Here is a 41,351-nt window from a genome sequence, read left to right on the forward strand (position 1 = left end):
TTTTGGTTACGGAAGATCCAAACATATTAGTTGCCCAGGTTTCCAAGTTTTGATTTGTTTCGAATTTGATTTTTTTAAATGCAATGGTAAACAGTAGTTTTATGCCTGTTAGTATTGAGATGGGTAATCTGGAAAGTTTTCTGTTTACCCAAAAGTATCTTCTTTTGGCAGCTTTGTTGGGAAAGAGTGGCGTAAGTCCAATATCCGCAAACATGGATTTCATTTCATCAGTCAGTAAAACCCCATTGGCGGCTTGTTCCACAAGTCCTTCTGGAACTTGGTTGGTTCCAATCACTCCACCTAGTTTTTCGGAATGTTCATATAAAGTTACAGAATCACCTCGTTTTGTATGATGGTAGGCAAGGAATAATCCGGTAATCCCCCCACCAACAATATGAACCCGTTCCGTCATATGGCTTTTGAGAAGACTGGCTTTGTCGGTTGGCTTAATTGTAATTTTTCATCAAAGGCCATTGCAACAATTCTTAAAAATGGTTTTCCTAGTTCAGTAACACTAAGTGTGTTCCCTTGCCAACGAATCAAACGATCAGATTCCATTTCTTGTAAAAAGTTTGTGACATGTGATTTTATATCGTTTGGTACATTTACTTTCCAGGCAGTCATTAGATCTAAAATTAATTGTTTGCGAATCTGGTCGGAATGGTTGAGTTTGTGTCCACGTAAGATTGGGATGGTTCCTTCCGATATAGATTTTCTATATTTCATTTCTAGTTTTTGGTTTTGGAAAAAAACATCAGGTGTTTCCGAAATAGAAGAAGATCCAAGGCCTAACATAACATCTGTTTTTGATTCACTATACCCCATAAAATTTCTATGAAGTTTGTTCGAATGAAATGCCTTCCAGAGTTTGTCATGAGGAAGTGCAAAATGATCCATACCAATTTCTCTATAACCTTCTTTTTCTAACAAAGATCTGCCAATTTCATACAAATCCCTTTTTACGGTTGGTTCAGGGAGGTCTTTTTCTGTAAATAATCTTTGTGAGGCCTTGATCCATGGAACATGAGCATAAGAATAAAATGCAATCCGATCCGGTTTCAGTTCCAATGTCCTTTCGATCGAGTATTTCATGGAATCCAATGTTTGTTTTGGTAGACCATAAATCAGATCAAAATTGATGGAATCAAATCCAAGAGCTCTTGCTTCTAAAGTGATGTTTTCTGTTAATTCAAAAGGTTGGATTCTGTTGACTAACCTTTGCACTTCAGGATCAAAATCTTGAACTCCCAAACTAATCCTTCTAAATCCTAGTTTTTGTAAAAGTTTTAGTTGAGAAACTCTTGTCCTTCGTGGGTCCACTTCGATGGAATATTGCGGATCTTTCGCTGGATTTAGTTTGTTAAGAATGAATTCAATGGTTGATTGTAAATTATAGTCTGAGAGGTAAGTAGGGCTTCCTCCTCCCAAGTGAAGTTCACTTAAATTTTTTCCCTTTAAGTTTGAAACTTTTTCAGTGTATAACTCTAATTCATTTTTAAGAGCAATAACATAAGGTTCTTCAACTGTATGATTTTTGGTTATCGAAGTATTACATCCACAAAAGGTACAAAGTGTTTCGCAAAATGGAATGTGAAGGTATAAAGTCAGTTTTGATTCTTTCGGAGTTAGGTGAGTTTCGAGTGATTGGATACATTCGTCTAAAGTAGGGGAATCTGTCCAATAAGGGACGGTTGGATAACTTGTATATCTGGGAGCCGGCGTGTCGTATTTTTCCAGTAGGCCTTTCATTCGCTAAATACCTTTCTTGTTTCTTCGATAAGTAGGTGAATTGAACTTTCAGGCGTGAATTGTAAAACTCCATGCCCAAGGCCTGCCACCCATCCCTTTCTTTCTTCTGGATCGAGGTCTTTGATTGGTAAAAGATATTCCCTTATTTTCTGTTTCAATATTTGATTGTCAGAAAATAAAAGTTCTTGGTCAAAATTCCCTTGTATAAAACCTTTTCCACCGAAGTTTTTTAATGTTTCTGGGATAGAAAACCGGTGGTCTACACCAAAGCCTGCTAAGTTTTGAATGGTTTGGATTTGCCTTATTTGTTCTTCTGTTGCATTTTTTGCATAATATCCAATTTGTTTAGGATAGAGTTTTGTAAATTCTGTCATCGGTTGTGTGACGTAGCGATGAAAATTATAAGGGTCTAACATACCGGCTGCAGTATCAAAAATCATTACAAGTTCTGCTCCACCTTGCAATTGTAATTCGATATTGTTTTTTAAAAGAGGGACAAGAATTGAATAAAACTCATCCACAAAGTTTTGATTGGTTTTGATAAAAGACATGTTCCCGTCGTGTTTACCAATGCTTGCATAAGTCATTAGTGTGAAGGGACCACCGACAAATCCGATTAAGGAAACATCTTTTGGTAATACTTCTCTTGTTCGAATGACTGCTTCTTTTTGAAACTTTAATCCTTCAATGGCTTCATTAGCAGGTTTTAAGCGTAATAAATCTTTTTCAGATTTGAGCGAAAAAGAAAGTTTAGGGCCTGGATCATACGTTAAACCCATACCCAATGCTTCTAAAGGAAACAGCAGATCAGAAAAAAGAATACTTACATCAAATCCAAATTCCTGGACTGGCCCTAGTGCGACCTCTGCTGCTAGTTCCGGTTGTTTACAGAGTTCCATAAAACTATAAGTTTCTTTCAGTTTCCGATAGTGTGCATGGTATCGTCCTGCTTGGCGCATGAACCATATTGGCGGAATGTTTTGTGGAACTAAATTGAGGGCATTTGTGAATCGTTCGTTTCTGAATTGAGTGGTAATCATATTTTTTTCTGTAATGCCTGTTTTGTTTTACTTAATGTAGTTTCTATAATTTCATTTGTATGGGCAGTTGATAAAAATCCAACCTCATACCCGCTAGGTGCTAGATAGACACCCTGGTCTAATAGTTTATGGAAAAAAATTGAAAACTTTGTTTTATGATCGGTTGGGATGTCTGCGATGGTTCGAACGGACTCCTTGGTTTTGCCTTTTAACCAATAGAGACTTCCGAAAGTAACTGCTTCCCAGCCTTCGTCTCCCGAATCTGCCAAAAGTTTCACAATCCCCGAGGTTAATTGTTTGGTTTTTGATTCCAAATCTGGATAGGGATTTTCATTCCATGCTTTGGTTAAGGTTTTTAGGCCTGCTCGCATTCCGATTGGATTGGCAGATAACGTTCCTGCTTGGTAAACCGGACCACTGGGTGCCACTAAATCCATCAGATCTTTTTTGCCTGCATAAGCTCCCACAGGAAAACCACCACCAATGATTTTTCCATAACAAACTAAATCGGGAGTGATGCCGGTAAGTCCTGCCATCCCTTGGAAGGAAACTCTAAATCCTGAAATCACTTCATCAAACAAAAGTAATACACCATACTTTGTTGTGAGTTCTCTACATTTTTTTAAGAATTCAGTTCTTTGAGGAAGGAGGCCATAATTTGCGGGAATTGGCTCAATGGCAAGGCAAGCAATCTCATTTCCTTGTTTTAGAAAGAGTTCCTCTAAAGCAATCTCATCATCTAACGGTAGTACGAGTGTATTTTGAATGATTTCTGGACCAATCCCTTTACTATCACTAGAACTGAGACCAGCAAGACCGGACCCTGCTTTCACTAGGAGTTGGTCTAAGTGGCCATGATAACAACCATCAAATTTTAGAATTTTACTTCTACCGGTTGCGGCTCGTGCCACACGAAGGGCACTCATGACCGCTTCCGTACCGGAGTTGACAAACCGGATTTTTTCTACCCAAGGAATTCTGTTTGTTATAAACTCGGCAAGTTCTAAGGAATATGGCTCACAGGCACCAAAGGACCAAGCCTTTCTCACTGTATCTTCTACGACTTCTTGGATCTCTGGATGTCTATGACCAAAAAGGAGCGGGCCGAAACTTAAACAGTAATCAATATATTCTTTTCCTTCAACTGACTTTAAATAGGCGCCGCTTGCTTCGCTAAAAAAAACAGGAGTACCTCCGACTGATGCAAAGGAACGAACAGGGCTATGAACTCCCCCTGGAACTACTTTTTTGGAACGAAGAAATAATTCTTCTGAATTCATGAATACAACCTTTTTGCAATCCTTGCACCGTAAGAAATTAAATAAGAAGAACCTGCTCTTCTAAATACATCCCAAGTTTCTTTGAGGCCCTCTTCAAAATTTAAAAATCCTTCTTTTGCTAAATAAACAAGACTAGCATACTCACCACTTACTTGGTAGGCACCAGTAGGAAGTCCTGTTTTTTCTTTGATGGGAGCAATGAGATCAATAGCGGTCATTCCTGGTTTGACCATGAGTAAGTCCGCACCTTCTTCTTTATCTCTAATGGAAGTGTGGATGGCTGTGTCACGATCGCGAACATCGAGTTGGTATCCGCTACGATCACCAAATTGTGGTGATGAATCAGCGGCACCGCGAAAAGGTCCATAGAAATTACTTTTGAATTTTGTGGAATAACTCATGATAGGAACCATAGTGTGTTCGTTTGCATCTAAGATTTTTCTATGAGAGCCGACTCGGCCATCCATCATATCACTCGGGGCAATCCCATCTGCACCGGCATCTGCATAAATGAGGGCCAGATCAGAAAGGCGTTTAAGTGTTAAGTCGAGATCGATATTTCCTGATTTGTGAAAGTGGCAACAATGCCCTGTAGTTGTCACCGAACAGATGCAAGTATCTAACCAGAGAAACATATCGGGAAATGTTTTTTTTATGGCGCTGATATTCGTATGGTAAAAGTTTTTTGGAAAACTTGTATCTGATTTGTCTTTAGGAACCATAAACAATAAAAATTGAGATACACCAGCTTTTAAGTCAGATTCAATTTGATGGAAAATAGATTTATTCGTGTCACGAAAAACATCGGGTAATCCTTTGATCGGTTCCTTTTCTTCAATGCCTTCTGCAAGAAAAAGTGGTTGGATCATTTTGTTTACATTAAGTGATCCAGTTTCACCTAAATTTCTTAAATATTGATTGGAGCGTAAACGCAGTGTTTGTTTTTTCATGGTTTTATATACCTTTCTATCCAAGAATCAAAAGATAATGATACAAAAACTCTGGTTCCTGAAGGTTCCTCACCTATTGTCTGTTTAATCTTCTTAAATGTCGATCCAGGGCCAACAAAGTGAATCACATCTAGTAGTTCTGGAAAACGTTTTGTGACGATATCAAACTCGGAGCCACTACGCCAATAAGCTGCTTTGATTTTCGAAGTATCAAAAGGAACTGGAATTTCCGGTGCTGAGACAAAGTAGGTCGGAATCACTGGATAGATACTATTGTGTTTATCAGAATCGACATGTGTGAGTTTTACAAAATTTGGTTTTCTACCTAAAAGGAGGTCTATCATCGGTGGTTCACTTTCACCTAATCCATCACAGGTGCCGTTTACCCAAAAACCTCTGAGAGCAAGGTCTTTCCAAGTTGATAGTCCTGCTGACCATAGTATTTGGTTTGTGGGGTTTACAGATAAATCTAATGGGAAGGCATAACCTCGTGATACAAATACATCAACATCTTTTGGAATGGAGTAGGTGAGACGTTCTCTCTGTCTAGCTGCCATTTTAGCGTTTGGAGGCCATACCTCATCGCGATGAAAGGATAAATTAGGTGTTCCGGATAGTTCTTTTGAGTATAGTGTTTTACCGTCTTCTGTTTCACCTCTAACAAAAGTTATTTTTCCGTAGTCTCTTGTTAAAACTGAAACTCCAATTTTTTGATGACACCCGCCGCCATATTGAGATAGAATTTTTCTTTCTTCTTCTGCAGTTATCTCAGCATTGATATCAGAGATTTCTTTTAGCAAGGACTCCAGATGTTTATCTTCCTTTCTGATTTCTGCGCAAAGAGCACCTTGTGCCGGTGCACTCGGAAATATAGAAGATGGCATTACCATAAATAGAGATAAATTTACAGCTTCTCTTATCAATTGTTTGACTTCTTTTAATTCAGAAACTTGATTATCGTCATCGTCAAAATTTAGAATTCTATCTAAAGCTGCCTTTGCGATTAAAATACCGCCATTGTCATGTTCCAGATACTTTCGTATTCTTGTCTGTATATTCCCTCTGACTGATTCGATTTTGACATGAAACGAATTGATAGGAGTGGGAAAGTATGTTTTTACGAAGTCGCGGATATGGTGTTCTCTTCTTGGAGAAGAAGTGAGGATTGTAATTTCTGTTGGAGCAGAGATCCATTTGTTTCGTTTGAATAATAAAATATCGCGAACATCTTCTCTCGCTAGAATGGGAACGAGAGTTGTCTCTTTTCGATCTCTTAAATCCATATCTTTCCAAGAATGAATGGCGATATCAATTTTGTATTTCAGTAAGTCTTCTTGGAGGTCTTTAGTAAAGATCCCTTGACCTGCAAATTGCCAAAGCGGAGTTTTTAGATCTTTGTCGCCGGCAGATTCTCGAAATACAGTTTGGAATTCTTTTGTTTGGTTTTTTTCTTGAAGAGCTTTGATTACAGAAAGGATTTGAATGCGCGAGAGAAGTGAGGATCTTCCTCCGATTTTGATCATATCAGACAAGTAAATCTTCCCATCCGTTCATTATGTGTAATTGTTCTTCCTCCCGCTCCCGAGTGAGTTCCGTTAGAAAGAATTGTAAATCCATTTTCACTGATTGGATTTGTTCATCTGTTTCTTGTAGATCACTTAGGATTTTCGAAAGAGGAATATAGTTTTGATTATTAGTTTCGTTAGTTGCGGTTTCGCGAAAATCTAAAATTAAGGAAGAACTTTTGATCATTGATTCCCAGTTAAACGGTAAAAAACTTGAAGCGATAACAATTGCTTCATCGCCTGGTTTATAATCTTCCCAATGATAAACTTTGATTGAAAATTCATTTTGTAATTCGGTCAGTTTCGTTTGGTTTCTTCCGATGAGGCGGACTTCTTTCTCTTTGGAAACAAGATAAGGTAGGATGGAACTTGCTAGTTTACCTGTTCCAAGTATAGTGATTGATTTATGTTTTTGTAAATAGGAATCAGCGACACTTCCGTATGTTTGTCTACCGATTCCTGTTAAGTATTTTGAACGAATTTGTTTTGTATGTTCTAAAATTTGGTCTCGCAATCTTAAGAGAGAGAGTGCAAAAGTAGAGTTAGTTACCATCTCCTCTCTGAATCGATCTCGAAACTGTGCTTGGATTTCAGATTCCCCAAAAAGTTTGGATCTAAGACCAGAAACAACCTCTAGAAGAAAACGATAGGCTTCATATCCATGGAATACTTCATAACCCTTGTAAAATCGTTCTGATTCTGTTATGGGAAATAATCGATGGTCTCCAAATGCAATTGATCTTTGGCATGTTTGCCAGACCTCTAGGCGAGAATCGTCTAAAGGGTTACTGATGGGATCATTTGAATGTAATAGAATCAGGTTTGACCACATAATTTTATTCTATCAAATACAAGGTTCCAACTGTCACAAGATTGTCAGTCTCTAAAAAAATAAAATATGATATTGAAACTAAGTCTCAATTAATAAGGAATGGTTAGTAATGAACGAAAAGAATTGGAAAGAAAAACTCACTCCCTTACAATACCAAGTCACTAGAGAAAAAGGCACCGAACGACCGTTTACCGGTGAATACTATGAACATAAAGAGAAAGGTACTTACCTTTGTGTTTGTTGTGGCGAGGCACTTTTTTCTTCTGAGGCAAAATATGATTCTGGTAGTGGCTGGCCTAGTTACTATGAACCAGTCCGGGCAGAAGTGGTTGCCACCGAATCCGATAAAACTCATGGGATGGTGCGCACGGAAATTCTTTGCCAAAATTGCGGAGCCCACCTGGGCCATGTGTTCCCGGATGGCCCGAAACCAACGGGTTTACGATATTGCGTGAATTCTGCTTCTTTAAAGTTTGAAAAGAAATCTTAAGAAAAGGATCGGAAAGATGGGCTACTCTGGACAGTGGAACTGGATGGTTAGATTTTGATGAATTTAATTCGATACACTTGTTTTTCGAGAAGTCTTCCTTTTTAAAGGGAGATTTGCTTCGGCATGGTTCTCTGTTCGTCATTAACGAAAGTTGCTATCCATTGACGGTGACTTTCTTTGGAAACTGAATTACCTTTGCACGTGGCTTACTTTTGCATGTGAGGTTCGAAAGAAAGTCACTCACTTTGGAGTCTCACATTCTGATGAAATCCATGGACATTTTAACCCACTTGAAAAGGTAAGTGAGTTACTCTTTTAGCCAGGAGACTTCTACGCATCCATCGGGCTTTCTGTTGTCGGAAACGACGGCTCGGTCTAATGCCACAGCCCCCAGGTTGACTCCAATACGAATTGCAATTCGTTTTGCTAGATGGGAGTATTGGTTTGCTTCGCAACGGTTTCCTAATCGCGATTCCAGTTTAGAAATTTGTAATAGGAGACCTGCGTTTCCTTCGGATTCTTTCATACCGATGGCATGTTTCAGCTGGATTGCTTTTTTTAAATCTTCTCTTGCTGAAAGGAGTTCGTTTGTCTCCATTTTTTGAATGGCTCTTTCTTCTAGATTTGCAATGACAGAGGGAATCCGGGACAACCTCGTGTTCTTAAGGATATCATCCGCCGAATCATCTAAAATAGGATTCGCATGCAAACCAAAGGATATGATGAATATTATAGCAATTTGGTATTTGATCATACAATGACTGCCTTGCGGACTCCTTTCTTTATAAGGAATGCATAATTTGTGCCAATTGGATGAAATACTCATAGACGATTTCGATAGTGACTTTCCAATGAAACTGACTCTGGCCGAGCGATCGCCTTTTTCCTTCCTTCAGGAAGGAAAGGGGAGGAAAGTCCGGACACTAGGGGACAATCGGACCGAGTAACACTTGGGCTTTTGGATTCCAGAAATGGGGTTCAGGGGACGGAAAGTGCAACAGAAAGGAAACCGCCTACTTTTGGTAGGTAAGGGTGAAATGGTGGGGTAAGAGCCCACCGCTCTATTTGTGAGAATAGAGGCTTGGTAAACCCTCCGATGTGCAATCTCAAGTAAACAACCGTTATGAGCATGTCCCGCCAGGTTGTGGGTAGAGAGCATCAGATAAATGATCGCATAGAACAGAATCCGGCTTACGGGCCAGAGTCACCTTTTTTTAATATGGTCTGGATCACCTTTTCCTCGTCAGGTGGATAAAATACACAAACCAAAGTTCTAATTTTCAAAATTGTTTCTGCTAAACTTGTTCTTGTTTCTGCCTGATCCCAGTTTTCAAAACCAATGATAATCCCGCAGGTTTCTTCCATTCCTGCAAATTCGTTACAAGAATAGTTCCGCATACCATTCTCATCAAAAAATTGTTTTAACCCATTCTGTATTACGGATTTTTCCGATCTGTATATCACAACAATTTCATCATTTTCTACTTCTAATACTTTTTTAGCATAACCATAACACCATCGGATTTGATCTGTTAGGTCTTCGTCTGTTTTTATAAACTGAATATCTGAGAGGTTACTCTGGATTGGGGACTCAGAAACATCGCCAAGGAGTGCGTTTGCAAAAGTAACTATTTCCGGAGAATTTCTAATGTTTCTTGTGATATCCCAGACGTGAATAGGAAGAGAATTCCAATAGGATAATAGATGGGATTCTATATATTTAAAACGTCGGGTAAAAAAAAGAATCCAATGTTTACTTTCCCAGAAGAATTTAGATAAATACAAAAAAACTTCGTTGGATCGAGGATGAGTTAAACTATCGTCAATCCCATCTGCTATTAGTATATCAATATTGTTATGTTTGATTTCGTTGATTTCTGTGATGAGTTCGATATTTGTCCTTTCTGGAATATTTTCTAATTCTTCTTTCCAAATTTCGTAAAGTGCTTTCGCACCTTGCCACAATAATACTTTTTTACCAGCACGAGCATTTTGTAAGGCCAACTCTCCTGCAAGGATTGATTTCCCAGATCCGGTGCTTCCAAAAACAAGATTGTGCGGATGGCGGTTCATTCCTTCTACCAATTCGAATTGTTCTTTGGTAAAAAATAATAAATTCTCTTCTTCTTTTTCCTTCTGAGACCGAAAGGTTTGGAAAAAATTAAGATTCTTTTTTATGATTTCATGTGCTCTTGTCACCACCGTCTCAGGCAGTGGTTCTCTGTTGTATTGAAAAAAGATCGATTCTAGAATGGAATTTAAATCAATTTCATCACTTACTTCTTTTCCACCAAACACATACAAATGCCTATCATTCGGTAAATGAAATTCCTTTCTTTCATTTTTTAAAAAGAAAACAGCACTATCATAGTAATCGAATGGAAATAAATCCTCTAATTGGTTGTGATTTTTAAAAAACTCTCGAATCAAATCTCTTTGTGTGACCACTTGTTCGATGGGGCTTGAATAGGATTTACCTTCAACGGATTTCCAGTCTCTCTCTCGCACATTATAAAATTCCCATTGCCCTTTTCTTTGTCTCCACCTCCCATTTTTTAATTCAATGGTGATCACACCAAACGGTGAGATCACAAGGAAATCAATTTCTCGCATGGGAACGTCAGGTGTGATGAGGGTAATGGAGTAATAGATATTACAAGGAATGTGAATTTCCTTGGAAAAACGGGTATAAAAATGCGATTCGAGCGAAATATCTTTAGCTTTTGTGCGAAACTGTTTTGGATAAATCATTTTTTAGTTCTGCAAACTTACTACCAATGTTTCCATTGGTGATATGAAACTGATACCACCAACCGTAATTTTCTGCCTATTGTTTTGCGCCTGCGCGGGTGGGAATATTAAAATAAAGATAAAACCAGATCTCTCGGGAGATTTGGTTTTATATCAAAAAAGGATCACAAAAAAAAAGGGAGGCCTATTTTTTGGATCGGGACTTGTTCCGACGGGGGAACTTGAGATCAGTATCAAAGAACGAGCGTATCAATTTTCTAATTATACTCATATCCTACCACCAGGATTTCGTTTGATCGAATTCACTGAAGAGGGAGTGCGTGAAATTCAGTTGGTTGTTGATACAGGTAAAACCTCTCCTCTTTTGAAGGCCTTGGAAATCGATAAAGAAGAAATAAATTCCATTCTAACAGAAGCAAAACTTCGGGATGATTTACTTCGATTCAACACTCTGGTTGAGTTCATTCAGTTTGAGGTCCAGTTTCCCTTTCCGATCAAAAAGGTAAAGTTTGCAGATCCTAGGACTCCAGGAGAGTGGACTGCCAGATTAGATAGTAATGAAAAGATGATCGTAAACATTCCCTTACATTCGATTTGGGCTAATGAACACCAACTAACAACGGTTCAAATATACCCTGATTCAAATTAGGATTTGTGAAAGTATTTTGAGTTTAAATTGTTAACGATTTCTTTTAGGACCTTTCTTCTTTCATGAATGTCGGGAAGTATCTCTTTTAAATTCCTTCGCATTTCAAAAAGAGTTTCCAGTAATTCATGATCTTCTTTAGGCAGGATCTCTTCAAAAAGTTTACGCAGTGTGGATGACATACCAGCAAACTTTCCATCCGTTGAAATCGCAAATTGTACAGGGCCTAAGTTAACAAGAGAGGCGGAATAAAAATCACAATTCTTGGGATCATCAACCGAGTTCACCCAAGTTCCTTTTTCTTTTGCGATTTTTCGGAAATTTCGATTGGTGTCTGGATCACTTGTTGCCAAAAAAATAACGTCCCGGTGATTCAAATCTTCTTCTTTCACTGCACGTCTTTCTACAAGGATATCAGGATATTTTGCTAAAAAGGTATTCACTTCATCGTTTAGATCAATAGATATCACTTGTATTTTAGCACCTGTAAATTCGAGGCCCACAAGTTTTTCCAAACAAGCATTCCCACCGCCAACGATGAGAATATTTCTATTCTCTAAGTTTAAAAAGATTGGATATTTTTTTAAACTCATTTTGTAAGAAGACTGATTAGCGTAGATTTTTGGATTTTTTCACTACGATCAAGTAAGGGGCGGATCACTTCACCCACATAAAGAATTCCAGGACCAGAAGATTGTTTTTGAATTCCATCTAACATAGTTTCTGCGAGCGTAGACGTTGTATAAATAGGATTCCCTCTTCCGACATTTTCTGCAAGGACTAGGGGAGTTGTCTCTTTGATACCTTTTTGAATTAAAATCTCAGCAAGTTCCTTTGTTTTTTTACTTCCCATTAAAATGACAATGGTTCCTAAAAAGTTTTCCATTCCGATCCAACTGCGTTCGTCTTCTAAAATGGTATGGCCATCGAGAATGATGATTTGTCTGGATATCCCACGAACGGTAAGTGACACACCTAATTCAGCCACTCCCGTTGTCACGGAACTCACTCCGGGGACAACTTCAAAGGGAATTCCCTTTTTTTCTAGGCTTTCGATTTCTTCTGCAAGCCGTCCAAAAATAGAAGCATCTCCCCCCTTCAATCGAACCACTCGTTTTCCTTGGAGTGCAAGTTCGACAAGTAGGGAATTGATCTCTGTTTGGGTGCGGGCGTGTTCCTCTGCCCTTTTCCCTACATAGAGGATCTGCGCTGTCTCTGGAAATAAGTCTAAAAATCCGGGATCAAGAAGTGCATCATAAAGAATGGCATCAGCAGATTCGATTCTAGTTCGGCCACGGAGGGTCAAAAGGTCAATGGGGCCTGGGCCGCCACTGACAAAACTCACAAATCCATGTTCTGTCTTATTGGAGGACATATCTGTTATACCTTGCGACATTGTAGGAAATAGTCAAGTTATTGGCTAATAATTTCTACAAAATCTCCATTTTTTTGGTTTACTTGGGCTATATCTCTGGGGAAAGATTCAATTTATCAGACTTTTTGGATGTTTTACTGGAATCCAAATCAAATATAGGTTTTTATGCTATCCGATGAGAAACGCAATCGATTTTTACAGTTACTGAAGGAATCCACAAAAGACGAATGGGTGTGGATGTCTGGATATTTGTCTGCTCTCACCCAGGCAAGTATTGGAGGGAGCAGTGTAGATGTTTCCCTGACCCCACCCGTGAGCATTGATTCGGGTACAGACGGAAATTTAAAAACACAACCCATCCAGTGTAGTGTGGTGTATGGAACAGAAACCGGAAATTCCAAAAAACTGGGAACGGAACTTGTTAAGAAATTAAAGGAACTCGGAGTTTCTGCGAAATTAAAAAGTACAGATACATACAAAGCGAAAGACTTAAAAGAAGAAGAATATTTGTTTGTAGTGGTATCAACACATGGAGATGGAGAGCCACCACAAGCAGCCAAACCATTCATCCAAATTTTGACAGAGTCAAAAGATTCATTATCCAAGGTTAAATTCGCAGTGCTGGGGTTAGGTGATACGAGTTATCCTTTATTTTGCCAAACCGGTGAAGATGTCGACTCGATGCTTGCAAAATTGGGTGCAGAACGAATCCAACCTCTTGGTAAATGTGACGTAGACTTTGAAGCAGTTGCTAAACCTTGGATGAGTGAACTCATCTCTAAACTCAATACACATTCAAAAACAGCCACTACACAAAGTGTCAAACCGACGCAAAGTCCCACAGCAAAACCGGCTTCCAGTGGTAAGGTGGTGTATGAAGGATCTGTTGTTACAAATATTGTTTTAAATGATGTTGGTGCTAGTAAATCAACGAGACATATCGAAATCAAAGCTGCAGGTAATATTGATTATTTACCTGGAGATAGTGCTGGTTTCCTTGCTTACAATCGTGATGATGAAGTGAATCGAATTCTATCTTTATTAAAAACAGATCGAGAATCTCGTGTTACCTATAAAGGGGAAACATGGATGGCTTATGATTTGTTTCGTAAAAAAGTATCGGTTCGTTTTTTGCCCGATCGTGTGATTCAAAAATATGCTGCACTTGTTGGAAAAGAAATTCCTTCTGGTAAACTGGATTTGGATGTTTTACTCACTCTCCATCCATCGGAATCAAAATTAGAACTCCAAACACTTGTGGATGTTTTAGAACCAATTGTTCCTAGATATTATTCTATCGCTTCTAGTCCTTCTGCACATGGAGAGGATGAAGTTCATCTCACTGTAGCAGAAGTGGAAATCGAAACATTTACTGGTTTAAAAACTGGTTTTTGTTCTGGATTTTTGGCAGATTTAAAAGAGGGAGACGCAGTTCCTTTCTTTATCCAAAGAAATAATTCTTTTCGATTACCAAGTCCTGATACAGATATCATTATGATTGGGCCGGGCACTGGTATTGCTCCATTCCGCAGTTTTTTGTTTGAAAGAGAACAAACTTCTGGCAATGGAAGGAATTGGTTATTTTTTGGTGAACGCAACTTTGTCTCCGATTTTTATTACCAAACAGAACTTTTGGAGCTAATGGATACCGGCGTATTGCATAAGTTAAACGCTGCTTTCTCCAGAGATACAAAACAAAAAGTATATGTGCAAGATCGTATGGGTGAAAATGCTGTAGAACTTTTGAAGTGGATTGAAAATGGAGCCGTGATTTATCTTTGCGGATCCAAAGACCCAATGAGTAAAGACGTAGACCGCAAACTCATTGAAATTCTTTCAGAAAGAACATTTGATACAGGAAAAGATGCTTCCGATTATTTAAAAGAATTGGAAGAAGCCGGTCGCTACATTAAGGACGTTTACTGAGGTAATCATGGCAGAACAAAAAAAAGAAACATTAGCAGAAAAAGTAAAACGCCTCAGTCGAGGACTTAGAGGATCACTCAGTGATAGTTTGAAAGATGAACATACAGGTTCTCTTCGTTCTGATGATCAATTGTTACTTAAGTTTCACGGGATGTACCAACAAGATGATCGGGATCGTCGAGAAGAACGTGCGGCCAAAAAATTAGAACGTCTGTATTCATTTATGATTCGGTTACGAATTCCTGGTGGAATGATTGGGCCTGTTCACTGGGAAGCGTTACATAATGTTGCTGGTGAAAATTCTACTGGAACCATCAAAATCACCACTCGCCAAACGGTACAACTTCATGGAATTCTAAAATCAAAAATCAAACCTACGATCAAAGCATTTGATTCTGTGTTTTTGGATTCTATTGCCGCTTGTGGAGACGTGAATCGTAACGTAACTTGTACATCAAATCCTGCTACGAGTCCCTTACACAAAGAAGTGTTTGGATACGCAGGGGAGATTAGTCGTTCTCTTTTACCAAAAACAAGAGCCTATTATGAGATTTGGCTCGATGAAAATCTTTTAGCAGAGAAAGAAGAACCAGAAGATCCTTTGTATAAAGATGTATACCTTCCACGTAAGTTTAAAATTGCGATTGCAATTCCGCCTTACAACGACGTGGATCTTTTTACGAACGACATTGGCCTCATTGCCATCATTGAAAATGGACAACTCCTTGGTTTTAATGTAGCCGTAGGTGGGGGACTTGGAACCACTCATGGAAATCCGGACACTTACCCACGTGTTGGAACGGTATTTGGTTTTATTCCTAAAAAAGATATCTTGAAAGTTGTTTATGAAATTGTAACCGTTCAAAGAGATTTTGGAAACCGTGAAGATAGAAAACTTTCTCGTTTGAAATACACTTTGGATCGTCTTGGTGTTGAATTCTACAAACGAGAAGTTGAGAAACGTGTTGGTATCAGTTTTGAACCGGCAAAAGATTATCAATTCACACAAAGGTCAGATGATTTTGGTTGGAAACAAGATGTGGCAGGTAACTGGCATTATACTGTGTTTGTGGAGAATGGTCGAGTTTGTGATGAACATGGTTATAATCTAAAAACAGCACTACTCGAAGTTTCTAAAACTAGAAGAGCCACTTTCCGTTTCACTTGTAACCAAAACCTTATCTTGTCTGATATTTTTCCAAAAGATAAAGACCTTATCGAGTCCATTCTCGTGAAGTTTGGGGTGCATCGTAAAACAAGTGAGATCTCTCCAATTCGGAAGAACTCCATTGCATGTGTGGCATTGAATACTTGTTCGTTAGCTTTGGCAGAAGGACAAAGATACCTGCCAAGTCTTATCGACAAAATAGAACCTATCCTTGGAAAACATGGGCTCGCCGAAGAACCGGTTTCGATTCGAATGACTGGTTGTCCGAATGGTTGTGCAAGACCTTATATTTCAGAGATTGGCCTTGTTGGTACATCGTATGGAAAGTATAACCTACATTTGGGTGCTGATGCAGAAGGATATAGGCTGAATAGAAAGTATAAAGATGACTTGGATGAGTCGGCGATTTTACTTGAGTTAGATGGACTCTTTGGAAGGTTCTCGAAAGAGAGAAATTCCAAAGAATCGTTTGGGGATTATATCAATCGAATTGGAATCTTAAATTAAGATTCCAATTCTTTCGGAGCAGTTTTGTTCCAATAAGTAGCAATAGCGGCACCGGCAACCAGGTGCCAAATTCCCCACCAAGCACAAATCATTGCCATTCCACCCAGACCATCAAAGAAACCAAAAACAATGGCAAGGCCTAAACTGGAATTTTGAATTCCCGTTTCTATCGCTACTGTCTTTCTATCTCCGAGAGGCAATCGGAATAGTTTTGCAAAGTAATAACCAAGAGAAAGCCCTGCTAAGTTCATTATGAATACAAGTCCAAAGAGAAGGTGGATGTATTCTTTAAAGAACTTCCAATTGGTCGCAAGTGCCCCCACGATAAAGAAAGCGAGTAGTAAAATAGAAATTCTTTGCACTGCTCGTTTCACCGTATGAGTGAGTTTTGGAAATAGTTTTTGAAAAAGAATTCCTAGTATCAGTGGAACAACTAGTAGCACTGTGATGGAAACCAAAATCTCATATGGACTCACAGAGATCGACTTAAGATATTCCCGAGTGATCGGAAGTATATTCCCCCAAAAGAAAAACCCAATAGGAGTTAGAACAAAGGCAAACGCAGAAGAAAACGTTGTCAAACTCACAGAGAGCGCTAAATTTCCTTTTGCCAAATGTGTGAAAAAGTTGGACATATTTCCACCAGGACATGCTGCCACAAGTACCATTCCGAGTGCAAGGCCTGGGTGTGGGTTAATCACCCAAATGATAAGCAGGGTGGCAAGTGGTAACAAAATGTATTGACTGAAAAGACCAACAAACGCTGGTTTTGGGTATCTTAAAAGTAGTTTGAAGTCTTGGAGTTTTAATTCCAAAGCGATTCCAAACATAATAAATCCAACCAGTGCATTGATCAGATAAACCGAATCTTTGTTAAAATTGAGGCGAACTGCATTGATATCCATTTTAATCTGACCAACCTACTAAAATACGACGCGGACCGGTAAAGGGTAGTCTACCATGGGAAACAGATAAGTTATCTATGATGAGAACATCTCCTGTTTGCCAAGGAATGGCTACCAGATGTTTCCAGAAAACATTTGTTATGGATTGCATTTCTCCTGCAGAAATTTCTTCTCCATTTCCATACGTTACATGTACATCATGTGACTCTTGTCCAGAAATCCTTTTAATGATTGTAAGGAGTGTGAGTAGAAGTGCCACACCAAGAGAACGAAATGTTTTTTGTCGTTTGAATATTTTCCAAACTTCACTCACAGCAGCTTGGTAATGAAAGGTTTGTGAATGGTTATGCCAAGCCGTTGTTTTTGCTTCCGGATGAACACGAAATCCTGATTGTTCGTTGGTAATGGTTAGGGAATCAACACCAGACCAATCCAATTGAAACCTATTTTCATCAGAGATTTTTTTGACTTTCTTAAGATCGGTGGTTCCAAACATTTCATCCCAACGTTTTGTTTTCCATAGAGAAAAACGAGCTGATGTGGACGGTCCGTCATAACGCCTTCTATAACGGATCCCATGTTTTTGAATTTTCTCTTTGATTTTAGGATCGATGTCTTTATAAATTTCTCGGAGATCTGTCAGAGGAGTTTCGCCTCCTGTTTCGGATGCTTTTTCTGCATAAAAAAATAAAAGTTTCGGAGGATTGTCGAGAAAACTCATCTCAGCATGTTGCATGATGGGGTAATGGGGAGGAAGTTCACTTGCAGTAAACACGTGTTTAACGACTTGGTCTCGAGGAGAAGTTCCTAAATAAAACTCACCTAGTTTTTTCTCACCCGTAGCAAATAGAATGGATTGAAAATCGGATGCCTCATGGATGGGAAATCCACGAAAAAGAATGGCACCATAGGTTTTCAGGTCTTCTCTCCATTCTTTTTGGTTTTTCTGGATCCAATGGGTTAGATCTTGTAGATCTTTCTCTTCTCCGGGTTCGTAGACAATGGGAAGTTTTGTCTCCCCAATTAAGGACTTTCGGATCCAATGGGTGGCAGTCGTAGTGGCTCGGCTCATACTACTGCCATTTTATTGAACCCCGTTATTTTATAGCAAGCAAAAATCTGCTATATTGAACTAAAGTTCTACAATAGCATTCCTGCGGCTACGGTCTGGTTGGTCCCTTCATCTACCAAAACAAAACTTCCTGTGCCACGGATTTGGGAATAGGGGTCGTAAGCTACGGGTTTTGCCGTCCGAATCGTTACTTTTCCAATTTCATTTAAACCAAGGCTAGTTTGTTCTTTCTTTTCATGGGTACTTGTTTCTACCCGATATTCCAAGGAACGAATGGAGGCTTTCACCGCATTTGTGGTTTGGCGAAGTAAATACTTAGAGCCGGGTGTCATCGCTTTCTGATCCATCCAACAGATATGGGCTTCTAGATCTTGTGAGGTAGTAGGTTCTTGTCCACTGACAACAAGCATATCTCCCCGACTTACATCAATTTCATCTTCCAATCGAATGGCGACAGACATAGGTGCATAAGCAGTGTTGATAGAGCCGGCATAGGTATCAATGGCTTTGATTTTTGACTTTAGGCCACTAGGCAAAACAGTAATGGAATCTCCAACAGTGAAGTGACCACTTCTGATTTGTCCCGCATAACCTCTGTAATCATGGTATTCTGTCGTTTGTGGGCGAATCACATTTTGTACTGGAAATCTTGGAGCAGGGGATTCTTCTTCCGTATGAAGTTCAATGTCTTCCAAAAATCCAAGAAGTGATTTTTCTTTCCACCAAGGCATCGATGTTGATAGATCCACTACATTGTCTCCGTTCAGTGCAGAGATGGGAAGGAAGTGGATGGATTTTAAATCTAGGTCTTTGGCAAATTCCAAATATTGTTTTTTGATATTTAAAAATACTTCTTCAGAAAAATCTACTAAGTCCATTTTGTTGATACAAACAACCACATAAGGGATTCGGAGTAGAGATACAATATAGGAATGGCGGTAAGTTTGTTCGATCACACCTTTTCTTGCATCAATTAAAATGATCGCAAGATCAGAGTTAGAGGCACCAGTCACCATGTTTCTAGTGTATTGGACGTGACCCGGAGCATCCGCTATGATGAACTTTCTTTTTGGTGTCGAAAAATACTTATAAGCAATGTCGATGGTGATCCCTTGTTCTCTTTCTGCTTTTAATCCATCTGTGAGAAGTGCTAGGTTGATTTGGCCATTTACTTGCCCTGCTTTTTCAATGGCTTCTAATTGGTCTTGGAAAATGGATTTACTATCGTATAACAATCGTCCAATGAGGGTAGATTTTCCATCATCGACACTACCGGCCGTAATAAAACGTAAAATATCCATTAAAAGTATCCGCCTTTTTTTCTGTCTTCCATTGCTGCTTCAGAACGTTTGTCATCCAAACGAGAGCCTCTTTCTGTAGTTCTTGAAACTTGAATTTCACGAATGATATCGTCGATTGTATTCGCTTCAGATTCTACGGCCGCAGTACAAGTCATATCACCAACAGTTCGGAAACGAACGGTTCTTGTTTCTACCTTGTCGGTATTGTCTAAACTAATGAATTTTGATACCGGAAATACTAGGTCTTCTCGCCATACTATTTCTCTTTGGTGTGAAAAATACAAAGATGGAAGTTCGATATTTTCTTTACGGATGTATTCCCAAACATCAAGTTCTGTCCAATTGCTAATCGGGAACACACGAACGTTTTCACCTACATGGATTTTTCCGTTATAAATATTCCATAGTTCAGGTCTTTGGAGTTTAGGATCCCAAGATCCAAATTCATCTCTTACAGAAAAAATTCTTTCTTTGGCGCGAGCTTTTTCTTCATCCCGGCGAGCCCCACCAATACAAGCATCAAACTTGAACTCTGCAATCGTATCAAGGAGTGTTACGGCTTGGATGGCATTACGACTAGGGAACTTTCCTTTTTCCTCGACAGCTTTACCTTGGTCGATGGAGTCTTGCACAAAACGAACCACAAGTTTTTCCCCTGTTCGTTCTGCTAAATCATCTCTGAATTTTAGCGCCTCATCAAAGTTATGCCCTGTGTCGATATGAACAAGTGGGAAAGGAAATTTCCCTGGACGAAACGCTTTGAGCGCTAAGTGAACTAAACAAATCGAGTCTTTTCCACCTGAGAATAAAAGTGCGGGCCTTTCAAATTGTGCGGCTACTTCTCTTAAAATATAAATGGCTTCCGATTCTAGTTGGTCTAAATGCGAAAGTCTATGTAAATCGGTCATTTTGGTATTATCCTTTTTTTGGTGCGAGTTTACCATCTACCCAGTGTAAACCGCATTCTTTCTTAGATTCTTGTTCCCACCACCATCGACCCGCACGAAAATCTTCCCCAGGTTCAATGGCCCTTGTACAAGGAGCACAGCCGATACTTGGAAAACCTTTATCGTGTAATAGATTGTAAGGTACATTGTGTTCTCTGATATACTTCCAAGTATCTTCAAAGGACCATGAAAGTAGTGGTTGGTATTTGATTAAATTTCTTTGAGGATCTGATTCAAAAATAGACATTTCTGTTCGGAATCCTGACTGGTCTTTGCGTAGGCCTGTCACCCAAACTTCAGCGTTTTTTAAAATGGCATCAAGAGGAACCAGTTTACGAATTCGACAACATTCTTTTCGTAAGTCCTGAGAATCATAAAACGCATTCGGTCCGTTTTGTTCTACAAAGGTTTGAATTTCCTTCGCATTAGGATAAAAGGCTTCAATTTTTGCCCCATAACGGATGTTTGTTTTTTGCCAAACATCATATGTTTCTTGGAATAACCTTCCCGTATCCAAAGTGGCGATACGAATGTCGATTTGATTTGCGAGAATGGCGTGAGTAATTGCCTGATCTTCCAGTCCAAAACTCGTTGTGAAAACGACTTTTCCTGGATAGTCCAAACTCAATTGCCGTAAACCCTGTTCAAGCGAGAGGGAGGTATAGGTTTCTGCCAAAACTTCCAAATTTCCCATTTTTTCCAATCCTACCGTCCAATGTTTTGTATATTGGACGATTTGTAAACTATATTAGCGGAAATTACTAGATAGAGAAGTCTTCTACGTAAACTTTTGCTTTCTTAATCCTCAAATAGACGGTCTCTCCGGGCAAAAGGTTCAGGAGTCGGTAGGTTTCCTGTTCCAAAACGGATTCGATGAGAGTTCCTGTATCCACTCGTTTGAGTTCCACTCTTACATTCCTGCCTGTGGAATGGATGTATTGGATCTCTGCTGCAATTCCTTGGTCAGACTCTCTGACAATTTCCACATCATATGGACGAACATAGGCCACTGCTACGGACTCTTTTACATCTTGGTGTTCGGAACTATCCAGATCTAAATTTCCAATTTTTGTTTTTCCTTCTTCAATCCGCCCGTGAAAAAGATTCACATCTCCGAGGAAGTGGAAAACAAAAGGGGACTTGGGTTTGTTGTACACTTCGTCCGGACTTCCCACTTGTTCCAATTGTCCTTGGTTAAGGATGACAATTCGATCACTCACTTCGAGTGCTTCCTCTTGGTCATGGGTCACAAAAACACTAGTGATATGGATTTCATCGTGAAGTCGGCGTAACCAATTTCGGAGTTCCTTTCTCACTTTTGCGTCAAGAGCACCGAAAGGTTCGTCGAGTAATAAAAACTTTGGTTCGATCGCAAGTGCACGAGCGAGTGCCACTCGTTGGCGTTGGCCTCCCGACAATTCATGTGGGTATCGGTTGTGGAACTTTTCGAGTTGGATGAGTGTGAGTAATTTTGAAACTTTTTCACCAATTTCTTTTTTAGAAGGCCTAAGAGCTTTTGGTCTTACTTCTAAACCAAAAGCTATGTTTTCGGCAATGGTCATATGGCGAAAAAGGGCATAGTGTTGGAACACAAAACCCACCTCTCCATTTTGAATTTTGGATTTTGATAGATTTTCACCAACAAACTCTACCTGTCCGGAAGATGGTTCTTCTAAACCGGCAATGATTCGGAGTAAAGTGGTTTTCCCAGATCCCGAAGGTCCAAGTAAAGCTACGAGTTCTCCATCGGGAATCGTAAGGTTCACACTTTTAAGAGCAGTGAACGATCCAAAGGTTTTATTGACGTTATTAATTTCAATCGGCATTTTTTTGACTCGCGGTTCGTTTTTCCAAAATCAATTTAAATATAAGAGTGAGTAGAGAAAGAAACACAAGTAAGGTGGCACAAGAAAAAGCGCCTACGGAATCGAACTCATTGTATAACATTTCTATATGAAGAGGCAGAGTGGTTGTTTTTCCACGTATATGACCACTAAGAACAGAGACTGCTCCAAATTCACCCATAGCCCTTGCGTTACAAAGGATAATACCGTATAACAAACCCCATTTGATATTCGGAAGAATCACACGTTTGAGCAGTTGGAAGAAACTGGCACCAAGTAACATACCTGCTTCCTCTTCTTCTCTTCCTTGGCTTTGCATGAGGGGAACAAGTTCCCGGGCAACAAAGGGGAAAGTAATGAATACCGTTGCAAGGATAAGGCCCGGTGTATTAAAAACAATTTTGATTCCATGTGTGGAAAGAAAATCTCCAAAGTAACCTTGCCTTCCGAATAACAATAAAAAAATAAGACCAGAAACTACGGGAGAAACTGCGAATGGAGAATCAATGATTGTGACTAAAATATTTTTGCCAGGAAATTCAAACCTGGTGATGGTAAAAGCCGCTGTAACACCAAAAATGGTATTTAAGATAACGGATACGATAGAAACTTTTATTGTGAGCCCAATTGCATAAAGGGCATATTCCCCTGAAATGGAATTCCAATACTTAACATAACCTTCCGAAAAGGCTTCTGAAAAAACAGTATAGATGGGTAAAAGAAGAATGATACCAGCAAGAATATAGGTTAAAAACACTAAGAAAATGGGTAAAATTTTGATTTTCATGATAATTTTTTAGATGCTCGCTCTTGGAGTAAATTAATCAAAAACATAAAAACAAAAGATGTGAGTAACATCACAAGAGCTATCGACGTTGCTTTTTCGTATTCGTATTGTTCGAGTTTGGTGACAATTAGTAGGGGTAGGATTTCTGTTTTGCCAGGAATGTTTCCTGAAATAAAAACCACAGATCCATATTCTCCAATTCCTCTTGCAAAAGCCATTCCTGTTCCTGCGAGGAGAGAAGGCCAAAGTTCAGGAAGTAATACTTTATAAAAAGTTTGGAATGGTGTAGCTCCGAGACAACGGGCACTTTCTTCTAATTCTTTTGGTAACTCTTCGATGACAGGTTGTACGGTTCGAACGACGAAAGGAAATCCAATAAAAACAAGAGCAATGACAATCCCAATCGGAGTATAAGCAATTTTGATTCCCCATGTGTCAAAAAAAGATCCGATGATTCCTTTTTGTGAGTAAATTGTTGTGAGGGCGATCCCTGCAACCGCAGTGGGAAGAGTAAAAGGTAAGTCGATTAAAGTATCGAATAGTTTTTTGAAGGGAAAGTTGTATCTGACAAGAACCCAGGCAAATAAAAATCCAACGAAGAGGTTGATCAGTGCAGAAATAATTCCTACACTGAAACTTAAATACAATGCGGAAAGAATTCTCGCATCTGAAAAAACTTCTAAGATTCCCGAAACTCCAATCCCGAGGGAATGGAAAAAAAGTCCTAGAAGAGGTATGATAACAACCGCGGACGAGTAAAAAACTGTCAGTCCTAAACTGATTCCAAAATGTATCTTTTTATACGGCCGGGTTTCTATTAACATATTTTATTGAGTTTTGTAGATGGCATCAAAGACACCCGCATCTGCAAAATGTTTTTTCTGTGCAGAATCCCATGTTTCCCCTAAATCGGATAGGGAAAATAATTTAATGTTTGGAAATTCTTTTGCAGAAGCCTTTGCAGTGGCAGGATCAATGGGTCTAAAAAAGTGTTTGGAAATGATGGATTGTCCTTCTTTTGTGAAGAGAAATTCTAAGTAGGTAGTCGCTTTTTCCAAATTGCCTTTTTCGGTAGCTGTTTTGGTTACCACTGCCACTGGAGTCTCTGCCCTGATGGATTCGGATGGATAAACAACTTCTAACGTATCTTTTCCAGATCTTTTTTCTTCATCTAAAGAAAGTTTTGCTTCATTTTCCCAAGTGATGAGAACGTCACCAATTCCTCTTTGCACAAAAGTAGTTGTGGATCCGCGAGCCCCTGTATCAAGAACTGATGTATTTTTGAAAAGTGCTTTCACAAAGTCTGTTGCTTTTTCATCGGACTTGTATTTACGTTTTGCATATCCATAAGCCGCTAAATAATTCCAACGTGCACCACCACTGGTTTTTGGGTTGGGAGTGATGATAGAAACTCCTGGTTTTACGATATCATCCCAATCTTTGATTTTTTTCGGATTGGATTTACGAACCAAAAATACAATGGTTGAGTAGTAAGGAACACTATTGTTCGGAAGTTTTTTTTGCCAATTTGCATCAATTAACCCTGATTTTGCGGAGATACTGTCAATGTCGTAAGAAAGGGCAAGACTCACTACGTCTGCATCCAAACCATCAATGACAGCACGTGCTTGTTTTCCCGATCCGCCATGCGATTGTTGGATGGCAAATTCGTTTCCTTTTTTGACTTTCCATTGTTTTAGGAAGGATTTGTTGATTTCTTCATATAATTCTCTCGTTGGGTCAAAGGACACATGGAGAAAAGTGGATTCTGCAGCCAGGGAGGAGAGAGTCCCAATGCTCAGAAAAATGCACAATATTGCAGAAATTGTAGGTTTTAGTCTCGATATATAGGTAGTTTTTTTCATTTTTGCGCCCTTTTGATTAATAAATCAAACTCATCCTCCAATTTAACAGATATTTGTCAAGCGAAATTTATTTCGTAAAACCCTCCATTTTCCTTCCCGACATAAACCGGGAAAGGAAGAAGATAATTCTCTCAAGGAAATCTGGGGAAGTTCGATCCTTAAGGGAGAAGGCACCCTATGAACGTAAAAGCCCCAAATCAAAACTTAATTCAATTTCCCCAAGTAGAGGGGAAGTCTTCCAAACCAAATGGTGCAGATAACCATTCGATGATGGCAGTTCGAGAAAGTTTTGGGGAAATTTTGGAACGAGAATTCCAGGTGCATTCAGAAAAACCGAAAAGTCCTTCCGAATACAAAACTCCCGGTCAGGAAAAAGAGAGTTCCCTTTCCCAAACAGAAATACAAAAATCGGAAGATACCACAAAGCAAACGTTAAATGGTTCTGCGGAAATAAAAAAGGATGAATCCATAACCAAAGATCAACGTTCTGAAGAAGAAACAGAAGAGACCTCAGAGGAAGAAGATTTAGACAAAGACGCTTTAGAATACAGTCTTGGAATTGTATCTTCCCATGTAGATTGGGATCGTTCTATGGTTCCTGCTAACCAATTGAATGAAATGACGGTGAAGGAAAAAACGGTTTTATTATCATTACAAAAATCTGCGGAAAAAACAACGGCTTATTCTCCTAAAGAGGGAAATGCATTTATTGATGAAGCAAAAAAACTCGCAAAGAGTTTTTTCCTATCAGAACCGATCCAAACGAACGAGTCTAGTGCAACAAAATCACAAATGCCTATGACCAAAGATTCTAATTTGGTTCCTTTCCCGAGGGCTGAGAGAAAAAAATTAGAAGATAAAAAGGCAAATCAAAAACCATTTTCCTTTGGAGCTAAAATAGAACAGAATCATTCTGGTTCTCCTGTTTCTGATTTGGTATTTGCCAAAGGAAAAGAAGTCAAAGTAGAAGGAAGAGACCTTCTTGGCGAACACTCTGTTCGTAAAACAGATGGGAAATCAAAGTCATCCAAACTAGGTAAAGGTGGATCGGAAACAACAGAGGTTTCTTCTGATCAAGAAAAATCCAACCAAACACAAAACACTGATAAAATGATTCGTTCTCTCGGAGTCAAAGATAAAGAATTTCAAAAACAAGATTCTAAAATTCCATCTGCTTCTGAAAAACAAAAATCTGTAGAAGCGAACTTAGTTCCCAATATCCAAACAGCAACTTCTTCCAAATCAGGGGAAGAGGGTGGTCGTTCTTCTGACGAACGTGGAACTAAACAAGGGTTTACATTAACATCCTTAGAATCTAAAACAATGCAAAAAGCAGAAGAGATACGTTCTGCAGAAAAACAAACAAAACCTAAAGAAACAAATCTCAAACAAAACATCGACGAACTCATCAAACAAGCACGTTTTGACATTGTTCAAAATGGAAAGTCAAGTGCTGAGATCGTAATGAATCCAAAAGAATACGGTAGACTTACTTTGAAAGTCACTGTGGATGGTGAGAAGGTGGAAGGGCGAATCCTTGTGGAATCGGAAGAACTTCAAAAATCACTACAAAATGAAATTCAAACCATTAAAGAAAATTTAAAAGAATCAGGCCTCGACTTACAAGCTCTCATCATTGATTTATGGGATGATGGAAGTGGTCTGACAGATCGCAAAGAACAAAATGAACTCTACCAAACGATGATGGAGTCTGCTAAATTCCGTAACGAAGAAAAATCATTGGGTTTGGAAAAATCTTCTGACTTACTTGGTTCACCACAATTTGAAGATACCAAGGCGTATGAGTTTTTTGCATAAATCACCAGTAAATAAAGAAAAATAGAGGATCCCATGCCAGACGGAATGCAAGACATATCTACACAAAACTCAGCTAGAACCAAATACTTTGAAGGTGATAGAACCTTCAATATTCGTAAACATTTGGATCAATTAGAAAAAGAAGAAACAAGTGGTTTAAAGGGAATCGAAATTCGTGAGAAACAAAAAGAACTAGGGAAGGATGATTTTTTAAAACTCCTTCTCACTCAACTTTCTCACCAAGATCCAACAAACCCAGTGCAAGATAAAGACTTCATTGCGCAAATGGCTCAGTTTTCTTCCCTCGAACAAATGAAAAACATTTCTTCTGGAATTGCCAGGATGGAATCTAAACAAAGTTATTCGGTAGTGGGTAAAATCGTTTCTGGACCAGATTTGGTTACAGGAGAGGATGTAACGGGACTTGCTGGCGCCATTCTTTTTGATAACGAAGGAAAAACTTACGTTCGTGTGAATGGAAGAATGCTTGATGTTGCAAAAATTAATTTGATTTCTGATCCATCACTTCTCAAAGCAGAACCAGAATTCCAACGTCCGCAGAACGCGACAAACGTACCAAATAATACGTTAAAAAAACAAGAAGCTTATCAGGATTAATTCAAAAAGGTCGATAAAAAAAGAGAGGATATAACGTTATGATGAGATCACTTTACTCCGGAGTTTCCGGATTGAAAAACCACCAAGTAAGAATGGATGTTATTGGTAACAATATTTCCAACGTGAACACACACGGGTTTAAAACAGAGCGAGTTACCTTCCAAGATATGATCTCGCAAGAGTTACAAGGTGCTTCTGAACCAAACGAAAGAATCGGGGGAACAAACCCGAAACAAGTGGGCCTTGGTTCCCTCATCGCTGCTATTGATAAAATTATGACTCAAGGTGCTTTACAAACCACAGGTAAGAACACCGATGTTGCTGTATCTGGTGAAGGTTTCTTTGTTGTAAAAGATGGAGACAAACAATTTTACACTCGCGCCGGTGCTTTCAACGTAGATAAAAACGGATTTTATGTAAACCCTGCAAACGGTTTGAAAGTACAAGGTTGGAACTCTCGTTTGGATGATGGTGGAAACAAATACATCAACTCCGCGGGATCTTTGGAAGACATCATGATTCCTCTTTATTCTAAAGAACCAGCTCGAGCAACTCAAAACGTAGATTTTCAATCCAACCTTAATGCAAGTGTTGCCGCAGTTCCATCAGACGCAACCGAAGAAGACATCCAACGTTATATCAATGATCCAGACCCTCGCCAACGAAGAGGCCATGTAACATCAATTAATGTTTACGATGAACTTGGGAACACTCGCCAAATGGGAGTGGAGTTTTACAAAATGAGAGAAAACGTATGGAAGATGCGTTTCAAATTGGAAGACGCAAGCCAAGTTTCTGTGGATGTCAGTGGAACAGGTGGGGAAAACACAAAAGTTTCTGGAAACCAAGAACTAGAAGTTTCCTTTACTCCAGATGGAAAAATCATCTCTGTTTCTGACGGTGTGGATTCCCAAACCACAGGAAAACTAAAAGCAGATATTTCCTTCCGTATTCCAGGTAACCCAACCGCTCAAAAATTCAGTTTGAATTTAGGGGAAGCAGGTCTTGTGGGTGGGATCACTCAGTTTTCATCTGATTTTACAACAAAAGCTGTGAAACAAGATGGATATCCAATGGGATATATGGAATCTTTCTCCATCGACAACACAGGAACTGTGACGGGAGTATTTTCCAATGGAGTGCGCCAACCACTTGCAAGGATTGCTCTTGCTAACTTCACAAACCCAGCTGGTCTCAATAAAGAAGGTGACACAATGTATAGTTACTCCCTGAACTCTGGGGATGCAAACATTGGTGAGGCAGGAAGCCAAGGTCGTGGAAAAATCAACGCGGGACTCCTTGAGATGTCAAACGTTGACCTTTCTGATCAGTTTACTGATATGATCGTGACCCAAAGGGGATTTCAAGCCAACTCCCGAACCATTGTGACTTCTGACCAAATGATCCAAGAAGTTCTAGGCCTCAAACGATAAGATTTTAGATCGAACGGGGGAAACCCCGTTTTTTCCTTGAGTTCTGCAAAATTCTAATCAAACTGGGTCAAACCAAACGATTTAGAATTTGCAAAACTTGTCTCGCTTTCAAAAAAATACCCTCCTTACCTTTTCCCTTTTGGCGTTTGTCGCCTATGCTCCGTTATATTATTCAATTCGGAATGCGATCAAAAAAGAAACCTTACCGGTGACTTATGAATCATCTGAATCAGTTGCCTTTATTAGTTTAGGTGAATTTGAAATCGAAGGAAAAGAATCAGATCCGAAAACACTTCTTTTGCTTTCCGATCTGATTGATTTTGAATTCAATCAATTAACGGGTGCTGTGTATTTAGGAAAACAGACTTCCCTCTCGTCAGCCAAAAAGAACCGCTCACAATTTATTTTTTATGGAAGTTTCGAGTGGAGAGAGAATGGGATTTTTTTCATTCCTAAACTCAATTCCATCGAACAAAAGGCGACCTTCATGGGTAAGTCCATCTTTGTTCCCTACGAAGAAAGAGGAAAGTTAGTATCTTCCGTTTACCAATCTCTTTCTCATCTTTTGGATGAAACCATTCGTTTGCATCGTTTGCTAAAAAGATCTCCGGAATGGAAAATTCCCTCACAGGATGAGTTTCTTTCTGAATCAGAATTTGTTCGTTTGAGTGATTACAATCCTTACTTACCTCTTGACGAAAGGCTATCCATTCTTAAGTCTCTCGAATTCCCTTCTGAGTATTTGCAGTTTTTAAAGTTCCAATCCATTTTAGAAAAACGTTCGGAAGAATCTTTAAAAGAAGTTTGGCGAACAGCAGGTGGAAATCCGAATCTTTCGTCATACATAAAGTTCTCTATCGCCAAATACATTGCGGAGTATTATTTTGCAAAAAAAGAATTTGGTAAGGTTGTCGAGTTTGCTAATGCAGCGAGAAAAGAGAGAGAAGTTTCTAAGTCTGTATTCCATAGCGATTATGCTGATTGTATTTCTTTACTTGGGAAGGTTTTGGTTTTAGACGGCAAAAAAGAAGAAGCAGTTTATTATCTAACATCGGCTCGAAAACTTTATGAAACTTTGGGCCTTCTCCAAGACCCGTCTGCCATTGAAAATTCTTATTTTTATGGACTTCTTTTGTATGATTTATCTCAAACGGAACTAGCTTCTTATGAATTGTCTTCGATTCATGGCCAACTAAAAGATCCATTAGAACAAATTTATTTGGAATATAACTTAGCCAAGGTGTATTATGATTTAGGTCGTTACGATGCTGCTTTATCTTTGTTGCAGGACCAACGAAAATCGATTTTGGCTGAAGGTTTTCCCAATCATGATATCGCTTTGTATTCTTATAATTTATATGCAGCATCCTTATACAAATCAGGAAAATGGAGCATTGCAAAATCTGTTTGGGAATCACTCGTCAGTGCTAAATCAATTTATGGTATCGAAGAAAAACCATATCATCGTTATGCTTTATTCAATTTAGCTGTCCTTTCTAAACTAAAAAACAACCCAGAACAAACGGAAATCCTCTACAAACAATATGTAAGGTTGTCACCTTATGGTCAGATAGTTGACTTACCTTCAAAGGATCGTTTTGAAATCGGGAAACCTATTTATCCATATACCTGGGATGCCCAAATCCAAAATTCCTTTGTAGAAATGGAAGAAAAAACCATACGTTCTTATACGGGTCGTTATTTGTTTAATGGCCAAGATGAAGAGATTCGCGCCAGGACCTATGAAAATAGGCTCGAAGATACCAATCTCTTTTTGGATGATTTATTAAATACAAAAGCCTTTCTTTCTAAACCTATGTCAATCCTTCGGAAAACTTTGTTTGGTGACTTAAAGAGATTTGAAAAAGGAAATCAAATTGTCTTTTTTGATATTGGGCCTGCACTCAATCACCCAGAATATCCAGGTGTTACTTCTCTTGCCGTTGCCAAACACTTTTCAGGAATGGAAGTCGTATTATGGGAGTTACCTGGTGAGGTGGACTTATTTCTAAAAAAAGTAAAACCGGAACTAAAGGACCGTTTATACTCTTTCCCTAACATCCGAATTCTTTCTGCCGATGGAGTAGGTGAGTTTCAAACTTTATATTCCGATCCCAACAATTGGATTTTAAGGAATAGACCCGTTCCGAATTTAAAAGGAAAAACCATCATCATTCGTGCCGCTAACTCCATTGATATTTATGAACCTTATACAAAAATCCTTCCACATTTTCAAAATATTGGGAAAGAGTTAAAACCAAATCCGGTTCTGTATTTTTTCAACAGGAGTATCCTCTTAAAACCGGCAGGAACCGAAAAATTCATTTTGATTGGAAATCAATCCATCAGAGGTTTTCATCATAACTTTCAAAGTTTGGATCGGAATGGAGAACCTCCTTATTCCATCCTTCCCTTTACTGTCAGTGAGGAAATATAACCATGAATGTAGTTGAAACAGAATTTCTATTTTGTATTCTTTCTAGTTTCTTTTTATTTCATTCTCTTTCTCGGATAACAGATGAGTGGAAACGTAAAGATTTACTTTTTCAATGGACTGCCATCACTGCGGTTGGTTTTATAATTACGGAGTCTTTAACAAAATGGGGATTTCATTCCAATATTTGGAATTCAGATTCAATTTTTGCTTATATTACGAAAAGTAATCTAATACTTTTCCTTTCCTATTCATCCTTAGAAGAAAGGATATTCACACTAAAACCAATCCGTCGTATCTTTGTTTCTATCTTTTTATATTCTTTTTTTATTGGTGTTTTGTTTGGAACCCAATTCTTTCAAACTTCCATCCTTGTCCAAGATAATACTCTGATTTTACCCCTGGTCATTTCTCTTGGTGCCTTCGTTTGGACAAGGGAGATGTTCTGGACTGAGAAAAATGCCGATAATTTAATGTTAGCTGATGATACTTCACGTTTTGTTTATATCAATTTTCTGCCGGTAGCATTTTTAGTATTTTCTCCCTGGAAAGCGGATTGGAGTTTTTACAAACAGGTTGCAGCCCTCCTTATGTATGGGTTTTCTTCCCATGTCGGATTTCAATTGGTTTCCAAATTCAAAAGGGAAGTGGTTGGATTTGAGTCCGAAATTGGAATTTGGATCGGAGCTATTGCCTTCTCCACATGCCTTGGAACAGAAATTGTAGTGGTTCTCCCTTTAAGTATCCTTTCTGGAATCTTTGGAAGGCTTCTTTATTCCTATCTCTCTACTTTGTCTTGGTCAGAGTCTGGTATCCGGGGTGTGGTTTCCTTTCTTTACCCTTCCGTTTTGGGAATTTTCCTTCCCTTCCTGCTTCTGGAACCGGGTGGGTGGGTGCATTCACCCTATGTACTGTTAGGAGTCCAGGTCCTTTATTTTTTGAGTTTTTATTTGGCCGCCAGTCTTTGTTTTGGGATCATCCTTCTAAACAAACAAAAGTAAGATCAATTTTCTAAAAAACAATCGACAGTCGTTTTTTTCATGTCGATAGTAAGTCTGTGACCAAATCTTCGGATTCGAAATTCATCATTACGGATGATCCTTTTTTTGAAGGCAAAATAGCCGATTATTCCAAAAAAATCAAAGCCAAGATTTTGACCCTTTCCCAGTTGGATCAGATTGAATCCGACTCTAATGGCCATATCGCCAAAGTATTGTTCTATGTCTCTAGGCATGAATTGGAAGCCAAAGACAAAGAGATCCATCAATTCCTAAAGAACCATCCCACCATTATGTCGAACTTCATTGTTCGTGCCCCCATTGATTATACTGGTTATATTGCCCTTTCTATTGAAGAAGATCTATTTTTTACCAATGTTCCGGATGATGCTCCTCTTATCTTTTTAGTAAAGGCACTTGCCAATGCCTTTATGAGTCTCCAGATGGTAGTGGACAAATTCGAACTACAAAAACGGATCAATGTTTCTACGAACGAAATTTCCAAACTGACAAAAATTGGGATCAGCCTCGCAAACGAAAAAGATTTCACGAAACTGCTTCGTGATATTTTGAATTCTGCCCGTGAAATTTCTAATTCAGATTCGGGATCTTTGTATTTAGTAGAAAAAGATGAAAGAGGAAATCCTAGAAATTTAAGATTCAAAATTTCTGCTCTCGATTTGAGTTCAGACGAATTTATATTACCAATTAACAAAAAAAGTATCGCAGGTTACGTTGCTTTTACGGGGAAACAGTTAAATATTCCCAATGTGTACGAACTGTCCGGCGGTGAAGAATATAAATTTAACAGTGATTTTGATAAAATGAGTAATTATTATTCAAAATCAATGTTAGTTGTTCCTATGAAGGATCACCATGATGAAGTAGTCGGTGTTATCCAGCTCATCAATCGAAAGAAAAATTTTCAAACAAAACTAACTTTAGAGGAAATGAAAACCAACTCTATTTTGGAATATGATAAATATTCAGAAGAGTTGGTTATGGCAGTGGCTGGACAGGCGGCAGTTGCCATCCAAAACAATAATTTGGTTCATGATATAGAAACTTTGTTCGAAGGTTTTGTTACAGCCAGTGTTTCCGCCATTGAATCGAGAGATCCAACAACGTCAGGTCATTCCTTTCGTGTGGCACAGTATACTGTTGGTCTTGCGGAATCTGTAAGTGCGATACAAACCGGCCGATTTAAGGATATTTATTTTAACGAATCCCAAGTAAAAGAAATTCGTTATGCTTCTCTCCTTCATGACTTTGGTAAGGTCGGGGTTCGAGAAAAGGTTCTTGTTAAAGCCAAAAAACTAGAAGATTATGAATTAGATTTAATCCGTTGGCGTTTCCAATTTATTTTGAAGGATGTGGAAGCAAAACTTTCACAAAAGAAAATTGAATATCTAAAAAAACATGGTAACAACGGTTATCTGGAATTTGAAAAATCAATTCACCTCGAATATACTTTAGAAAAAGAAAAATTAGAAGAAATGGTGCGAGTGATTTCTGAATCCAATGAACCTTCTATTTTGGAAGAAGGTAATTCTAACTTTTTGGAAGAGATTTCTAAAATGAGTTATCATACAACTGACGGTAGCCAGTTGAATCTACTTATGCCAAAAGAATTTAGTTTTTTATCCATTCGTCGTGGTTCTTTGGACTTTGATGAAAGAAGGGAAATTGAATCTCATGTGGAACATACGTTTCAATTTTTATCCAAAATTCCATGGACTCGGGAATTAAAAATGGTTCCTGCCATCGCTCACGGCCATCACGAAAAATTAAATGGATCAGGTTATCCGAGAGGACTTTCTGCTGTGGAGATTCCCGTCCAGGCAAAGATGATGGCAATTGCAGATATCTTTGATGCACTGACAGACCAAGACAGGCCATACAAAAAAGCAGTGCCACTCGACCGTGCTTTTGACATTCTTAAAATGGAAGTGAGAGACCAACACATTGATGGGGATCTTTTGGATATCTTTATCGGAAGTAAAGCTTACGAAAGAATTCTACACAAAAGATAAAATCAGAACCCAATTATTTGTAACTTAACGTGGTAGTTATGTGAAATTTTCCTTCACTAGGGTTTCGAAATGATTTCCTCGTTCTTCAAAGTTCTTATACAAATCAAAACTGGCACCAGCTGGGGAAAAGATCACAGAAAGAGATGATTTTTCTTTGTTGTTAGCGGTTTCCATTGACGAATCTATTTTTGTTTTTAGATCTTTGACCAAAGAGGGTAAATCAGGAAAGTAACTGGCATTAAGTCCTGTTTTTTCAAATTCCGATTTCCATACATCCACCGCCTTTCCATAAACCCAAATCGGAACTTCCAATTGTTTCCATCTTTTGATAAACGGATCAACGGGTTCTGTTTTTGGGATTCCGCCGAGGATTAAAAAAAGTCTATCCTCTTTTTTGAATCCAGAAATTCCAGAAAGCATTGAGTGTAGGTTCGTGGATTTGGAATCATTGATAAACTGAATGTCTTTGTATTTTTTTTGGAATCCAGAACTATCCATTCGATTGAATCTATGAGGGAGCCCTTGAAAGGATTCGAATTGGTTTTGTATTTCTTTCCAATCCATATCCATTGTTTCCGCAAGGGCAATGGCAAAACATAAATTCATTAGATTGTGTTTTCCTTTCAGGGGAAACTTTGAAGTATCGTAGACATGATTTGGTGTATGGATCTGATTTGGTTCTAAACTAACAGAGTAGTTTTGATTTTCACCAATGAGTTGTAAGTTTGTATGATTGTCGGGCTCTACTATTAGAAATTGAAAAAAGTTTGGGTTTACGAAGGATTTGTGTTTTGGATTTTTTAAGTTTTGGATTTTCCACTTTGCTTCAGCGTAAGACTCCATAGTTTTATGTCTTTCTAAATGGTCTGAAGCCAAATTCAAAATTGCCGATGCCGTTATTTCTAAGTTAGGTGAATCGTCTAGTTGGTAACTGGAAAGTTCTAAAACTACTAAGTCCAAAGTTTCCAAACAAAAGGAAGTAAAGGGGACACCAATGTTTCCGCCCATTTTTGAATTCGGAAATTTGGATTTTAGAATGTGATAAGTGAGAGCTGTGGTGGTTGATTTACCATCTGTTCCTGTAATCCCAATAATTGGGCCTTTGTAAAAAACTCGTGCCAAAGTGATTTCACTTAAGGTTGGTATCTCTTTTCGTTTGGCAGCATCCAAGATGGGATGATCAGGAAGGATACCTGGACTTTTGATAATGCAGTCGATTCCTTCTAATGCTTTCTGTGGGTGATTGTCTGACAAAACTTCCGTATAGAATTGGGAGTTCGCTTTCTCTGGAAACTTGTCTGCCAGTATGCATATTTTTCCTTTTGCGGTTAATAGTTTGGCCGAGGAGTCCCCTGAGGATCCGCCACCTAAAATGAGGAATTTTTGCAATTTGTCTAGGTCGGAAGTCGATGGAATTGATTGAGAAAACATTGATTGACACTCCGCTAAAATACGATGATTTTGTAAAATCATATCAGGTTGGGTAAATCGGTGCTGAAACACGAAGTGAAAGACGGAAAACTAGTCGTTTATCTGGAAGGTCGATTGGACGTTTCTGTGGCAAATGAAGTGGAAGAGGGCCTTATGGAACTCATCGACAATGCAGGGCATAGAAAGGTTCTTTTGAATATGAAAGATGTTGAATACATGTCTTCCTCTGGATTCAGAGCTTGTATTTCCACTCTCCGCAAACTCAATTCGAAAGAGGGTTCGTTAAAAATCTCCAATATCAAACCTGCGGTCAAACGTATCTTTGATGTCATTGAACTTACATCACTTTTTGATATCTATGATTCAGAAGATGCTGCGTTAAAAGCGTTCTAAGCGGGTCCTTGAATCCAGTCTTACATAAGATAGTAGAGACCAAACACGAGGAAATCCTTCAGGGAAGGGGGAAGTCCCTTCCTCCTCGTAAGATTCCCGTGCGTCCTTGGGAATCTCACCTCAAAACCAATTCCATTTCAGTCATTGCCGAATGTAAAAAGGGAAGCCCAAGTTCAGGAATCCTTCGCCCTGACTACCATCCAGTCGAAATTGCCTCAATTTATGAGTCCTCGGGTGCCGCTGCAATCTCTGTCCTCACGGACTCTCAGTATTTTTTTGGATCCCTTTCGGATTTAACCTCGGTTGCAGAGGCTGTTGAAATTCCCGTGATTCGAAAGGACTTCATTTTGGATCCACTCCAAATTGATGAAGCCTATGCCTTTGGTGCTTCTGCCATTTTACTCATTGTCCGTATCCTTTCACCGAAAGATCTCACTTCCTTACACCAACATGCGAAAGGACTCGGCCTTTCTGTTCTTGTCGAAACACACAACAAAAACGAAGTAAAAACAGCACTTGATTCTGGAGCTACTACCATTGGTATCAATACCCGGGATTTAGATACATTTGAAATTCATAAAAATCTAATAGAAGACATTGCTTCGGAACTAGACAGTTCGATCATTCGTGTTGCTGAATCTGGAATTGAAAGTTATGCCGATTGGCAAAAATACAAAGGAATCGTTGATTCCATGTTAGTTGGTACTTATTTTATGAAAAGTAAAAATATAGCGAAAGACTTTCAGTCCCTTCTGTTCGGAAATTAGACCTCGAGATTTTTGATACATTCTAAGTAAATTCCTACTTTGTTTTGGATTGGATTTTGGGTGTTTCTCTCATTGTCCAGAAATTCCGAAAATAATTTCGCTTTTCTCCTATCGTCCTTCCGCTAATCTATCCGCATGAACTGGAAACAATCCTTTAAGGGATTCGTTTTATTCCTACTCTATATAGGAACTGCCAAACTGGGCATGGAATTCTTTTCTTTCCAACCAGTTAATTTGGCTGTCCTCTGGATTCCTTCCGGAATTGGACTGATTGGTTGTCTCTTCTTTGGATATCGCTATTTACCGGTTGTTTGGCTTGCAAGTTTTCTTGCGAATAAAGATGGTTTGATCAGCAGCCAACATGGACTGAGTTCTTTCGATTTGTATTTAAGTATTTGCCTGACGGCTGGGGTGGATACTCTTCAATCCGCATTGGCATATACTTTTTGGGTTCAAAAAATCCGTAAAAGCCTTAGTTCTGCAAAAGATAATTTTTACTTTGTAGCCTACGTTTGTTTTCTATCTAGTTTGATTTCTATTCTTTGTCTTGGTGGAATTTTATATTCCTTTGGGTATTTTTATAAACTAAATTTTCCTGAGATCGTTCGTACATTGATTGTGATTATCTTTGGAGATACCATAGGTATTTTTATCACAGTTCCTTTCTTTATGGCATGGAGAAAGTTTCGATTTGAGGATCTGTCGATTCGGCTCATTCTTTGGACTTTTACCTTTATATTTGTACAAGCAATTATTGTTTATCATTTCCCATACCTTTTCTTTTTATCTTTTTTGATTCTTATTTATTTGGGTTACCGATTTCAAATCCGAGGTGTTACGTTAGGAGTATTTCTATTGTATTTGTCAAGTATACTCATGACAAGAATGGGAGTAGGTCCATTTGTTTATCCTGGTGTATTTGATTCGTATATTTATTTGATTTCTTTTCTTATACCTTTTTCCATTTTATCCGAGTTCATCACCTTACAATACCAGCGCCTAATCGCTTATCGATTTGAATTGGAAAAAAAAGTTTTTGATCGAACAAAACTACTTAGAAAACAAGTTTTCGAAAAGAACAAAGCCATTGAAGCTTTACACACTTCAGAAAAATTACTCAGTGAGTCCAATCACACAAAGGATATATTTTTTTCTATCATTGCTCACGACTTAAGAAACCCACTTGGGGCTTTTAAACAACTGGCGGAGATCATGTATGAGGATTTTGATTCACATACTGACCTGGAAAAAAAAGATACCATATTTGAAATCCAAAACTCAGCATCTATGTTGTATGGACTTTTGGAACAACTTTTGGATTGGGCAAGGACCCAAACGGGAAATATGCCTTTCCGCCCAAAACAGGTGAACCTAATCAATCTGATCGCAAAGATCACCGAACAAATTGAATCTACTATCAAAAAGAAATCCATCCGTATCACTACCGAAATCCCACCGGAGTTGGCCTATGTATATGCTGATTCTGAAATGATTCAAGCTGTACTTCGGAATCTAATTACTAATTCAATTAAATTTACTAATGAAAATGGCGAAATTAAAGTTGTCGCCAAACAAGATGAAGATGGAGTCCGCGTTGAATGTCATGACAATGGAATTGGAATGGGAAGTTCTGATTTGGAAAAATTATTTCGAGTAGATGCGCAAGTAACGAGTATCGGTTTGGAAGGCGAAAAAGGAACTGGCCTTGGTTTGATTTTATGTAGTGAATTTATTAAATTACATGGTGGTGAAATCTGGGCCACAAGTGAAAAAGGAAAAGGAACTACCGTAAGTTTTCGTTTGCCAGACAAACGTTAGTTAATCGGTTTTTTGTGGAAGGAGAATTGTAAAAACTGTTTTTCCTGGTTTGGTTTCCAAATCTATGATGCCTTTATGTTTTTCTATGACTTGTTTGGTGATGTAAAGTCCAAGTCCCGTACCTTCCCCAATTGGTTTTGTTGTAAAAAAGGGATCAAAAATTTTTGATTCTACATCTTTCGGGATACCAGGACCGGAGTCTTCTATGGAAACGAAAACATAGAATTTTCCTTCGTTTTCTTTTTCCCCAATTTTGATTTTTAGGTTTCCTTTACCGTTCATGGATTGGATTGCATTTTGAATCATATTCGTCCAAACTTGGTTTAGCTCATCCGGATAACATTCGATTGGTGGAATTTCCTCAAACTCAGTGATGAGTTCAATTCCTCGTTTCATTGAACTTTCAAAAATGGTGAGAACCATATCCAATGAATCGGAAAGTATGATGGTTTGTTTTTCTCCCTTGGGGTCAAAATGTGTAAATTTCTTTAGAGACTCTGCAATTTTAATAGCACGGTTTGCTGCGATTCGAATAGTTTTTGTCCCTTGTAGGATTGAAACTACTCTTTCCGCGATTACAAAAAAAGAAGTTCCTTCATTGTTTGTGAGGACAGGGACCCAATCCTCTGGGATCTCCCGAATTCCCAACGATACAAACAAATCGGCTTTCGTTTCCACATCGGTTAATCCCAAACTTTCTAAATAATTAGTTAGATCGCGTTTGTTTTGTCTCATTTCTTTGGTGGGAATGAGTTCGTTTTGTGTTAAGGCAAGTTCAACTAACGATAAGAAAATGGGGAAAGTTTCCTTTGGGATGGGTTTAGTTTCTGGTAGGAGTCGGAAATGTTCAGTCATTCTTTCCGCAATGGCCGTACTCGAAGCGATGACTGCGCTTAGTGGAGAATTGATTTCATGTGCGACACTAGCAATCATCACTCCAAGAGAGGACATCTTTTCTGATTGAACCAATTGGTATTTAGCAGCTTTTAAATCGAGTTCGGCAGTTAATATTTCATTAGATATATGTTTCGATAAAAAGAGAGATTGGAAAAATACAAATAACAAAAGCCCGTAGGATAATACCATTGGCTCTGTTTTATTTAGTAAGGATAAGATGATATCGTTGCCGGCACAACCAATCAGTAGAATCGAAGATAATCCCAAATAAATATATCCATATCTTTTATCTTTAATATAACGAATGATTAGGTAGATGGCAATCGCTAATAGAAAGGTGAGAGCTGTTAGTACATAGAGATGGAGATAACTGATTAGATAAATTGGACCGAATACTGTATTGGCGACCGGTATCAGAATGATACCAGCCATTGTATGAATGAAATAACTTGATAAATATTCTTTAGTGAGACTATAAAAATAATATAGGCCTGCAATCGCTCCCGCATATTGGCTAAAGAAGTTGATGCGAAAGACGAGTTCGCTGGAATTTTCTCCTAAGATAAGAAATAACGATCTGGTCCCTGTTGCAAGGATTTGAAAAGCCATAATCTGACAAAATAAAAAGAGAAACAAAGATCCGATGATTCTACCACGAGTGAAAAAAACTCCTAATTGATAGAGGCCCAAAAAAAATAATCCGCCAACGATCAAAGATTGTTCGAATATTTCTTTGTCCCTTACCGTTGCAAGGTATTCACTTGTACCGAGTAGTGGAAGGAAACGAATTCCCCCTGCTTGATAAAAACGATTTCGAAGTAAAATAGAGATATGAATTGGTTCGTTCTTCGTTGGTAAAAGAACGGTTTGCATAGGTCTGCGATCAAAACCATCCTCTTTTCCGTGAATGTTTCCAATGGACCCCATCAAAATTCCATTCTGATATATTTCACAATCAGAAAATATGACATTAAAATCTAGACTTAAGGTTGTTGGTTCTTTAGGAGGAATGATTGTAAAAAAATAACTTCCAATTCCAAATCCCATAAATGAGTCATCGTTGTTTGAGTTATAAGAGTTCCAATGCGGTGTATCGGGAATGGTGACAAGGATTGTATCTGAGTTTTCTGTTACGTCCAATCTACCTGGTGTGAACTTCCATTCACCAGCGAGTGGAATTACCGGTTTTTGGGAAAAGGAATGATTGGATAGGTTAAGAACTCCTAGTTTCAGTTTTGGGGATTCTGTTTTCAGATTCGTACACGAATGAATGGAAAACCAAATCAAAAAGAGAGTAGATAAAGTATAAAATGGTTTCATTGTTTCTTTCGTTTCTACTCATATACGAAATTAATCAGGGATAGAATCGACCATTAACTAACTCTATTTCCCAAAAGGGTCAAGTTTATTTTTAAGTTACACAGTGTTCATAAAATTAAATTGAGGTTTAGCTGAAGAATGAATCGAAACTTTTCGACAACCAAACGGATGTTTGGCTGCTTTGAAGAGGTGCCGAAATTTGGTCAAAAACAGAGTTCGTTTTTATCTTTTATAAGGAGGGCTTTTTTCGATTCATCTAGAAAACAAAGAAAACTTTCCTGATTTTTACGTTAGAGAAGTGCGAAAAAAAGAAATCATTTCGAGGTAATTTTTATAAAAGATGATTGACTGTGAGTGTACATTCCCAATGATGGTGAAACGGTGATTGAGT

33 protein-coding genes, 1 other RNA gene and 2 pseudogenes (1 of these 36 only partly in view) are annotated in these 41,351 nt (G+C 38.5%); 14 read left to right on the forward strand and 22 right to left on the reverse strand.

Features of this window, described 5'->3' with window-relative positions; genetic code table 11:
- The 7 genes in view from EHQ49_RS18285 to EHQ49_RS18315 are tightly spaced (at most 1 nt apart) and all read right to left on the reverse strand, a layout consistent with a single transcriptional unit that may run on beyond the window.
- A protein-coding gene (locus EHQ49_RS18285) for a protoporphyrinogen/coproporphyrinogen oxidase (RefSeq protein WP_135581395.1) crosses the window boundary here: on the reverse strand, nucleotides 1-412 show its 5' end (the start). Its footprint begins 800 nt before the window's first position; 412 of the gene's 1,212 nt are visible here — the first part of the coding sequence; the start codon lies at nucleotides 410-412; its stop codon lies off the left edge, out of view.
- The gene (hemN, locus tag EHQ49_RS18290) at nucleotides 409-1,749 is read right to left on the reverse strand and encodes an oxygen-independent coproporphyrinogen III oxidase (protein ID WP_135581396.1); all 1,341 of its coding nucleotides are present in this window, start codon (nucleotides 1,747-1,749) and stop codon (nucleotides 409-411) included. The genes EHQ49_RS18285 and hemN overlap by 4 nt, the downstream gene beginning before the upstream one ends.
- Nucleotides 1,746-2,789 (reverse strand): uroporphyrinogen decarboxylase family protein, encoded by a 1,044-nt coding sequence (locus EHQ49_RS18295; protein WP_135581398.1) that lies wholly within the window; start codon nucleotides 2,787-2,789, stop codon nucleotides 1,746-1,748. The genes hemN and EHQ49_RS18295 overlap by 4 nt, the downstream gene beginning before the upstream one ends.
- The gene (gene hemL / locus EHQ49_RS18300) at nucleotides 2,786-4,069 is read right to left on the reverse strand and encodes a glutamate-1-semialdehyde 2,1-aminomutase (RefSeq protein WP_135581400.1); all 1,284 of its coding nucleotides are present in this window, start codon (nucleotides 4,067-4,069) and stop codon (nucleotides 2,786-2,788) included. The genes EHQ49_RS18295 and hemL overlap by 4 nt, the downstream gene beginning before the upstream one ends.
- The gene (gene hemB / locus EHQ49_RS18305) at nucleotides 4,066-5,019 is read right to left on the reverse strand and encodes a porphobilinogen synthase (protein ID WP_135581402.1); all 954 of its coding nucleotides are present in this window, start codon (nucleotides 5,017-5,019) and stop codon (nucleotides 4,066-4,068) included. Before hemB ends, hemL begins: the two co-directional genes overlap by 4 nt.
- Nucleotides 5,016-6,542 carry a hydroxymethylbilane synthase gene (hemC, locus tag EHQ49_RS18310; protein WP_244241551.1) on the reverse strand — a complete coding sequence of 509 codons (1,527 nt, stop codon included), beginning with the start codon at nucleotides 6,540-6,542 and terminating at the stop codon, nucleotides 5,016-5,018. Before hemC ends, hemB begins: the two co-directional genes overlap by 4 nt.
- Nucleotide 6,543: 1 nt before the next feature.
- The gene (locus EHQ49_RS18315; protein WP_135581405.1) at nucleotides 6,544-7,416 is read right to left on the reverse strand and encodes an NAD(P)-binding domain-containing protein; all 873 of its coding nucleotides are present in this window, start codon (nucleotides 7,414-7,416) and stop codon (nucleotides 6,544-6,546) included.
- A gap of 109 nt (nucleotides 7,417-7,525) precedes the next feature.
- Between EHQ49_RS18315 and msrB the strand changes: the two genes are divergently transcribed.
- Nucleotides 7,526-7,906 (forward strand): peptide-methionine (R)-S-oxide reductase MsrB, encoded by a 381-nt coding sequence (gene msrB, locus EHQ49_RS18320; protein WP_135581407.1) that lies wholly within the window; start codon nucleotides 7,526-7,528, stop codon nucleotides 7,904-7,906.
- A gap of 307 nt (nucleotides 7,907-8,213) precedes the next feature.
- Here msrB and EHQ49_RS18325 read toward each other — a convergent pair whose 3' ends face one another.
- Nucleotides 8,214-8,660, reverse strand: a complete 447-nt coding sequence (locus tag EHQ49_RS18325; RefSeq protein ID WP_135581409.1) for an LEPBI_I1174 family sigma 54-regulated protein — start codon at nucleotides 8,658-8,660, stop codon at nucleotides 8,214-8,216.
- Between the two features lie 105 nt (nucleotides 8,661-8,765).
- On the opposite strand from EHQ49_RS18325, the gene rnpB reads away from it, so the two are divergent.
- Nucleotides 8,766-9,116: RNase P RNA component class A (gene rnpB / locus EHQ49_RS18330), an RNA gene on the forward strand.
- 1,151 nt (nucleotides 9,117-10,267) lie between these two features.
- Here rnpB and EHQ49_RS18875 read toward each other — a convergent pair.
- Nucleotides 10,268-10,657 (reverse strand): annotated as a pseudogene (locus EHQ49_RS18875) (nuclease-related domain-containing protein); the annotation flags it as partial.
- A 43-nt stretch (nucleotides 10,658-10,700) separates the two neighbouring features.
- Between EHQ49_RS18875 and EHQ49_RS18340 the strand changes: the two are divergent.
- The gene (locus EHQ49_RS18340; RefSeq protein WP_208732249.1) at nucleotides 10,701-11,306 is read left to right on the forward strand and encodes an LBF_1134 family protein; all 606 of its coding nucleotides are present in this window, start codon (nucleotides 10,701-10,703) and stop codon (nucleotides 11,304-11,306) included.
- Here EHQ49_RS18340 and EHQ49_RS18345 read toward each other — a convergent pair.
- Nucleotides 11,303-11,896, reverse strand: a complete 594-nt coding sequence (locus EHQ49_RS18345; protein ID WP_135581412.1) for a precorrin-2 dehydrogenase/sirohydrochlorin ferrochelatase family protein — start codon at nucleotides 11,894-11,896, stop codon at nucleotides 11,303-11,305. The genes EHQ49_RS18340 and EHQ49_RS18345 overlap by 4 nt on opposite strands.
- Nucleotides 11,893-12,678 (reverse strand): uroporphyrinogen-III C-methyltransferase, encoded by a 786-nt coding sequence (cobA, locus tag EHQ49_RS18350; protein WP_135581413.1) that lies wholly within the window; start codon nucleotides 12,676-12,678, stop codon nucleotides 11,893-11,895. Before cobA ends, EHQ49_RS18345 begins: the two co-directional genes overlap by 4 nt.
- A 165-nt stretch (nucleotides 12,679-12,843) precedes the next feature.
- Here cobA and EHQ49_RS18355 point away from each other — a divergent pair, with 165 nt between their 5' ends.
- Together EHQ49_RS18355 and EHQ49_RS18360 are read left to right on the forward strand one after the other, a co-directional pair.
- Entirely contained in the window at nucleotides 12,844-14,604 is a 1,761-nt protein-coding gene (locus EHQ49_RS18355; protein ID WP_135581415.1) for a diflavin oxidoreductase, read from the forward strand.
- Nucleotides 14,605-14,611: 7 nt separating this feature from the next.
- Nucleotides 14,612-16,279, forward strand: a complete 1,668-nt coding sequence (locus EHQ49_RS18360) for an NADPH-dependent assimilatory sulfite reductase hemoprotein subunit (protein WP_135581417.1) — start codon at nucleotides 14,612-14,614, stop codon at nucleotides 16,277-16,279.
- On the opposite strand, the gene EHQ49_RS18365 is transcribed toward EHQ49_RS18360, so the two are convergent.
- The 9 genes from EHQ49_RS18365 to EHQ49_RS18405 form a co-directional block, all read right to left on the reverse strand.
- Nucleotides 16,276-17,184 (reverse strand): bile acid:sodium symporter family protein, encoded by a 909-nt coding sequence (locus tag EHQ49_RS18365; protein WP_135581419.1) that lies wholly within the window; start codon nucleotides 17,182-17,184, stop codon nucleotides 16,276-16,278. The two genes, EHQ49_RS18360 and EHQ49_RS18365, sit on opposite strands and share 4 nt — an antisense overlap.
- Nucleotide 17,185: 1 nt before the next feature.
- Entirely contained in the window at nucleotides 17,186-18,256 is a 1,071-nt protein-coding gene (locus EHQ49_RS18370; protein WP_135581421.1) for a TauD/TfdA family dioxygenase, read from the reverse strand.
- Between the two features lie 68 nt (nucleotides 18,257-18,324).
- On the reverse strand, nucleotides 18,325-19,557 hold the full coding sequence (locus EHQ49_RS18375) for a sulfate adenylyltransferase subunit 1 (RefSeq protein ID WP_135581423.1): 1,233 nt from the start codon (nucleotides 19,555-19,557) through the stop codon (nucleotides 18,325-18,327).
- A complete protein-coding gene (cysD, locus tag EHQ49_RS18380) occupies nucleotides 19,557-20,465 on the reverse strand; it encodes a sulfate adenylyltransferase subunit CysD (protein WP_244241553.1) in 909 nt (302 codons plus the stop codon). The genes EHQ49_RS18375 and cysD overlap by 1 nt, the downstream gene beginning before the upstream one ends.
- A gap of 7 nt (nucleotides 20,466-20,472) precedes the next feature.
- On the reverse strand, nucleotides 20,473-21,198 hold the full coding sequence (locus tag EHQ49_RS18385; RefSeq protein ID WP_135581427.1) for a phosphoadenylyl-sulfate reductase: 726 nt from the start codon (nucleotides 21,196-21,198) through the stop codon (nucleotides 20,473-20,475).
- 67 nt (nucleotides 21,199-21,265) lie between these two features.
- Nucleotides 21,266-22,330, reverse strand: a complete 1,065-nt coding sequence (locus EHQ49_RS18390) for a sulfate/molybdate ABC transporter ATP-binding protein (protein WP_135581429.1) — start codon at nucleotides 22,328-22,330, stop codon at nucleotides 21,266-21,268.
- On the reverse strand, nucleotides 22,320-23,135 hold the full coding sequence (gene cysW / locus EHQ49_RS18395; RefSeq protein ID WP_135581431.1) for a sulfate ABC transporter permease subunit CysW: 816 nt from the start codon (nucleotides 23,133-23,135) through the stop codon (nucleotides 22,320-22,322). Before cysW ends, EHQ49_RS18390 begins: the two co-directional genes overlap by 11 nt.
- The gene (gene cysT / locus EHQ49_RS18400; protein ID WP_135581433.1) at nucleotides 23,132-23,959 is read right to left on the reverse strand and encodes a sulfate ABC transporter permease subunit CysT; all 828 of its coding nucleotides are present in this window, start codon (nucleotides 23,957-23,959) and stop codon (nucleotides 23,132-23,134) included. The genes cysW and cysT overlap by 4 nt, the downstream gene beginning before the upstream one ends.
- Nucleotides 23,960-23,962: 3 nt before the next feature.
- Nucleotides 23,963-25,000, reverse strand: a complete 1,038-nt coding sequence (locus EHQ49_RS18405) for a sulfate ABC transporter substrate-binding protein (RefSeq protein WP_135581435.1) — start codon at nucleotides 24,998-25,000, stop codon at nucleotides 23,963-23,965.
- Between the two features lie 177 nt (nucleotides 25,001-25,177).
- On the opposite strand from EHQ49_RS18405, the gene EHQ49_RS18410 reads away from it, so the two are divergent.
- From EHQ49_RS18410 to EHQ49_RS18435, 6 genes and pseudogenes are all read left to right on the forward strand, one after another.
- Nucleotides 25,178-26,818, forward strand: a complete 1,641-nt coding sequence (locus tag EHQ49_RS18410) for a flagellar hook-length control protein FliK (RefSeq protein ID WP_135581437.1) — start codon at nucleotides 25,178-25,180, stop codon at nucleotides 26,816-26,818.
- Nucleotides 26,819-26,863: 45 nt separating this feature from the next.
- A pseudogene (locus tag EHQ49_RS18415) lies at nucleotides 26,864-27,406 on the forward strand (flagellar hook capping FlgD N-terminal domain-containing protein); the annotation flags it as partial.
- Between the two features lie 68 nt (nucleotides 27,407-27,474).
- Entirely contained in the window at nucleotides 27,475-28,869 is a 1,395-nt protein-coding gene (gene flgE, locus EHQ49_RS18420) for a flagellar hook protein FlgE (protein ID WP_135570415.1), read from the forward strand.
- 97 nt (nucleotides 28,870-28,966) lie between these two features.
- Nucleotides 28,967-31,306, forward strand: a complete 2,340-nt coding sequence (locus EHQ49_RS18425; RefSeq protein ID WP_208732250.1) for a tetratricopeptide repeat protein — start codon at nucleotides 28,967-28,969, stop codon at nucleotides 31,304-31,306.
- A gap of 2 nt (nucleotides 31,307-31,308) precedes the next feature.
- Nucleotides 31,309-32,304 carry a hypothetical protein gene (locus EHQ49_RS18430; protein WP_135581441.1) on the forward strand — a complete coding sequence of 332 codons (996 nt, stop codon included), beginning with the start codon at nucleotides 31,309-31,311 and terminating at the stop codon, nucleotides 32,302-32,304.
- A 56-nt stretch (nucleotides 32,305-32,360) separates the two neighbouring features.
- Nucleotides 32,361-34,334: an HD family phosphohydrolase gene (locus EHQ49_RS18435; RefSeq protein ID WP_135581443.1), complete on the forward strand. Its 1,974-nt coding sequence runs from the start codon at nucleotides 32,361-32,363 to the stop codon at nucleotides 34,332-34,334.
- Between the two features lie 36 nt (nucleotides 34,335-34,370).
- Here EHQ49_RS18435 and murD read toward each other — a convergent pair whose 3' ends face one another.
- A complete protein-coding gene (gene murD / locus EHQ49_RS18440; protein WP_135581445.1) occupies nucleotides 34,371-35,765 on the reverse strand; it encodes a UDP-N-acetylmuramoyl-L-alanine--D-glutamate ligase in 1,395 nt (464 codons plus the stop codon).
- A gap of 60 nt (nucleotides 35,766-35,825) precedes the next feature.
- Between murD and EHQ49_RS18445 the strand changes: the two genes are divergently transcribed.
- The 3 genes from EHQ49_RS18445 (at nucleotide 35,826) to EHQ49_RS18455 (ending at nucleotide 38,743) form a co-directional block, all read left to right on the forward strand.
- Nucleotides 35,826-36,158 carry an STAS domain-containing protein gene (locus tag EHQ49_RS18445; RefSeq protein WP_002971981.1) on the forward strand — a complete coding sequence of 111 codons (333 nt, stop codon included), beginning with the start codon at nucleotides 35,826-35,828 and terminating at the stop codon, nucleotides 36,156-36,158.
- Between the two features lie 8 nt (nucleotides 36,159-36,166).
- Nucleotides 36,167-36,925: a beta/alpha barrel domain-containing protein gene (locus EHQ49_RS18450; protein ID WP_135581447.1), complete on the forward strand. Its 759-nt coding sequence runs from the start codon at nucleotides 36,167-36,169 to the stop codon at nucleotides 36,923-36,925.
- Nucleotides 36,926-37,060: 135 nt separating this feature from the next.
- Nucleotides 37,061-38,743: a sensor histidine kinase gene (locus EHQ49_RS18455; protein WP_135581449.1), complete on the forward strand. Its 1,683-nt coding sequence runs from the start codon at nucleotides 37,061-37,063 to the stop codon at nucleotides 38,741-38,743.
- Here EHQ49_RS18455 and EHQ49_RS18460 read toward each other — a convergent pair whose 3' ends face one another.
- The gene (locus EHQ49_RS18460; protein WP_135581451.1) at nucleotides 38,744-40,960 is read right to left on the reverse strand and encodes an ATP-binding protein; all 2,217 of its coding nucleotides are present in this window, start codon (nucleotides 40,958-40,960) and stop codon (nucleotides 38,744-38,746) included. It abuts the gene before it with no gap.
- Between the last annotated feature and the right edge of the window lie 391 nt (nucleotides 40,961-41,351).

Source organism: Leptospira perdikensis (assembly GCF_004769575.1).
In the GTDB taxonomy this organism is placed as follows: Bacteria; Spirochaetota; Leptospiria; order Leptospirales; family Leptospiraceae; genus Leptospira_A; species Leptospira_A perdikensis.

What these genes read in the sequence shown, in the direction of transcription:
- hemN (WP_135581396.1), bottom strand. Translation starts at nt 1,749, where the DNA reads ATGAAAGGCCTACTGGAAAAATACGACACGCCGGCTCCCAGATATACA.
- EHQ49_RS18295 (WP_135581398.1), bottom strand. Translation starts at nt 2,789, where the DNA reads ATGATTACCACTCAATTCAGAAACGAACGATTCACAAATGCCCTCAAT.
- hemL (WP_135581400.1), bottom strand. Translation starts at nt 4,069, where the DNA reads ATGAATTCAGAAGAATTATTTCTTCGTTCCAAAAAAGTAGTTCCAGGG.
- hemB (WP_135581402.1), bottom strand. Translation starts at nt 5,019, where the DNA reads ATGAAAAAACAAACACTGCGTTTACGCTCCAATCAATATTTAAGAAAT.
- hemC (WP_244241551.1), bottom strand. Translation starts at nt 6,542, where the DNA reads ATGATCAAAATCGGAGGAAGATCCTCACTTCTCTCGCGCATTCAAATC.
- EHQ49_RS18315 (WP_135581405.1), bottom strand. Translation starts at nt 7,416, where the DNA reads ATGTGGTCAAACCTGATTCTATTACATTCAAATGATCCCATCAGTAAC.
- msrB (WP_135581407.1), top strand. Translation starts at nt 7,526, where the DNA reads ATGAACGAAAAGAATTGGAAAGAAAAACTCACTCCCTTACAATACCAA.
- EHQ49_RS18325 (WP_135581409.1), bottom strand. Translation starts at nt 8,660, where the DNA reads ATGATCAAATACCAAATTGCTATAATATTCATCATATCCTTTGGTTTG.
- EHQ49_RS18340 (WP_208732249.1), top strand. Translation starts at nt 10,701, where the DNA reads ATGAAACTGATACCACCAACCGTAATTTTCTGCCTATTGTTTTGCGCC.
- EHQ49_RS18345 (WP_135581412.1), bottom strand. Translation starts at nt 11,896, where the DNA reads ATGAGTTTAAAAAAATATCCAATCTTTTTAAACTTAGAGAATAGAAAT.
- cobA (WP_135581413.1), bottom strand. Translation starts at nt 12,678, where the DNA reads ATGTCCTCCAATAAGACAGAACATGGATTTGTGAGTTTTGTCAGTGGC.
- EHQ49_RS18355 (WP_135581415.1), top strand. Translation starts at nt 12,844, where the DNA reads ATGCTATCCGATGAGAAACGCAATCGATTTTTACAGTTACTGAAGGAA.
- EHQ49_RS18360 (WP_135581417.1), top strand. Translation starts at nt 14,612, where the DNA reads ATGGCAGAACAAAAAAAAGAAACATTAGCAGAAAAAGTAAAACGCCTC.
- EHQ49_RS18365 (WP_135581419.1), bottom strand. Translation starts at nt 17,184, where the DNA reads ATGGATATCAATGCAGTTCGCCTCAATTTTAACAAAGATTCGGTTTAT.
- EHQ49_RS18370 (WP_135581421.1), bottom strand. Translation starts at nt 18,256, where the DNA reads ATGAGCCGAGCCACTACGACTGCCACCCATTGGATCCGAAAGTCCTTA.
- EHQ49_RS18375 (WP_135581423.1), bottom strand. Translation starts at nt 19,557, where the DNA reads ATGGATATTTTACGTTTTATTACGGCCGGTAGTGTCGATGATGGAAAA.
- cysD (WP_244241553.1), bottom strand. Translation starts at nt 20,465, where the DNA reads ATGACCGATTTACATAGACTTTCGCATTTAGACCAACTAGAATCGGAA.
- EHQ49_RS18385 (WP_135581427.1), bottom strand. Translation starts at nt 21,198, where the DNA reads ATGGGAAATTTGGAAGTTTTGGCAGAAACCTATACCTCCCTCTCGCTT.
- EHQ49_RS18390 (WP_135581429.1), bottom strand. Translation starts at nt 22,330, where the DNA reads ATGCCGATTGAAATTAATAACGTCAATAAAACCTTTGGATCGTTCACT.
- cysW (WP_135581431.1), bottom strand. Translation starts at nt 23,135, where the DNA reads ATGAAAATCAAAATTTTACCCATTTTCTTAGTGTTTTTAACCTATATT.
- cysT (WP_135581433.1), bottom strand. Translation starts at nt 23,959, where the DNA reads ATGTTAATAGAAACCCGGCCGTATAAAAAGATACATTTTGGAATCAGT.
- EHQ49_RS18405 (WP_135581435.1), bottom strand. Translation starts at nt 25,000, where the DNA reads ATGAAAAAAACTACCTATATATCGAGACTAAAACCTACAATTTCTGCA.
- EHQ49_RS18410 (WP_135581437.1), top strand. Translation starts at nt 25,178, where the DNA reads ATGAACGTAAAAGCCCCAAATCAAAACTTAATTCAATTTCCCCAAGTA.
- flgE (WP_135570415.1), top strand. Translation starts at nt 27,475, where the DNA reads ATGATGAGATCACTTTACTCCGGAGTTTCCGGATTGAAAAACCACCAA.
- EHQ49_RS18430 (WP_135581441.1), top strand. Translation starts at nt 31,309, where the DNA reads ATGAATGTAGTTGAAACAGAATTTCTATTTTGTATTCTTTCTAGTTTC.
- murD (WP_135581445.1), bottom strand. Translation starts at nt 35,765, where the DNA reads ATGTTTTCTCAATCAATTCCATCGACTTCCGACCTAGACAAATTGCAA.
- EHQ49_RS18455 (WP_135581449.1), top strand. Translation starts at nt 37,061, where the DNA reads ATGAACTGGAAACAATCCTTTAAGGGATTCGTTTTATTCCTACTCTAT.
- EHQ49_RS18460 (WP_135581451.1), bottom strand. Translation starts at nt 40,960, where the DNA reads ATGAAACCATTTTATACTTTATCTACTCTCTTTTTGATTTGGTTTTCC.